53 protein-coding genes (1 of these 53 running past the window's edge) are annotated in these 57,116 nt (G+C 72.6%); 39 read left to right on the plus strand and 14 right to left on the minus strand.

The features are described from left to right. Positions 1-255: 255 nt before the first annotated feature. The 5 genes from dop (at position 256) to prcA (ending at position 4,436) form a co-directional block, all read left to right on the plus strand. Entirely contained in the window at positions 256-1,767 is a 1,512-nt protein-coding gene (gene dop, locus ACWCV3_RS25250) for a depupylase/deamidase Dop (RefSeq protein WP_451228400.1), read from the plus strand. 167 nt (positions 1,768-1,934) lie between these two features. Beyond that, a complete protein-coding gene (locus ACWCV3_RS25255; RefSeq protein ID WP_030812711.1) occupies positions 1,935-2,153 on the plus strand; it encodes a ubiquitin-like protein Pup in 219 nt (72 codons plus the stop codon). A 166-nt stretch (positions 2,154-2,319) separates the two neighbouring features. Beyond that, positions 2,320-2,808: an endonuclease VII domain-containing protein gene (locus tag ACWCV3_RS25260; RefSeq protein ID WP_451228404.1), complete on the plus strand. Its 489-nt coding sequence runs from the start codon at positions 2,320-2,322 to the stop codon at positions 2,806-2,808. Then, positions 2,760-3,605: a proteasome subunit beta gene (gene prcB / locus ACWCV3_RS25265; RefSeq protein WP_451228407.1), complete on the plus strand. Its 846-nt coding sequence runs from the start codon at positions 2,760-2,762 to the stop codon at positions 3,603-3,605. The genes ACWCV3_RS25260 and prcB overlap by 49 nt, the downstream gene beginning before the upstream one ends. Before the next feature lie 66 nt (positions 3,606-3,671). Then, the gene (gene prcA, locus ACWCV3_RS25270) at positions 3,672-4,436 is read left to right on the plus strand and encodes a proteasome subunit alpha (protein ID WP_451228410.1); all 765 of its coding nucleotides are present in this window, start codon (positions 3,672-3,674) and stop codon (positions 4,434-4,436) included. A gap of 79 nt (positions 4,437-4,515) precedes the next feature. On the opposite strand, the gene ACWCV3_RS25275 is transcribed toward prcA, so the two are convergent. Beyond that, entirely contained in the window at positions 4,516-5,532 is a 1,017-nt protein-coding gene (locus ACWCV3_RS25275) for a LacI family DNA-binding transcriptional regulator (RefSeq protein WP_451228413.1), read from the minus strand. A gap of 140 nt (positions 5,533-5,672) precedes the next feature. Between ACWCV3_RS25275 and ACWCV3_RS25280 the strand changes: the two genes are divergently transcribed. The 16 genes from ACWCV3_RS25280 (at position 5,673) to ACWCV3_RS25355 (ending at position 21,972) form a co-directional block, all read left to right on the plus strand. Further along, positions 5,673-6,932, plus strand: a complete 1,260-nt coding sequence (locus ACWCV3_RS25280) for an MFS transporter (RefSeq protein WP_451228416.1) — start codon at positions 5,673-5,675, stop codon at positions 6,930-6,932. A gap of 9 nt (positions 6,933-6,941) precedes the next feature. Continuing rightward, positions 6,942-8,303: a Pup--protein ligase gene (pafA, locus tag ACWCV3_RS25285; protein ID WP_030812727.1), complete on the plus strand. Its 1,362-nt coding sequence runs from the start codon at positions 6,942-6,944 to the stop codon at positions 8,301-8,303. A gap of 143 nt (positions 8,304-8,446) precedes the next feature. Continuing rightward, the gene (locus ACWCV3_RS25290) at positions 8,447-9,448 is read left to right on the plus strand and encodes an FKBP-type peptidyl-prolyl cis-trans isomerase (RefSeq protein WP_451228420.1); all 1,002 of its coding nucleotides are present in this window, start codon (positions 8,447-8,449) and stop codon (positions 9,446-9,448) included. Positions 9,449-9,522: 74 nt separating this feature from the next. Further along, positions 9,523-9,903 (plus strand): FKBP-type peptidyl-prolyl cis-trans isomerase, encoded by a 381-nt coding sequence (locus tag ACWCV3_RS25295; RefSeq protein ID WP_031180035.1) that lies wholly within the window; start codon positions 9,523-9,525, stop codon positions 9,901-9,903. Between the two features lie 181 nt (positions 9,904-10,084). After that, positions 10,085-11,038, plus strand: a complete 954-nt coding sequence (locus ACWCV3_RS25300; protein ID WP_451228424.1) for a helix-turn-helix transcriptional regulator — start codon at positions 10,085-10,087, stop codon at positions 11,036-11,038. Between the two features lie 17 nt (positions 11,039-11,055). After that, the gene (locus ACWCV3_RS25305) at positions 11,056-12,051 is read left to right on the plus strand and encodes a helix-turn-helix transcriptional regulator (RefSeq protein ID WP_451228427.1); all 996 of its coding nucleotides are present in this window, start codon (positions 11,056-11,058) and stop codon (positions 12,049-12,051) included. Between the two features lie 32 nt (positions 12,052-12,083). Next, positions 12,084-12,365 (plus strand): hypothetical protein, encoded by a 282-nt coding sequence (locus ACWCV3_RS25310; protein ID WP_451228539.1) that lies wholly within the window; start codon positions 12,084-12,086, stop codon positions 12,363-12,365. Positions 12,366-12,375: 10 nt separating this feature from the next. Next, positions 12,376-12,570: a hypothetical protein gene (locus ACWCV3_RS25315; RefSeq protein ID WP_451228430.1), complete on the plus strand. Its 195-nt coding sequence runs from the start codon at positions 12,376-12,378 to the stop codon at positions 12,568-12,570. 263 nt (positions 12,571-12,833) lie between these two features. Next, the gene (tatA, locus tag ACWCV3_RS25320) at positions 12,834-13,106 is read left to right on the plus strand and encodes a Sec-independent protein translocase subunit TatA (RefSeq protein ID WP_451228542.1); all 273 of its coding nucleotides are present in this window, start codon (positions 12,834-12,836) and stop codon (positions 13,104-13,106) included. A gap of 90 nt (positions 13,107-13,196) precedes the next feature. After that, the gene (gene tatC / locus ACWCV3_RS25325; protein ID WP_451228433.1) at positions 13,197-14,093 is read left to right on the plus strand and encodes a twin-arginine translocase subunit TatC; all 897 of its coding nucleotides are present in this window, start codon (positions 13,197-13,199) and stop codon (positions 14,091-14,093) included. 127 nt (positions 14,094-14,220) lie between these two features. Next, on the plus strand, positions 14,221-17,073 hold the full coding sequence (locus ACWCV3_RS25330) for a DEAD/DEAH box helicase (RefSeq protein ID WP_451228436.1): 2,853 nt from the start codon (positions 14,221-14,223) through the stop codon (positions 17,071-17,073). A gap of 299 nt (positions 17,074-17,372) precedes the next feature. Beyond that, a complete protein-coding gene (locus tag ACWCV3_RS25335) occupies positions 17,373-19,007 on the plus strand; it encodes an ATP-binding protein (protein WP_451228439.1) in 1,635 nt (544 codons plus the stop codon). Further along, a complete protein-coding gene (locus ACWCV3_RS25340) occupies positions 19,004-19,411 on the plus strand; it encodes a roadblock/LC7 domain-containing protein (protein WP_030812755.1) in 408 nt (135 codons plus the stop codon). The genes ACWCV3_RS25335 and ACWCV3_RS25340 overlap by 4 nt, the downstream gene beginning before the upstream one ends. Then, positions 19,408-19,818, plus strand: a complete 411-nt coding sequence (locus ACWCV3_RS25345) for a DUF742 domain-containing protein (protein WP_451228442.1) — start codon at positions 19,408-19,410, stop codon at positions 19,816-19,818. The genes ACWCV3_RS25340 and ACWCV3_RS25345 overlap by 4 nt, the downstream gene beginning before the upstream one ends. Further along, a complete protein-coding gene (locus ACWCV3_RS25350) occupies positions 19,799-20,428 on the plus strand; it encodes a GTP-binding protein (RefSeq protein ID WP_451228445.1) in 630 nt (209 codons plus the stop codon). The genes ACWCV3_RS25345 and ACWCV3_RS25350 overlap by 20 nt, the downstream gene beginning before the upstream one ends. 44 nt (positions 20,429-20,472) lie before the next feature. Beyond that, on the plus strand, positions 20,473-21,972 hold the full coding sequence (locus ACWCV3_RS25355; protein ID WP_451228448.1) for a cytochrome P450: 1,500 nt from the start codon (positions 20,473-20,475) through the stop codon (positions 21,970-21,972). A 9-nt stretch (positions 21,973-21,981) separates the two neighbouring features. Here the strand turns inward: ACWCV3_RS25355 and ACWCV3_RS25360 are convergent, their stop codons facing one another. Then, the gene (locus ACWCV3_RS25360; RefSeq protein ID WP_451228451.1) at positions 21,982-22,935 is read right to left on the minus strand and encodes a pseudouridine synthase; all 954 of its coding nucleotides are present in this window, start codon (positions 22,933-22,935) and stop codon (positions 21,982-21,984) included. Between the two features lie 69 nt (positions 22,936-23,004). On the opposite strand from ACWCV3_RS25360, the gene ACWCV3_RS25365 reads away from it, so the two are divergent. Then, a complete protein-coding gene (locus ACWCV3_RS25365; protein WP_451228454.1) occupies positions 23,005-23,586 on the plus strand; it encodes a GNAT family N-acetyltransferase in 582 nt (193 codons plus the stop codon). Positions 23,587-23,595: 9 nt separating this feature from the next. On the opposite strand, the gene ACWCV3_RS25370 is transcribed toward ACWCV3_RS25365, so the two are convergent. Both ACWCV3_RS25370 and ACWCV3_RS25375 read right to left on the minus strand, forming a co-directional pair. Beyond that, on the minus strand, positions 23,596-24,438 hold the full coding sequence (locus ACWCV3_RS25370; protein WP_451228457.1) for a siderophore-interacting protein: 843 nt from the start codon (positions 24,436-24,438) through the stop codon (positions 23,596-23,598). Positions 24,439-24,553: 115 nt separating this feature from the next. Beyond that, a complete protein-coding gene (locus ACWCV3_RS25375; RefSeq protein ID WP_451228460.1) occupies positions 24,554-25,474 on the minus strand; it encodes a 5'-3' exonuclease in 921 nt (306 codons plus the stop codon). Positions 25,475-25,659: 185 nt separating this feature from the next. Here ACWCV3_RS25375 and ACWCV3_RS25380 point away from each other — a divergent pair, with 185 nt between their 5' ends. From ACWCV3_RS25380 to ACWCV3_RS25395, 4 genes are all read left to right on the plus strand, one after another. Beyond that, positions 25,660-26,742, plus strand: coding sequence for a quaternary amine ABC transporter ATP-binding protein (locus ACWCV3_RS25380; protein WP_451228462.1), 1,083 nt, complete (start codon positions 25,660-25,662; stop codon positions 26,740-26,742). Next, entirely contained in the window at positions 26,735-28,543 is a 1,809-nt protein-coding gene (locus tag ACWCV3_RS25385; RefSeq protein WP_451228465.1) for an ABC transporter permease/substrate binding protein, read from the plus strand. Before ACWCV3_RS25380 ends, ACWCV3_RS25385 begins: the two co-directional genes overlap by 8 nt. 345 nt (positions 28,544-28,888) lie before the next feature. After that, positions 28,889-29,461, plus strand: a complete 573-nt coding sequence (locus ACWCV3_RS25390; protein WP_451228467.1) for a helix-turn-helix domain-containing protein — start codon at positions 28,889-28,891, stop codon at positions 29,459-29,461. Then, positions 29,461-30,180 (plus strand): helical backbone metal receptor, encoded by a 720-nt coding sequence (locus tag ACWCV3_RS25395; protein ID WP_451228470.1) that lies wholly within the window; start codon positions 29,461-29,463, stop codon positions 30,178-30,180. The genes ACWCV3_RS25390 and ACWCV3_RS25395 overlap by 1 nt, the downstream gene beginning before the upstream one ends. Here ACWCV3_RS25395 and ACWCV3_RS25400 read toward each other — a convergent pair. Continuing rightward, positions 30,092-31,213, minus strand: a complete 1,122-nt coding sequence (locus tag ACWCV3_RS25400; protein ID WP_451228473.1) for an SLAC1 family transporter — start codon at positions 31,211-31,213, stop codon at positions 30,092-30,094. The genes ACWCV3_RS25395 and ACWCV3_RS25400 overlap by 89 nt on opposite strands. 70 nt (positions 31,214-31,283) lie before the next feature. Between ACWCV3_RS25400 and ACWCV3_RS25405 the strand changes: the two genes are divergently transcribed. Continuing rightward, complete coding sequence (locus ACWCV3_RS25405; RefSeq protein ID WP_451228475.1) at positions 31,284-32,198, plus strand: LysR family transcriptional regulator; 915 nt, start codon at positions 31,284-31,286, stop codon at positions 32,196-32,198. Positions 32,199-32,347: 149 nt separating this feature from the next. Here the strand turns inward: ACWCV3_RS25405 and ACWCV3_RS25410 are convergent, their stop codons facing one another. Both ACWCV3_RS25410 and ACWCV3_RS25415 read right to left on the minus strand, forming a co-directional pair. After that, a complete protein-coding gene (locus ACWCV3_RS25410; RefSeq protein WP_451228478.1) occupies positions 32,348-33,046 on the minus strand; it encodes a gamma-glutamyl-gamma-aminobutyrate hydrolase family protein in 699 nt (232 codons plus the stop codon). A gap of 43 nt (positions 33,047-33,089) precedes the next feature. After that, positions 33,090-33,836, minus strand: a complete 747-nt coding sequence (locus ACWCV3_RS25415; RefSeq protein WP_451228481.1) for a FadR/GntR family transcriptional regulator — start codon at positions 33,834-33,836, stop codon at positions 33,090-33,092. A 91-nt stretch (positions 33,837-33,927) separates the two neighbouring features. Between ACWCV3_RS25415 and ACWCV3_RS25420 the strand changes: the two genes are divergently transcribed. The 4 genes from ACWCV3_RS25420 (at position 33,928) to ACWCV3_RS25435 (ending at position 38,800) form a co-directional block, all read left to right on the plus strand. Beyond that, positions 33,928-35,286, plus strand: a complete 1,359-nt coding sequence (locus ACWCV3_RS25420) for a glutamine synthetase family protein (protein WP_451228483.1) — start codon at positions 33,928-33,930, stop codon at positions 35,284-35,286. Between the two features lie 61 nt (positions 35,287-35,347). After that, complete coding sequence (locus ACWCV3_RS25425; RefSeq protein WP_451228486.1) at positions 35,348-36,718, plus strand: aldehyde dehydrogenase family protein; 1,371 nt, start codon at positions 35,348-35,350, stop codon at positions 36,716-36,718. Next, on the plus strand, positions 36,719-37,507 hold the full coding sequence (locus ACWCV3_RS25430; protein ID WP_451228489.1) for a 3-oxoacyl-ACP reductase: 789 nt from the start codon (positions 36,719-36,721) through the stop codon (positions 37,505-37,507). It begins immediately after the preceding gene. Positions 37,508-37,558: 51 nt separating this feature from the next. After that, on the plus strand, positions 37,559-38,800 hold the full coding sequence (locus ACWCV3_RS25435) for a haloacid dehalogenase-like hydrolase (RefSeq protein WP_451228492.1): 1,242 nt from the start codon (positions 37,559-37,561) through the stop codon (positions 38,798-38,800). A gap of 7 nt (positions 38,801-38,807) precedes the next feature. Here the strand turns inward: ACWCV3_RS25435 and ACWCV3_RS25440 are convergent, their stop codons facing one another. Further along, positions 38,808-40,010, minus strand: coding sequence for an amino acid deaminase/aldolase (locus ACWCV3_RS25440; RefSeq protein WP_451228495.1), 1,203 nt, complete (start codon positions 40,008-40,010; stop codon positions 38,808-38,810). A 276-nt stretch (positions 40,011-40,286) separates the two neighbouring features. On the opposite strand from ACWCV3_RS25440, the gene ACWCV3_RS25445 reads away from it, so the two are divergent. Together ACWCV3_RS25445 and mycP are read left to right on the plus strand one after the other, a co-directional pair. Beyond that, positions 40,287-41,480: a hypothetical protein gene (locus tag ACWCV3_RS25445; RefSeq protein WP_451228498.1), complete on the plus strand. Its 1,194-nt coding sequence runs from the start codon at positions 40,287-40,289 to the stop codon at positions 41,478-41,480. Further along, positions 41,477-42,646: a type VII secretion-associated serine protease mycosin gene (gene mycP / locus ACWCV3_RS25450; protein WP_451228501.1), complete on the plus strand. Its 1,170-nt coding sequence runs from the start codon at positions 41,477-41,479 to the stop codon at positions 42,644-42,646. The genes ACWCV3_RS25445 and mycP overlap by 4 nt, the downstream gene beginning before the upstream one ends. On the opposite strand, the gene ACWCV3_RS25455 is transcribed toward mycP, so the two are convergent. Next, on the minus strand, positions 42,647-43,336 hold the full coding sequence (locus tag ACWCV3_RS25455) for a serine hydrolase (protein WP_451228504.1): 690 nt from the start codon (positions 43,334-43,336) through the stop codon (positions 42,647-42,649). Positions 43,337-43,387: 51 nt separating this feature from the next. Here ACWCV3_RS25455 and ACWCV3_RS25460 point away from each other — a divergent pair, with 51 nt between their 5' ends. After that, on the plus strand, positions 43,388-44,119 hold the full coding sequence (locus tag ACWCV3_RS25460; RefSeq protein ID WP_451228507.1) for an SseB family protein: 732 nt from the start codon (positions 43,388-43,390) through the stop codon (positions 44,117-44,119). Positions 44,120-44,133: 14 nt separating this feature from the next. On the opposite strand, the gene ACWCV3_RS25465 is transcribed toward ACWCV3_RS25460, so the two are convergent. From ACWCV3_RS25465 to ACWCV3_RS25480, 4 genes are all read right to left on the minus strand, one after another. Next, entirely contained in the window at positions 44,134-50,469 is a 6,336-nt protein-coding gene (locus tag ACWCV3_RS25465; RefSeq protein ID WP_451228510.1) for an SDR family NAD(P)-dependent oxidoreductase, read from the minus strand. Positions 50,470-50,592: 123 nt separating this feature from the next. Continuing rightward, positions 50,593-51,909, minus strand: a complete 1,317-nt coding sequence (locus ACWCV3_RS25470; RefSeq protein WP_451228513.1) for a beta-ketoacyl synthase N-terminal-like domain-containing protein — start codon at positions 51,907-51,909, stop codon at positions 50,593-50,595. Positions 51,910-51,977: 68 nt separating this feature from the next. Continuing rightward, a complete protein-coding gene (locus tag ACWCV3_RS25475; protein ID WP_451228515.1) occupies positions 51,978-52,229 on the minus strand; it encodes a DUF5988 family protein in 252 nt (83 codons plus the stop codon). 319 nt (positions 52,230-52,548) lie between these two features. Then, positions 52,549-52,950: a hypothetical protein gene (locus ACWCV3_RS25480; RefSeq protein ID WP_451228518.1), complete on the minus strand. Its 402-nt coding sequence runs from the start codon at positions 52,948-52,950 to the stop codon at positions 52,549-52,551. A gap of 951 nt (positions 52,951-53,901) precedes the next feature. On the opposite strand from ACWCV3_RS25480, the gene ACWCV3_RS25485 reads away from it, so the two are divergent. Then, positions 53,902-54,393: an ATP-binding protein gene (locus tag ACWCV3_RS25485; protein WP_451228521.1), complete on the plus strand. Its 492-nt coding sequence runs from the start codon at positions 53,902-53,904 to the stop codon at positions 54,391-54,393. 31 nt (positions 54,394-54,424) lie between these two features. Here ACWCV3_RS25485 and ACWCV3_RS25490 read toward each other — a convergent pair whose 3' ends face one another. Then, positions 54,425-54,781 (minus strand): DUF1844 domain-containing protein, encoded by a 357-nt coding sequence (locus ACWCV3_RS25490; protein WP_451228523.1) that lies wholly within the window; start codon positions 54,779-54,781, stop codon positions 54,425-54,427. Positions 54,782-55,189: 408 nt separating this feature from the next. Between ACWCV3_RS25490 and infC the strand changes: the two genes are divergently transcribed. The 4 genes from infC to ACWCV3_RS25510 all read left to right on the plus strand — a co-directional run. Next, complete coding sequence (gene infC, locus ACWCV3_RS25495) at positions 55,190-55,861, plus strand: translation initiation factor IF-3 (RefSeq protein WP_451228545.1); 672 nt, start codon at positions 55,190-55,192, stop codon at positions 55,859-55,861. Positions 55,862-55,973: 112 nt separating this feature from the next. Beyond that, entirely contained in the window at positions 55,974-56,168 is a 195-nt protein-coding gene (gene rpmI, locus ACWCV3_RS25500; RefSeq protein WP_018549118.1) for a 50S ribosomal protein L35, read from the plus strand. Positions 56,169-56,273: 105 nt separating this feature from the next. After that, positions 56,274-56,657 (plus strand): 50S ribosomal protein L20, encoded by a 384-nt coding sequence (gene rplT, locus ACWCV3_RS25505; protein ID WP_030812835.1) that lies wholly within the window; start codon positions 56,274-56,276, stop codon positions 56,655-56,657. A 172-nt stretch (positions 56,658-56,829) separates the two neighbouring features. After that, positions 56,830-57,116, plus strand: partial view of a TrmH family RNA methyltransferase gene (locus ACWCV3_RS25510; protein ID WP_451228527.1) — the 5' end (the start) only. 574 nt of this gene lie beyond the right edge of the window; 287 of the gene's 861 nt are visible here — the first part of the coding sequence; it begins with the start codon at positions 56,830-56,832; its stop codon lies off the right edge, out of view.

Raw genomic sequence — 57,116 nt, forward strand, 5'->3', positions numbered from 1 at the left:
TAAACTGTTTCTTTCCCTTTACCGGGGGGTGCGGTTGCGTAGCCCCCCCCGGGCAACCCGCAGCCGCTCGCTTTTCAGGCCACGACCGGAGCAGTCAATGACGCAAATGATCTCCCCACCAGTGCAAAGGCGTTCTAGGCTCTTTCCTACCGCCGAGTCGCGCAGCGCGGGGACGGGCACCGCACACGCACCGGAGCGCCAGCGGTACGCGAGCGGCACCCAAGACAGAGGGTGCCGCCGGGCAAGGAGGGCCGCATGACCGTACGGCGAGTAATGGGCATCGAGACGGAGTACGGCATCTCCGTCCCCGGCCACCCCAATGCCAATGCCATGCTCACCTCGTCCCAGATCGTCAACGCCTACGCGGCCGCGATGCACCGGGCCCGCCGGACCCGCTGGGACTTCGAGGAGGAGAACCCGCTGCGCGACGCGCGAGGCTTCGACCTCGCACGCGAGGCCGCCGACTCCAGCCAGCTCACCGACGAGGACATCGGCCTCGCCAACGTCATCCTCACCAACGGCGCCCGGCTCTACGTCGACCACGCCCACCCCGAGTACAGCGCGCCCGAGGTCACCAACCCGCGCGACGCCGTCCTCTGGGACAAGGCGGGCGAACGCATCATGGCCGAGGCCGCCGAACGTGCCGCCGCGCTGCCCGGCGCCCAGCCCATCCACCTCTACAAGAACAACACCGACAACAAGGGCGCCTCCTACGGCACGCACGAGAACTACCTGATGAAGCGGGAGACCGCCTTCTCGGACATCGTGCGCCACCTGACGCCCTTCTTCGTCTCCCGCCAGGTCTTCGCGGGCGCCGGCCGCGTCGGCATCGGGCAGGACGGCCACGAACACGGCTTCCAGCTCAGCCAGCGCGCCGACTACTTCGAGGTCGAGGTGGGCCTGGAGACCACTCTCAAGCGGCCCATCATCAACACCCGCGACGAACCCCACGCGGACGCCGAGAAGTACCGCCGGCTCCATGTGATCATCGGCGACGCCAACCTCTCGGAGATCTCCACCTACCTCAAGCTCGGCACCACCGCACTGGTCCTCTCCATGATCGAGGACAACTTCATCGCGGTGGACCTCGCCGTGGACCAGCCCGTCCGCACCCTCCACCAGGTCTCCCACGACCCCTCCCTCCAGCACCTCGTCACCCTGCGCAGCGGACGCACGCTCACCGCCGTGCAGTTGCAGATGGAGTACTTCGAGCTGGCCCGCAAGTACGTCGAGGAGCGCTACGGCGCCGACGCGGACGACCAGACCAAGGACGTCCTCGTCCGCTGGGAGGACACCCTCACCCGGCTGGAGAACGACCCGATGAGCCTGGCCGCGGAACTCGACTGGGTCGCCAAGCGGCAGCTCATGGAGGGCTACCGCCGCCGCGACGACCTCGACTGGGACGCGCCCCGGCTGCACCTGGTCGACCTCCAGTACGCCGACGTGCGCCCCGAGAAGGGCCTCTACAACCGCCTGGTCGACAAGGGCCGCATGAAGCGGCTGCTGGAGGACGCGGAGGTCGAGCGGGCGCGTACGAAGCCGCCGGAGGACACGCGGGCCTACTTCCGCGGCCGCTGCCTGGAGCAGTACGCGGACGACGTGGCCGCTGCCTCCTGGGACTCGGTCATCTTCGACCTCCCCGGCCGCGATTCGCTCCAGCGGGTGCCAACCCTGGAACCTCTTCGCGGAACGCGAAATCACGTCAAGGAACTGCTGGACCGGTGCCGGACCGCGGATGAGCTGGTCAGGGTGCTGTCCGGCAATTGAAACCCCGGTCCGGGACATGGATTCGGCTCCTTTCGCAGGGTGGAAATCCCGGCGTCAGGGAATCATCGAGATGGCCCCCGTACGTTCCCGGAACTACGGGGCCGATGTCGGACCCGGCTTGTAGGGTCTGATCATCAGCGAACGGCGAACTGAGCGGGGTGAGGGTTATGGCGACCAAGGACACCGGCGGCGGCCAGCAGAAGGCCACACGCTCCACCGAAGAGGTCGAGGAGCAGACCCAGGAAGCGCAGGGCTCCGAGGACCTCAAGGAACGACAGGAAAAGCTCACCGACGACGTGGACTCGGTGCTGGACGAAATCGACGACGTACTTGAGGAAAATGCCGAGGACTTCGTGCGCTCCTTCGTACAAAAAGGCGGAGAGTAAAGGTAAATTGACGGCATCGCCTTCGAAGTGAAGGGTGCGGGGGAGTCGGGTGGTCGAGGAACCGAACGCGAAACGCTGCGGGAAGTGTGAGCGGGAGCTGCCTCCCGCAGCGTTCGCACGGGACCGGAACCGACGTGACGGTCTCCAGCCGTATTGCCGGGAGTGCGTGGCGCAATACGGCGCCGCGCATTACCGGCGCCGTCGGCAAGCCATGGGGAAGCCGGCTCGGGAAAAGGTGGACGTGCCGTCCGGGCACAAGCTCTGTCAGAAGTGCGGCGAGGTCAAACCGTGGGCCGAATGGCATCGCAACTCGTCCGCCTCGGACGGGCTGTCCACGCGCTGTAGGACATGCCGTGCCGCAGAGGGCCGTGCCGGTCATCTCAAACGCAGCTACGGCCTGACCGAAGCAGAGCGTGACGCCATGATCGCGGCGCAGCGCGGGCTCTGCGTGATCTGTCTGAATGCCCCGGCCGCACATGTGGATCACTGCCACAAGACGGGTAGGGTCCGTGGCGTACTGTGCTTCAACTGCAATTCGGCCATCGGCAAGCTGGGGGACGATCCCGAGGCCGTACGCCGGGCCGCCGCCTATCTGGAAGGAAACTCGTGGAAGCCAATACTCGTGGCACCGGGCGTCTACCAGCTGCCTTCCTGACGCCTGGATCGTCCTCCTTCATGGACTTCCTGTCGGACCACCAGCCGGAGCTGCTGCCGGGCAAGCGGACGCTGCCGCCGGTGCAGGGCGTGATCGAGGCCCCGCACGGGACGACGATCGTGGCCGTGACGTTCCCCGGAGGCGTCGTCCTCGCCGGTGACCGCCGCGCCACCATGGGCAACGTCATCGCCCAGCGGGACATCGAGAAGGTCTTCCCGGCGGACGAGTACTCCGCGGTGGGCATCGCGGGCACCGCGGGCCTGGCCGTGGAGATGGTCAAGCTCTTCCAGCTGGAGCTGGAGCACTTCGAGAAGGTCGAAGGCGCGCAGCTCTCCCTGGAGGGCAAGGCGAACCGCCTGTCGACGATGATCCGCTCCAACCTCGGCATGGCCATGCAGGGCCTGGCCGTGGTCCCCCTGTTCGCGGGGTACGACCTGGACCGCGAGAGGGGCCGCATCTTCTCGTACGACGTGACGGGCGGCCGCAGCGAGGAGCACAACTTCGCGGCGACCGGGTCGGGCTCGGTGTTCGCTCGCGGTGCGATGAAGAAGCTGTTCCGTGAGGATCTGACCGAGGCCGAGGCCACCACCCTGGTGGTGCAGGCGCTGTACGACGCGGCCGACGACGACTCGGCGACCGGTGGTCCCGACGTCGCGCGCCGGATCTATCCGATCATCACGGTGATCACCGACGACGGTTTCCGCAGGCTGTCCGAGCAGGAGGCGTCCGAGCTGTCGCGCGCGGTGCTCCAGCGGCGGCTGGAGGAGCCGGACGGTCCGCGGGCCGCCCTGCTCTGAGCGGGCGCTCTCGGTCTTCGCAGTGAGGTGATCCCAGTGACCATGACAGAAAGGGACGGATAACCGGTGTCGACGCCGTTCTATGTCTCACCCCAGCAGGCCATGGCGGACCGCGCCGAGTACGCCCGCAAGGGCATCGCGCGCGGTCGCAGCCTGGTGGTCATGCAGTACGCCGACGGAATCGTGTTCGTCGGCGAGAACCCGTCCCGTGCGCTGCACAAGTTCAGCGAGATCTACGACCGGATCGGCTTCGCGGCCGCCGGCAAGTACAACGAGTACGAGAACCTGCGCATCGGTGGTGTGCGGTACGCGGACCTGCGGGGTTACACCTACGACCGTGACGACGTGACCGCGCGTGGTCTGGCGAACGTGTACGCGCAGACGCTGGGCACGATCTTCTCCTCGGCGGCCGAGAAGCCGTACGAGGTGGAGCTGGTGGTGGCGGAGGTCGGCGAGACTCCGGAGGGCGACCAGATCTACCGGCTGCCGCACGACGGTTCCATCGTGGACGAGCACGGTTCGGTGGCGGTCGGCGGAAACGCGGAGCAGATCAGCACGTTCCTGGACCAGCGTCACCGGGACGGGATGAGCCTGGCGGAGGCGCTGAAGCTCGCGGTGCAGGCGCTTTCGAGGGACACCAACGGCGGCGAGCGGGAGATTCCCGCGGAGCGCCTGGAGGTGGCGGTGCTGGACCGGACGCGGCCGCAGAAGCGGAAGTTCAAGCGGATCGTGGGCGGCCAGCTGTCGCGGCTGCTGGCGGCGAACGGCGCGGCGACCGAGGCGGAGAGTGCGGACGATCCGGACGACGCGTCCGGCTCCGAGGAGGAGTGAGGCGCGCGCCGCGCGATGTCTGTCGACAGTGCCCTCGGCCGGTTTCCGGTCGGGGGCACTGTGTGTTGCGGGCAGGGCCTCAGGAGGGGCGTGGCGGGGCCGTGGAGGCGCGGGGGATGAGCTGGACCGGGATGTCCCCGTGTGGGGGCTCGCGGCCGTCCAGGACGGCGAGGAGGGTCTGCATGCCGCGTTCGCCGAAGAGTTCGGCGTCGAGGCGGACGGTGGTCAGCTCGGGGTCGAGGGCGGTGGCGAGGGCGAGGTCGTCGAGGCCGGTGACGGAGAGGTCGTCGGGGATGCGCATGCCGAGGCGGCGGGCGGCCTTGTAGGCGCCGGCGGCGAGTTTGTCGTCGTCGCAGACGACGGCGGTGGGGCGGGGGCCGGGTGTGGTGAGGGCGGTCTCGGTGGCGGCGCGGGCGGCGTCGATGGCGATGGGCGCGCGGGCGGTGGTGAGCCGGGTGCCGGCTGTGGCGGCGAGGCGCCGGGCGAGTTCGCGGGCGCGGATCTCGAAGGTCCAGGAGGGGACGTCGGCGGCGAGGTGGAGGAGGTGGCGGTGGCCGAGGCCGAGGAGGTGGTCGGTGACCTGGCGGACGCCGTCGGTGATGTCGAGGTTGACGGTGGCGGCGCCGAGGCTGCCGGCGGGGTCGCTGTCGAGCATGACGAGGGGGAGCTGGTCGCCGCTGATGGCGGTGAGGGCGTCGGCGGCCATGGAGGAGGCGATGACGCCGTCGAGGGCGGCCTGGGCGCTGGCGAAGGGGTCGCGGGCGGGGCCGACCCCTTCGGGGGAGGGATAGAGGACGACGCCGAAGCCGTGTTCGGCGGCGACGCGGGCGGCTCCGGTGTAGACGCCGGCGAAGAACTCGGTGGTGAGGGCGGGGACCACGAGGAGGACGGTGCGGGTGTGGCCGAGGCGGAGGTTGCGGGCGGCGAGGTTGGGGCGGTAGCCGAGGTCGGCGGCGGCCTGGCGTACGCGCTGGGCGGTGGTCTCGGAGACGCGGCCGCGCCATTTTTCGCCGAGGACGAGTGAGACGGCGGCCTGGCTGACTCCGGCCTCGCGGGCGACGTCACGGCTGGTCGGGCGCGTGCTGCTGCGTGCCACCGCGGTCGTGCTCCTCTGGGTGCTGTGTGGACGGTCGGACAGCGCACATGGTACGTATGAAACCGTTAGTTATACGTAACACTTCGGGGACATCGCGACGGCGGTCGGGGGTGCCGGAGCGGCCGCTGAAGGGGCGGGACATGGCGACGGGTTATCTGGAGATCCTGCGGGCGCGGCATGCGCTGCGCCTGCTGACGGGGACGCTGGTGGGCCGGCTGCCGAACGCGGTGGCGCCGATCGCCATGGTGCTCTTCGTGCGCGCGGAGGGCGGTACGTACAGCCTGGCGGGCGCGCTGGCGGCGGTGTACGGGGTGGCGAACGCGGTGGGCCAGCCGCTGCTGGGGCGGCTGGTGGACCTGTACGGGCAGCCGCGGGTGCAGTTGCCGGCGGCGGTGGCGTCGGCGCTGGCCATGGCGGGGTTCGCGTTCTGCGGGATCGCTCCGCCGGGGGCGGCGTACGCGCTGGTGGCGCTGGCGGGTCTGTGCACGCCGCCGCTGGAGGGCGGGCTGCGGGCGCTGTGGCCGTCGGTGCTGCGCCGGGGGGAGCAGGTGCACACGGCGTACGCGCTGGACGCGGTGGCGCAGGAGGTGATGTTCACGGTCGGGCCGCTGCTGGTGACGCTGTGCGTGGCGGTGTGGTCGGAGCGGGCGGCGCTGCTGGTGCTGAACCTGGTGGGGGTGCTGGGCGCGCTGTCGGTGGTGGTGTCGGCGCCGTCGCGGGCGTGGCGCTCGGAGCCGCGGGAGGCGCACTGGCTGGGGGCGCTCAGGTCGCGGGGGCTGCTGGCGCTGCTGGGGGCGTTCCTGTTCGTGGGGATCGCGATGGGGTCGATCACGGTGGCGTCGGTGTCGTACGCGGACGGGCACGGTGGTGACGCGGTGTACGGCTGGATGATGGCGGGGCTGGGTCTGGGCGCGCTGGCCGGCGGGACGGTGTACGGGGCGCGGCGGTGGCCGGGGGCGCCGGAGCGGCGGCTCAGGGTGCTGGTGGCCCTGCTGGCGCTGTGCTATCTGCCGTTGCTGTGGATGCCGGGGCCGGTGGCGATGGTGCTGCTGTCGGTGGTGTCGGGGGTGTTCCTGGCGCCGTGCATCGCGTGCGCGTTCATCATCGTGGACCGGCACGCTCCGGCGGGAACGGTGACGGAGGCGTTCTCGTGGCTGGTGACGACGTTCACGGTGGGCGCGTCGGTGGGGACGGGGCTCGCCGGGCCGGTGGTCCAGTCGGGTGGTGCGTCGTGGGGGTTCGCGCTGCCGGGGGTGGCGGGGGGTGTGTCGTTGCTGGTGCTGCTGGCCACGGGACGGGCGCTGACGGCTCCCGCGGAGGGCGGTGTCGTTGCGGCTTCATCGGAAAATGATCCAGATCGTGCTGCCGAACCCCGTTTCAGTTCAGGGGATCGGGCGTAATGTTCAGTCATGGACCGCCGCATTTTCGGGCTGGAGAACGAGTACGGCGTCACGTGCACGTTCAGGGGACAGCGGCGTCTGTCTCCTGACGAGGTGGCGCGGTACCTCTTCCGCCGTGTCGTGTCATGGGGCCGCAGCAGCAATGTCTTTCTGCGCAACGGCGCCCGGCTGTATCTCGACGTGGGCTCACATCCGGAATACGCGACACCCGAGTGTGACAATGTGACCGAGCTGGTCACCCACGACAAGGCCGGCGAGCGCATTCTCGAGGGACTCCTGGTGGACGCGGAACGACGCCTGCACGAGGAGGGAATCGCGGGCGACGTCTACCTCTTCAAGAACAACACCGACTCGGCGGGCAACTCCTATGGTTGTCACGAGAACTATCTGGTGGCGCGGCACGGGGAGTTCTCCCGGCTCGCCGACATCCTCATTCCGTTCCTGGTGACCCGGCAGTTGCTGTGCGGGGCGGGCAAGGTGCTCCAGACGCCGCGCGGTGCGGTGTACTGCGTGAGCCAGCGGGCGGAGCACATCTGGGAGGGCGTCTCGTCGGCGACGACGCGTTCCAGGCCGATCATCAACACCCGCGACGAGCCGCACGCGGACGCCGAGCGTTACCGGCGGCTGCACGTCATCGTGGGCGACTCGAACATGTCCGAGACGACGATGCTGCTGAAGGTCGGCGCCACCGATCTGGTGCTGCGCATGATCGAGGCGGGCACGGTGATGCGGGATCTGACGCTGGAGAACCCGATCCGGGCGATCCGCGAGGTGAGCCACGACATCACCGGCCGGCGCAAGGTGCGTCTGGCCAGTGGCCGGGAGGCGTCGGCGCTGGAGGTGCAGCGCGAGTACTTCGACAAGGCGGTGGACTTCTGCGACCGCCGGGGCATCCGTACGGGCACGGTCGCGCAGGTGCTGGAGCTGTGGGGCCGGACGCTGGACGCGATCGAGACGGAGGACCTCGACCGGATCGGTACCGAGATCGACTGGGTGATGAAGTACAAACTCATCGAGCGGTACCGCGAGAAGCACAACATGACGATGTCGCATCCGCGGGTCGCGCAGATAGACCTCGCGTATCACGACATCCACCGGCGTCGCGGGCTGTACTACCTGCTTGAGAAGAAGGGTCAGGCGGCGCGTATCTGCAACGACCTGAAGATCTTCGAGGGCAAGTCGGTGCCGCCGCAGACGACTCGGGCGCGGCTTCGTGGTGACTTCATCCGGCGGGCGCAGGAACAGCGCCGGGACTTCACGGTCGACTGGGTGCATCTGAAGCTCAACGACCAGGCGCAGCGCACGGTGTTGTGCAAGGACCCGTTCCGTTCTGTGGACGACCGGGTGGAGAAACTGATCGCCGGAATGTAGAAACGGTCTCCGGGGCCGTGGCTTCTGCCGCTATCGCCCCCGAGCGCCACACGGGCGCCGTACGTTTCCCGTACGGCGCCCTTGTCACGCCGTAGAGTTGCGCGCACCAATCCGCAAGATCGACCGATTACGAGGCATCTCCCGTGCGCCGACGCTCACTCCTCATGGCCGCCGTTCCCGCTGGACTGGTCACGCTCGCCGGGTGCGGCGACGGCGATTCGAAGTCGAGCGCGACCAGTGCGTCCCCCTCGCCGTCGGCGTCGTCGCCTCCGCCGCCGAAGATCGTGGACGGGCCGCTGCCGGCGATCACGGGCGGGACGAAGTTCGGGGAGAAGCCGACGGTCGCCAAGGGGATGGGCCAGCCGTCCAAGGACCTGGCGGTGCGTACGGTGATCGCGGGCAACGGCCGCACGGTCGCGGAGAACGACTTCATCGAGGCGAACTACCTGGGCCAGATCTGGAGCTCGGGGAAGGTGTTCGACAACTCCTACGACCGCAGTCCGCTGGTGCTGCAGTTGGCGCGGGGCAGCATCATCGACGGCTGGCGCTACGCGCTGACGGGGAAGAAGATCGGCAGCCGGGTGGAGATCGCGGTGCCGCCGACCTGGGGGTACGGCCCGTCGGGCAACGAGCAGGCGGGGATCAAGGGCACGGACACGCTGGTGTTCGTGATCGACCTGCTGGACTCCTTCAACACCAAGAGCTCGGCGAAGGGCAAGGTGGTCCCGCAGACGGACCCGGCCCTGCCCAAGGTGGCCACGAACACGGACGGCAGCCGGCCGAAGGTGACGCTGCCGAAGTCGGACCCGCCGAAGAAGCTGGTGTCGAACTACGTCCTCGAGGGCGACGGGGACGAGGTCACCGCGAAGCAGACGATCCTGTGCCAGTTCCAGGGGCTCGAGTGGCAGGGCGGCCGGACGTTCCAGACGACGTACGGCTCGGGGCGGCTGAGCCAGTTCTCGGTGGAGCAGATGGAACAGGTCGTCAAGGGTCTGGCGCAGGGGGTCACGGGGAAGAAGGTCGGCAGCCGGGTGCTGGTCGTGGTGCCGCCGGACCTGGGCTACGGCGACAATCCGCCGAGCGGGAGCGGTATCAAGAAGGGTGCCACGCTGGTCTTCACGGTGGACATCCTCGCCGCGATGTAGCGCGCCGGGTGCGCGAGCTGCGGGGATGACAGACTGTCCATGTTTCGTTTCGTACACACGCGGGAGCTTTTGACGTGAGCATCGACAAGCCCGAGGTCGACTTTCCGGGCGGCGAGCCGCCGAAGGACCTTGAGATCAAGGACATCTGGGAGGGCGACGGCGAGGTCGCCGAGGCCGGCGACGTCGTCAAGGTGCACTACGTGGGCGTCGCGTTCTCCACGGGTGAGGAGTTCGACGCGTCCTGGAACCGGGGCACCCCGCTGGACTTCCAGCTCGGTGTCGGCCAGGTCATCCAGGGCTGGGACAAGGGTGTGCAGGGCATGAAGGTCGGCGGCCGCCGCCAGCTCGTGATCCCCGCGCACCTCGCCTACGGCGACCGGGGTGCCGGCGGCCGGATCGCGCCGGGTGAGACGCTGATCTTCGTCTGCGACCTCGTGGGCGTCGGCAAGCGCTGACCCGGCCGGTCGAGCCTGACCGTTCGTGTCCGGAGAAGGGCCCGCGCCTGGTGCGCGGGCCCTTCTTCTTCGACCGTCCTCGTCCGTAACGGCCCACCTTGTTCGTTCCGGCTTTTGCCGCGCCACCCGGGAGCGGTACGGTCAACGGTCGGAAGCACATGAGGAAAGGCGTAGGGCGTCGATGGCCATTGCCAAGGCCGAGCGGTTGATGAACCTCGCGTTGTGCCTGCTCGGCGCGCGGCGGCCGCTCAGCAAGCGCGAGCTGCGCGGGTCCGTCGAGGCGTACCTGGAAGCGGGGTCGGACGACTCCTTCAACCGCATGTTCGAGCGGGACAAGGACGATCTGCGCGAGCTGGGCCTGGTCATCGAGACCGTGGAGAACCTGGAGGGCGAGGTCGGTTATCTCGCCCGCCGTGACAGCAACCGGCTGCCCGCGATCACCCTGGACGCCGAGGAGGCGGCCGCCCTGGGCCTGGCCGCCAAGGTCTGGCAGCAGGCCCGGCTGGCCGGCGCGGCCAGCGGCGCCCTGCAGAAGCTGCGCGCGGCCGGGCTGCCCGAGGACGTCGACCCCTACGGCTCGCACGGCGCGCTGGAGCCGCGCATCCCGGTGCACGAGGCCGCGTTCGAGCCGCTGATGCTGGCCTGCCGGGACCGGCGCCCGGTGGTCTTCGACTACCGCAAGGCCTCGGCCGCGCACCCCGAGACCCGGCATGTCGAGCCGTGGGCGCTGGAGTGCTGGCGCGGCCACTGGTACCTGGCCGGCTTCGACCGCGAGCGCGGTGCCGAGCGCGTCTTCCGGCTGTCCCGGATCACCGGCAAGGTCCGCGCCCGCGGCAGCGGCTTCACCGCACCGGTGCCGGACGTGGTGACGGTGCGGGAGACCGTACGGGGCTGGGCGGGGGAGACCGCCGACCGCTCCGCGCTGATCCGGTTGCGCTCCGGCGCCGGCTACCCGCTGCGGGCCAAGGCCACCAAGGTGCGTGAACTGGGCGACGGCTGGGACGAGTTGGAGATTCCGTACGGGCACGGGCTGGATGCCTGGCTGGTGGAGTTCGGGCCGGACGTGGTGGTGCTGGAACCGGCCGAACTGCGGGCGGACGTGGTGGACCGGCTGCGTGCCGTGGCCAAGGGCTGAGAGCGGAGCGAGACACCATGGCAGGCAAACCGGCGAAGCCCCTGAACGCCATCGACCAGACCCGGCGGATGCTGTCGCTGGTCACGTATCTGCGCGAGCGGCCCGGCGCCCGGATCGCGGACGTGGCCCGCGCCTTCGGCATCACCGAGGACGAACTCGTCTCCGACCTGGACGTGCTGCCCATGTGCGGTACGTCCTTCCGGGGCGGTGACCTGCTGGACATCGACACCGACGGTGAGCGGATCTGGTGGCACAACCCGGCCGCGCTCGGCGAGGACGCGGCCGAGCCGCTCCGGCTCGCCGCCGACGAGGCGACCGCGCTGCTGGTGGCCGCCCGAGCGGTGGCCACCCTGCCCGGCCTGCGCGAGAGCGACCGGCAGGCGCTGGTCCGGGCCACCGCCAAGGTGGAGACCGCCGCCGGCGAGGCGGCCGGGGCCAGCTCCCGGCTGTCGGTGACCTTCGAGTCCGAGGGCGGGGTCTTCGCCGACGTCGACCGGGCCATCTCCGAGCGCCGCCGGCTGTGGGTGCGCTACTACTCCCCGGCCCGCGACGAGCTGACCGAGCGGGAGATCGACCCGATCCGCCTGGTCACCATGGGCCACACCTACGTCGAGGCGTGGTGCCGCCGCTCGGAGGCGCGCCGTACCTTCCGGCTGGACCGGGTCGCGGAGATCCGGATCCTCGACGAACCGGCCGCGCCGCCCGAGATAGAACCGCGCGACCTGTCCGAGGGGCTGGTGCAGCCCGCCGCCGAGGATCCCGAGGTCGTGGTCGAGGTCGGCCCCGGCGGGCGCTGGGTCGCGGAGTACTACCCGCACGACACGGCCGAGGAGCTGCCCGACGGCGGCCTGCGCATCACCCTGCGCACCCCCGACCCGGCCTCACTGCGCCGGCTCGCCCTGCGGCTCGGCCCCGACGGCCGGATCGTGTCGCCGCCCGACCTGGCCGACCGCGCCCGCCGGGCCGCCCGCGAGGCCCTGGCCGCCTACGAGGGACGGGAGCACACGCCGTGAACGAGACCCCGGTGCCCGGGACGGCACGCGAGGTGACGGCGGCCGCCGCCTTCGCCGGGATGCGACGCGTCGTCCCGGTGGTGTTCAAGGCGGCCTGCACCGAGTGCCGGGGCCGGTTCGAACTCGCCGCCAACGCGTTGCGGCTCGCCATCGGCGCCTCCAGCCGGACCACGTTCTACTCCTTCACCTGCCCCGAGTGCGGCACGGCGGTCCGCAAGCCCGCCGGGGAGCGGATCGTGCAGCTGCTCAGCGGGGCCGGGGTGCGGACCCTGCGGCTGCACTCCACCGTCCGGGCGGGTTCGGGAACGGTCTAGGCTCGTCCTCATGTTCTGGCCGATGTTCGCGGTAGCCATGGGATTTCTGGGTCTCGCAGTCCTGGGGGTCCTCGCCGTCCGGGTCTTCGCGGCCGCGCGGCGGCTCGGCCTCCAGGTGGCCGACTCCGGGCGCCGCATCAGCCGCGCCGCCGAGGACCTGGAGCGAGCCGCGGCCAGTACCGCACGCGCCGCCGACACGCTCTGAACAGCGGCGCGAGCTGGACGCCGGAAGCGCCACAAGCGGTTTGCGCCACTTCGCCCTGCCATGAGGCACAGGCGTACAGGTACGCTGCTGGTCGCGGTACGGAGAACGAGGCGCGTACCGCGGACCGGGAGTACGCACGGGGATTGCCTCTCGTTTACCCCCGAGCGTTACGATCGCTGTCGGCGCGGCCCTCCGGACACTTGTCCGAGCGGTCGGACAGCACCCCCACCCCCGCCTCGGTGAGAAGGTACTAACTCATGGGCATCGGACGGCTCGGTCCTACCGAGATCATTCTCATTCTCGTCGTCGTGTTCCTGCTCTTCGGCGCGAAGAAGCTTCCGGACATGGCCCGCTCGCTGGGCAAGTCCGCGCGCATCCTCAAGAGCGAGGCGAAGGCGATGAAGGAGGAGGGCAACACCTCCACTCCTCCGGCCTCCGGCGAGCAGCCTCCCGCGCAGCGCACCATCCAGGCCGCCCCCGGCGACGTGAACAGCGCCCGCCCGGTCAACGAGCCCACGGACACCCCCCAGCGCTGATCCGCGGCCGCACCACCGGCCTGCCGCACGAGATGAGGACGTGGGTTGCTCAAGTCTGCCCGCAAGAAAGAGAAGGATCCCGAGGGGCGGATGCCGCTCGTGGAGCACCTGCGCGAGCTGCGCAACCGGCTCGCCAAGGGCATGCTCGCGATCACGGTCGTCTCCGTGGTGGCCGCCTTCTACAGCCAGGACCTGATGTCCTTCCTCTCGCATCCGGTGCCGCGCTGTACCAAGGGCCTGGGTGAGTCCACCGGAGGCTCCTGCGCGGTCATCGCCTACACCGACCTGCTGTCGCCCTTCACCACCACGGTGAAGGTCTGCTTCATGGCGGGCGTGGTCGTCTCCAGCCCGGTCTGGCTCTACCAGCTCTGGGCGTTCATCGCGCCGGGCCTGCACCGCAACGAGCGCAAGTACACCTACGGCTTCGTGGCGGCGGCCGTGCCGCTGTTCATGGCGGGCGCCTGGCTCGCGTACACGATCCTGCCGATCAGCATGCGGGTGCTGCTGGGCATCACCCCGGACGGCTCGGCCAACATCCTCCCGATGGACAAGGTCCTGGACTTCATCGTCCGGATGATCCTCATCTTCGGCGGCGCCTTCGAGCTGCCGCTGCTGCTGGTCATGCTGAACTTCGCCGGTGTGGTGACCGGGCGCCGCATGGCCGGCTGGTGGCGCGGTGTGGTCATGGGCGTCTTCGTCTTCGGCGCCGTCGCCACCCCCACCACGGACCCCTTCGGCATGATCGCGCTGGCCGGCCCGATCGTGGTGCTGTACTTCATCGCCGTCGGCATCGCGCTGCTCAACGACCGCCGCCGCCAGCGCGCCGACGAGGCGACGGAGCTGGACGACGACGAGGCCTCGCCGCTGGACCACCGGCCGGAGCCGATCGCCGGCCCCGAGCGGCTGACCGCCGCCGTCCCCGAGCAGGCCCGCCAGGCCGAGGCCCTGCCGCCGGGCCGCTACGAGGGCTACGACGACGTCACCTGAGCGGACCGCTCGGCGTGCGCGAGGGGCCGGACGGATCTTCCGTCCGGCCCCTCGCGCACCGGGGCGGCGGCCTGCGCGAGCGGGGCCGGAGGCAGTCGTTCCGGTTCGGCGGGCGCGGGAAGCGATAATGATCGTCCTGTTGTCGGTGCGGGCCGGTACGCTCGAAAGCACGATGACAGAGGACCTCTCACCGGCCGAGCGGTACGCGGCGTCCCGAGTGCGGGCCGCCGAGCAGGCCACCGCGCTCGCGGGTTTCCGCGAGATGTACGACTTCGGCCTCGACGACTTCCAGGTGGAAGCCTGCTCCGCACTCGAGGGGGGCAAGGGCGTGCTGGTGGCCGCCCCCACCGGCTCGGGCAAGACGATCGTGGGCGAGTTCGCCGTCCACCTGGCCCTGCGGCAGGGCAAGAAGTGTTTCTACACGACCCCCATCAAGGCACTGTCGAACCAGAAGTACGCCGACCTGTGCCGCCGCTACGGAGCCGGCAAGGTCGGCCTCCTCACCGGTGACAACAGCGTGAACTCCGACGCCCCGATCGTCGTGATGACGACCGAGGTGCTGCGGAACATGCTGTACGCGGGGTCCCAGACCCTCCTGGGCCTCGGCTACGTCGTCATGGACGAGGTGCACTACCTCTCCGACCGCTTCCGGGGCGCCGTCTGGGAAGAGGTGATCATCCACCTGCCCGAGTCGGTGACCCTGGTGTCGCTGTCGGCCACCGTGTCCAACGCCGAGGAGTTCGGCGACTGGCTGGACACCGTGCGCGGCGACACCGAGGTGATCGTCTCCGAGCACCGGCCCGTACCGCTGTTCCAGCACGTGCTCGCCGGGCGGCGGATGTACGACCTGTTCGAGGAGGGCGAGGGCAGCAAGAAGGCCGTCAACCCCGACCTCGCCCGGCTCGCCCGCATGGAGGCCACCCGGCCCTCCTACCAGGACCGCAGGCGTGGACGCGCCATGCGCGAGGCCGACCGGGAGCGGGAGCGCCGGCAGCGTCAGCGCGCCTGGACGCCGGGCCGCCCCGAGGTCATCGAGCGCCTGGACGCCGAGGGCCTGCTGCCCGCCATCACCTTCATCTTCAGCCGCGCCGCCTGCGAGGCGGCGGTCCAGCAGTGCCTGTACGCGGGCCTGCGCCTCAACGACGAGGAGGAGCGGGAACAGGTCCGCGCCCTGGTCGAGGAGCGCACCGCGAACATCCCGCCCGAGGACCTGCACGTCCTCGGCTACTACGAATGGCTGGAGGGCCTGGAGCGCGGCATCGCCGCCCACCACGCCGGCATGCTGCCGACCTTCAAGGAGGTCGTGGAGGAACTGTTCGTACGCGGGCTGGTCAAGGCCGTGTTCGCCACCGAGACCCTGGCGCTCGGCATCAACATGCCCGCCCGTTCGGTGGTGCTGGAGAAGCTCGTCAAGTGGAACGGCGAACAGCACGCCGACATCACCCCCGGTGAGTACACCCAGCTCACCGGCCGGGCAGGGCGCCGGGGGATCGACGTCGAGGGCCACGCCGTGGTGCTGTGGCAGCGGGGGATGAGCCCCGAGCACCTCGCCGGACTCGCGGGCACCCGCACCTATCCGCTGCGCTCCAGCTTCAAGCCGTCGTACAACATGGCGGTCAACCTGGTCGAGCAGTTCGGGCGGCACCGCTCGCGCGAGCTGCTGGAGACGTCGTTCGCGCAGTTCCAGGCCGACAAGTCGGTCGTCGGGATCTCCCGGCAGGTGCAGCGCAACGAGGAGGGCCTGGAGGGCTACAAGGGCTCCATGACCTGCCACCTCGGCGACTTCGACGAGTACGCGCGGCTGCGCCGCGAACTCAAGGACCGGGAGAACGAGCTGGCCCGGCAGGGCGCCAGCCAGCGGCGTGCCGAAGCGGCCGTCGCCCTGGAGAAGCTCAAGCCGGGCGACATCATCCACGTGCCCACCGGCAAGTACGCGGGCCTCGCGCTCGTGCTCGACCCCGGTCTGCCCGCCGGGCGGACCGGCGGCCCCCGGGGCTTCGACCACCATGACGGGCCCCGCCCGCTGGTGCTCACCGCCGAACGGCAGGTCAAGCGGCTGGCGTCCATGGACTTCCCCGTCCCGGTGGAGGCGCTGGACCGGATGCGCATCCCCAAGACGTTCAACGCCCGCTCCCCGCAGTCCCGCCGGGACCTCGCCTCCGCCCTGCGCACCAAGGCCGGGCACATCCCGCCGGAGCGTGCCCGCAAGAAGCGTTCGCAGGCCGCCGACGACCGGGAGATCGCCCGGCTGCGCACCGCGATCCGCGCGCACCCCTGCCACGGCTGCGACGACCGCGAGGACCACGCCCGCTGGGCCGAGCGCTACCACCGGCTCCGGCGCGACACCTCCCAGCTGGAGCGCCGTATCGAGGGCCGCACCAACACCATCGCGCGCACCTTCGACCGGATCGTGGCCCTGCTGACCGAGCTGGACTACCTGCGGGGCGACGAGGTCACGGCCAACGGCAAGCGGCTGGCCCGGCTCTACGGCGAGTTGGACCTGCTGGCCAGCGAATGTCTGCGCGAGGGCGTCTGGGAAGGACTCAGCCCCGCCGAACTCGCCGCCTGCGCCTCGGCGTTGGTGTACGAGGCGCGGGTCAGTGACGACGCGATGACGCCCAAGCTCCCTTCCGGCCCGGCCCAGGCCGCGCTAGGGGAGATGGTGCGGATCTGGGGGCGGCTGGACGCGCTGGAGGAGGACTTCCGGATCAGCCAGACGGAAGGGGTGGGGCAGCGGGAGCCGGACCTCGGGTTCGCGTGGATCGCCCACCAGTGGGCCTCGGGCAGGGGGCTCGACGAGGTGCTGCGCGAGGCGGAGATGCCCGCGGGGGACTTCGTACGGTGGACCAAGCAGGTGATCGACGTTCTCGGGCAGGTGGCCGCGGCTGCTCCCACGGACGGCTCGACGATCGCCAGGAACGCACGCAGGGCTGTCGACCAGTTGCTGCGGGGAGTGGTCGCCTACTCGTCCGTGGGGTGAGGTCTTCGCACGGGTGGCGGGTGGGCTGCGGCCGCTGAGCGCGGCCCCCCCCGCGACCCCGGGAAGGGCCGGCCCCGCCGGCCCTTTTCGCATGCCCGCCGGCCGCTACCAAGCGTGTTCGAATGGATGCCCGCTGTGTAAATAGGAGTGACGGTACTCCTGTTGCCCGGGGGATTTCAGGTGCTTGCCGAATATGACACGGGGGTGTCCCGGTCGGAATAGGCTCGCCCGCGGCGGACCCGGTTGAGATGGATTCGGGCGCCTGTTCCCCTATATACCGTTCTTCCCAGAAGGCATCCATGGTGAGTGTTCAGAAACCTCCCGGTGTCCGCGAACGTCCCTACGCGCAGGTGTTGTTGCCGCCCGCCCTGGTGATGGCCGCGGTGACCGCCGCCGCCGTGTTCCTGGTGCCGGACTCCGCCCGGATCACCGTCGCCTGCTGCGGGCTGGTGGCCACGCTGCTGCTGCTCGCCACCGCGAGCGAGGTGGTGCGGCGTGGCCGTCAACTGCGGTCCGTCGAGGCCGAGAACGCCCGGCGCACCGCGTATCTGGAGCACCGCATCGCCGCCCACGACGCGGAGATCGTCCGCCTCGGCTCCGAGGTGCTGCCGCTGGCGCTGGCCCGGCTGCGCGGGGGCGAGCGACTGCGGGACGTCCTGCGCCACGTCGTCGACGAGGACCCCGAGCTGCGTCACCTCCCGCCCTCGCAGCGCGAGCTGCTGCGCGTGGCGCTGCGCGGTGCCGAGCACGAGATCAACATGCGGGACGCCACCCAGCGGGCGTTCGTCACCACCGCCCGGCGCGTGCAGGCCATCGTCCACCAGCAGGCCAAGGAGCTGCGGGAGATGGAGGAGGACCACGGCCGCAACGCCGAGGTCTTCGACGACCTGCTGCGCGTCGACCACGGCACCGCGCTGATCGGGCGCCTCGCCGACTCCATCTCGGTGCTGGGCGGCGGCCGTCCGGGCCGTCAGTGGCCGGTGCCCGTCTCGCTCTACAGCGTGCTGCGGGGCGCGATGTCCCGCATCCTCGAGTTCCCGCGGATCAACCTCGCCTCGATCGTCAACATCAACATCAAGGGCACCTCGGTCGAGCCGGTCATCCACGCGGCCGCCGAGCTGTTCGACAACGCCACCCGCTACTCGCCGCCCTCGACCAAGGTGCACGTCACCGCCTTCGAGGTGCAGACCGGCCTCGCCATCGAGATCGAGGACGCCGGGGTCAGTCTCAGCGAGGAGGGCCGGGCCCGCGTCGAGCAGATGATCCTGGACGCCCGCGCCGACGACGACGCGCACAACCTCGGCGACAGCCCCCGCCTCGGCCTCGCCGTGGTCGGCCGGCTCTGCAACGCCTTCGGCATGGACGTCTCGCTGCGCGCCTCCGCCTACGGCGGCGTCCGCGCCATCCTCGTCGTCCCCCGCGACATGCTCACCACCGAACCCGGCGTCGGCGCCGCGCACGGCATCGGCGCCACCGCCGTACCGATGCCCGAGCTCGGCGCGCTGGAGGGCCCCAAGCGCCCGCCCAAGCGCCGCCGCCCCACCGCACCGCGCGTCCCCGCCCAGGCCGTGGAGGACCAGGCCCCCACGGTCACCGAGCGGACGGCGAACGGTCTGCCGCAGCGCCGCAGCCGGGTGACCGTCCCGCTCAGCCGGCGCTTCGCCGAACAGGCCGCCATCGAGCAGGCCGAGCGCGAGGGACGCCCCACCGTGTGGTCCCGGCCCGAACCGGAGCCCGGGCCCCCGGCCGACCCCGAGCGGCAGAAGCTTCTCGACCGCGAACCGGGCATGTGGGTCGACGCCTTCTGGGACGGCATGAAGAAGGGCAACGAAGGCGCCCACCCGACCGACTTCACCCGGAACCCGACCGCCTACCTGCATCTGATCGACGACTCGGCCGACACCGGCGCCGGCGACGAGGGGGAGCCCAAGTGATCCAGCAGCGTGCCAACTTCGACTGGATGCTCAAGCAGCTGCACGACGGCGTGCCCGGCATCGAGATGATCGTGGTGCTCTCCTCGGACGGCCTGCGCATCGCCCGCTACGGCGGCGATCCCGACGCCGCCGACCGGGTGGCCGCCGCCTGTGCCGGCGTGCAGAGCCTGGCCGGGGCCGTCGCCCAGGAACTGCCGGGCAGCAGCGGGGAGATGAAGCTCGTCGTCATCGAGATCGACGGAGGCTACTTCTACCTGATGGCCGCCGGCGACAACGCCTACCTCGCCGTCCTCGCCGACGTGGTCTGCGAGCCCGGCCGGATGGGCGGGATGATGCGCGACCTCGTCGTCCGGATCGGTGCCCACCTCACTTCTCCGCCCCGGCGCGGCGGGCAGGCCGTATGACCGCGCGCCGCGAACGGCGCCCGCCGCAGGAGGCGCCCTCCCCGCCGCCGGCCGCCCCGGACGCGGCCGAGGAGGCGGACGCCGGGAGCCCCGAGCGGCTGTACGCCGTCACCGGACTGCACGAGGGCGGCCGGGCCCAACTCGACCTGGTGACCCTCATCGTGGCGCGCTCGGTGCCCCCGCCGTCCGGCACCCCCGAACAGGCGGCCGTGCTGCGGCTGTGCTCGGCGCCCCTGTCCGTGGCCGAACTCTCGGCCTACCTCGACCTGCCCTTCAGCGCGATGACCGCGCTGATCACCGAACTGATCGGCGCCGACCTGGTGCAGGCCCGCGCCCCGATCGTCCGCCAGGCGCTCCCCGACCGGACCCTCCTCGAAGCGGTGATGCATGGACTTCAACGCCTCTGACGCCGTCCCTCCGATCCCCGGCCCGCGCACCGAGGAGCGGCTCCCGCAGACCGCCCAGGCGGCGGTGAAGATCGTGATCGTGGGCGGCTTCGGCGTCGGCAAGACCACCATGGTCGGCTCGGTCAGCGAGATCAGACCGCTGACCACCGAGGAGACCATGACCCAGGCCGGTATCGGCATCGACGACGACTACGGCTCCGAGACCAAGACGGCCACCACCGTGGCCATGGACTTCGGCCGCATCAGCATCACCGGAGAACTGGTGCTCTACCTCTTCGGCACCCCCGGCCAGGAACGGTTCTGGTTCCTGTGGAACCGCCTCTTCGAAGGCGCGCTCGGCGCGGTCGTCCTGGTCGACACCCGCCGCCTGGACGTCAGCTTCGACGTCATGGGCCGCCTCGAGGAACGCGGCGTGCCCTTCATCGTCGCCGTCAACTCCTTCCCGGACGCGCCCCGTCACCCCGTCGAGGAACTGCGCGGCGCGCTCGACCTGGCCCCCGAGATCCCGATCGTCGAGTGCGACGTGCGCCGCCGCGCCTCCAGCCGGGACACCCTGCTGACGCTGATGCACTTCCTGCACTCCCTCGCCCGGTCCGGCGCCCTGACCTGAGCGGGCGCGCGAACCCCACCAGCCGTTTCCCGAAAGCGACCACTGTGACGCCCGAATCCCAGACCCCGGCAGGCACCCCCGACACCGCGTCCGGCCCGCCGCCGGGCTGCCCCGCGCACGGCACCGGCCCCGGCGGCCTGCACCGGCTGTACGGCCCGGACGCGGTCGACCTCGACGACCTCTACGAGCGGCTGCGCGAGAAGCACGGTCCGGTCGCCCCCGTCCTCCTCCACGACGACGTGCCCATGTGGGTGGTCCTCGGGCACGCCGAGAACCTGCACATGGTGCGCAGCCCCTCGCAGTACACCCGCGACAGCCGGGGCTGGACCCCCCTGCTGGAAGGCATGGTCAAGCCCGACCATCCGCTGATGCCGCACATCGCCCGGCAGCCGATCTGCGCGCACGCCGAGGGCGACGAGCACCAGAGGCTGCGCGCGGCCGTCACCGCCGCCATGGGCACCATCGACCACCGGGGCCTGCGCCGCTCCATCAACAGCTCCACCCAGGAACTCGTCAACCGCTTCTGCGGGCGCGGCCGGGCCGATCTGGTCTCGCAGTTCGCCGAGCACCTGCCGATGGCCGTGATGTGCGAGATCCTCGGGATGCCCGAGGAGTTCGACGACCGCATGGTGCAGGCGGCGCGCGACGCGCTGGGGGGCACCGAGACCGCCATCCAAAGCCACACGTACGTGATGGAGGCACTCAGCCGGCTCACCGCCCGGCGCCGGGGCCGCCCCGAGGACGACGTCACCAGCCACCTCGTCACGCACCCGGTGGGGCTCAGCGACGACGAGGTCCGCGAGCATCTGCGGCTGCTGCTGTTCGCCGCGTACGAGACCACCGCCAACCTGCTGGCCAACGCGCTGCGCATGGTGCTGACCGAGCCGGGGTTCCGCGCCCGGCTCAACGGCGGTCAGATGACGGTGCCGGAGGCGATCGAGCAGTCGCTGTGGGACGAGCCGCCGTTCAGCACCGTCCTCGGCTACTACGCCAAGCAGGACACCGAGCTGGGCGGGCAGCGCATCCGGCGCGGCGACGGGCTGCTGTTCGCGCCCGCGCCGGGCAACGTCGACCCGCGCGTACGGCCCGACCCGAGGGCGCACATGAAGGGCAACCGGTCCCACCTCGCCTTCGGCGGAGGCCCGCACGAATGCCCCGGCCAGGACATCGGGCGGGCCATCGCCGACATCGGGGTGGAGGCCCTGCTGACCCGGCTGCCGGACATCCGGCTGGAGTGCGCCGAGGAGGACCTGCGCTGGCGGTCCTCCATCGCGTCCCGGCATCTGGTGTCGCTGCCGGTGCTGTTCGAGCCCAAGCCGCAGCAGGACGTCAACCGGGCGCCCAGCATGTCCTCCCTCCACCCGCACCGGGCGGAGCAACCGGTGCCCCGGCCGCGCGCGTGGGCGGAGGACAAGGCCGAGGAACCCGTGGAGCACCAGGAGCCGGTGCCGCCCGCCGGTCCGGCCGGGTTCCGGCCCGCGCCGTCCAAGAGCGCGCCGCCGAGCCGCTGGCAGCGCGTGTGGCGGTGGCTGCTGGGGGAGTAGCCCCGGCGATCAGATGCCCGCCCACTCCCCGGGCGAGGTCCACGCCCGGAGGGTGCGGCCACTGACGAAGCTGTGCCGGAGGCCGGTCAGCGGGTCGGTGAACTCCAGCTTGCGGGCCAGCAGCTGGAGCGGGCGGCGGAAGTCGCCGGGTGAGGTGGCCGGGGCCACCTCCGGGTAGAGGGGGTCGCCGAGGATGGGGACGCCGAGCGAGTTGAGGTGCACCCGGAGCTGGTGGGTCTGGCCGGTGGCGGGCAGCAGGCGGTAGCGGGCCAGCCCGTCCCGTTCGCGGAGTCCGGTGATCTCCACCCGCGTCACCGCGTTGGGCTCGCCCGTCACCTCCCGCGCGGCCAGCACGCCGCGCTCCTTCAGGATCCGGCTGCGCACGGTCCGGGGCAGCTCCAGCGCCGGGTCGTGCCGGGCCACCGCCTCGTACTCCTTGTGCATCCGGCGCTCGCGGAACAGGCCCTGGTAGGCGCCGCGTTCGCCGGGGCGCACGGTGAACAGCACCAGTCCGGCGGTCAGCCGGTCCAGCCGGTGCGCCGCGCCCAGTGCGGGCAGGCCGAGATCGTGGCGGAGGCGGGCGAGCAGGGTCTCGGAGACATGGGAGCCGCGCGGGGTGGTGGCCAGGAAGTGCGGCTTGTCGGCGACGACGATGTGCTCGTCCCGGTACACCACCTCGACCGGGAACGGCACCGGCACCTCCGGCGGCAGCTCGCGGTGGAACCACACGAACATCCCCGGCCGGTACGGCGCGTCCGGCGCCACCGGCAGCCCGCCGGCGTCCACCACCGCCCCGGCGTCGAACATCGCCTCCACCGTGCCCGGCCCGGCGCCCGTCATCCGCGCCACCAGATGCTCGCGCACCGTGGCCCACGACCCGTCCACGGGCAGCCGCACCCGCACAGGGTCGACACCCCGGCGCTGGGGGAGCGGGGCGGGCGGAGGCTGCGTACGGCGTCTCATCAGGTGTCCCAGGTTACGGGGGTGGCCCGATCCAGCCGGTCCGCCCCCGGCACTTGGCAGGATGCGGGCATGCCCTGTCTGACCAGCCCGGTGCTGCCCGGAGGAACCCTCTCCCACCGGCCGCAGCCGGAGATCCCGGCCGGTGCCGGGCTGCGCCTGCGCCCTTGGCGGGCCGAGGACGCGCCCGCCGTCCACGCCGCCTTCCAGGACCCGACGCTCAACCAGTGGCACGCCAAGTCCTGCGACTCCCCCGAGGAGGCCGCCGGCTGGATCGAGGACTGGCACGGACAGTGGGCGCGCGAGTGCGACGCCCACTGGGCCGTGGTCCGGGCGGACACCGGTGAGCTGCGCGGCCGGGCCGCCCTGCGGGAGATCCGGCTGCGGGACGGCGTCGCCGAGGTGGCGTACTGGACCCTGGCGTCGGCGCGCGGGCAGGGCGTGGCCGGACATGCCACGGAGGCTCTGACGCGCTGGTCGTTCGGCGAGATCGGCTTCAACCGGCTGGAGCTGATGCACGCCACCGCCAACGCGGCGTCCTGCCGGGTCGCCACCAGGGCGGGATTCGAGCTGGAGGGCACCCGGCGCCGGGCGCTGCTGCACCCCGACGGCTGGCACGACATGCACCTGCACGCCCGGCTCAGGGGCGAGTGAGCCGGGCGTTCAGGCGGCCGCGTTCTCCTGCTCGGCCTCGATGCGCGCGTTCCACTCCCGCTTGCCGGCCTGCCAGCCGTCCTCGTCGTGGCCCAGGCGCCAGTAGCCGGAGATCGACAGGTCCTCGCGGGGGATCCGCGCCTCGACCCGCAGCATCCGGCGCAGTTCCTTCACGAAGGACGCCTCGCCGTGCACGAACGCGTGCGGGCGGCCTCCGGGGAACTCCAGGGCCCCTACGGCCTCCAGCAGGGCCTCGCCGACCGGGCGGTCCCCGCGGTGCAGCCAGACGACCTCGACCTCGGAGTCGATCTTCTGCTCCTCCCCTGGGCCGGCCACCTCCACGAAGGCGTGCGCCGGCGTGCCCGGCGGCAGGGTCTCCAGGGCGCGGGCGATGGCGGGCAGCGCGCTCTCGTCCCCGGCGAACAGGTGCCAGTCGGCCGTCGTGTCGGGGGTGTAGGCGCCGCCGGGGCCGAAGAAGCGCACGGTGTCGCCGGGGCGGGCCCGGACGGCCCAGGGACCGGCGAGGCCCTCGTCGCCGTGGATGACGAAGTCGAGGGTCATCTCCCGCTGCCCGGCGTTCCAGGCGCGCACGGTGTACGTACGGGTCACCGGCCACTGCTCGCGGGGGAGTTCGGCCTGGATCCGCTCCAGGTCGAACGGCTCCGGGTAGGTCATCCCGTCCACCGGGGCGAAGAGCAGCTTCACGTAGTGGTCGGTCCACGTGTCGGCCGCGAAGTCGGCCAGTCCGGCGCCGCCGAGCACGATCCGCTGGACGTGCGGGGTCAGCCGCTCGGTGCGTACCACCTGGGCGGAACGGAGCTTGCGCGGCTTGCGCCCCGGACGCTCTGCCATGACGGCCTCCTGCTGCCTTGATCAGGTTTACCTAAGTTAGCACTTCGCGCCGGTGTCCCCCCGGTGCCGGGGGATTCCCCCCGCCCGGAAACTTCCCCTGCGCAGGGAGCCGTACTCACGCCCCCAGTGTCGTCAGCAGCCGCTGAAGGGAACCGCCCAGGCCCCAGCGGGCCGCGAGCGCGTCCAGTGCGGCGGGGTCGCGCGGGGTATGCGGCAGCGCCGTGTCCACGCCGGGCAGCGGGACGTCGTCGGCGACCCGGACGACCTTCGGGGCGACGGCGAGATAGGGGGCCGCCTCGGTCAGCCGCTTGCGCTGAGCGGGAGTCAGCTTCGCCCCGGGGTCGTCCACGGCGGCGACGATCCCGGCCAGGTCCCCGAACTCGGCGAGCAGCTTGGCCGCCGTCTTCTCCCCGACACCGGGCACGCCCGGCAGGCCGTCGCTCGGGTCGCCGCGCAGCAGCGCCAGGTCCGCGTAGCCCCGGCCGTCCACGCCGTACTTCTCGCGCAGCCATGCCTCGTCGGTGAGCTGGAGGGTGCCGACGCCCTTGAGCGGATACAGGACACGGACGCCGCGGGCGTCGTCGACCAGCTGGTAAAGGTCACGGTCTCCGGTGACGATGTCGACCGGGCCGTCGGCGCGGGCGGTGAACGTGCCGATCACGTCGTCCGCCTCGTATCCGGCCACCCCCACGCGGGCGATGCCGAGCGCGTCCAGCACCTCCTCGATCACCGGGACCTGCGGGGAGAGGGTGTCCGGGACCTCCTCGGCGTCCGGTGCGCCCTCGTGCTCCTCGGCCACCCGGTGCGCCTTGTAGGAGGGGATCAGGTCGACCCGCCACTGCGGGCGCCAGTCGGCGTCCATGCAGGCCACCAGCCTGTCCGGGCGGTGGTCCTTGACCAGGCGGTCGATGAAGTCCAGCAGTCCGCGCACCGCGTTCACCGGGGTGCCGTCCGGCGCCCTGACCGAGTCCGGCACACCGAAGTAGGCGCGGAAGTACAGCGAGGCGGTGTCGAGAAGCATCAGTCGTCCGGTCACGCTCGCATCATGCCGCACCGCACCGACAGCGGGCCCGCACGCCGGGCCCCTGGCGTGACCTGGGCCACTTCGGCGTTTGGCGCAAATACGCCCGGGCAGGCGCCGCGCGCCGGAACGAGGCAATCGCTTACCAGGTGACAACCATCCCTCGCTCCTGCCCATTGCCGCCTAGCCGAGGGACATGCATGACCGCGAGAATCGAAGCGGAACATCTCTACAAGGTGTTCGGCAGACGACCGGACCAGGCCGTGGAACGGCTCGAACAAGGCGCCGACCGCGACGAGCTGCGCGCGGAGGGCAGCACCGCCGCCGTCATCGACGCCTCCTTCGCCGTCGCGCCGGGGGAGATATTCGTTGTCATGGGCCTGTCCGGCTCGGGCAAGTCCACCCTGCTGCGCACGCTCAACGGCCTGCTCACCCCCACCGCGGGCCGCGTCCGCTTCGACGGGCAGGACCTCACCGCCCTCGGGGACCGCGAGCTGCGCGAGGTCCGGGCCAACAAGATCAGCATGGTGTTCCAGCACTTCGCACTCTTCCCGCACCGCAGCGTCCGTGACAACGCCGCCTACGGCCTGGCCGTGCAGGGCGTGCCCCGCGCCGAGCGCGAACGCCGCGCCGACGAGGCGCTCGCCCTGTGCGGGCTGGCCGGCTGGGAGGACTCCTGGCCGGACGAACTCTCCGGCGGCATGCAGCAGCGCGTGGGCCTCGCCCGAGCGCTCGCCACCGACGCCGACCTGCTGCTGATGGACGAGTCCTTCAGCGCGCTGGACCCGCTGATCCGCCGCGACATGCAGGACCAGCTCCTCGAACTGCAGAAGACGCTGCACAAGACCATCGTCTTCATCACCCACGACCTCAACGAGGCCATGCGCCTGGGCGACCGCATCGCCGTCATGCGCGACGGCCGCATCGTGCAGACCGGCACCGCCGAGGACATCCTGCTGCGCCCCGCGGACGACTACGTCGCCTCCTTCATCCAGGACGTCGACCGCTCCCGCGTGCTCACCGCGTCCGCCGTCATGGACACCGACGTGCGCGGCGACGAGGCCGACTGCGCCTGCGAGACCGCGACGCCCGGCACACCGTTCACCGAACTGTGCGCGATCAGCGCCCGCCTGAGCCACCCGGTCGCCGTCCTCGACGCCGGCCGCACCCTGGTCGGAGTCGTGCCCGAAAGCCGCCTGGTCGGCTTCCTCGGGGACGAGCAGGGAGCCCCGATCGCCTGCGACCACCCCCGCGACGAGAGGAAGGTGACCGCCCGTGCCTAGGCTTCCGCTCGGCGACTGGGTCGACTCCGGGGTCGACTGGCTGGTCGGCCACCTCTCCTGGCTCTTCGACGCCGTCCGCGCCGTCCTGGAGGGCATGTACGACGGCATCGACGCCGTCCTCACCGCCCCGCAGCCCCTGCTCCTCGCCGGCATCCTCGCGGTCCTCGCCTGGTGGCTGCGCGGACTGCTCGCCGGCGTCCTCGCCTTCGCCGGATTCGCCCTGGTGGACTCGCTCGACCTGTGGGAACGGGCCATGTCCACGCTCTCGCTGGTGCTGGTCGCCACCATCATCGCGCTGGTCATCTCGATCCCCCTCGGCATCTGGGCCGCCCGCTCCCGCGCGGTGAGCGCCACCCTGCGCCCCGCGCTGGACCTGCTCCAGACCATGCCGTCGATGGTGCTGCTGATCCCGGCCATGCTCTTCTTCGGGCTCGGCACCGCCGCCGGCGTCGTCGCCACGCTGATCTTCGCGCTCGCCCCCGGCGTCCGCATGACCGAGCTGGGCATCCGCCAGGTCGACGCCGAACTGGTCGAAGCCGCCGAGGCGTTCGGCACCACCCCCCGCGACACCCTGTGGCGCGTGCAGCTCCCGCTCGCCCTGCCCACCATCATGGCGGGCGTCAACCAGGTCATCATGCTCGGCCTGTCCATGGTCGTCATCGCGGGCATGGTCGGCACCGGCGGCCTCGGCGGGGCGGTCAACGAGGCCATCGGCCAGCTCGACATCGGCTACGGCTTCGAGGCGGGCGTCGGCATCGTCGTCCTCGCCATCTACCTCGACCGGGTGACCGGCGCCCTCGGCACCCGTCTCTCGCCGCTGGGCCGCCGCGCCGCCGCCAAGGCCCGGCCCACCGCCTGGTCGTACCGGCCGCGCCCGGCCGTCGCCGTCGTCGCGGTGGTCGTGCTCGCGCTGGTCGCGGGCGGCCTCGGGGTCTTCGGGCCCGGCGCCACCAGGTCCACCGCGTCCGGTACGGACATCGGCCGGGGCAAGGAGATCAAGCTCGGCTACATCCCGTGGGACGAGGGCACCGCCTCCACCTTCCTCTGGAAGGAGCTGCTGGAGCGGCGCGGCTTCAAGGTCAGCGTCACCCAGTACGCGGCCGGCCCCCTCTACACCGGCCTCGCCACCGGCCGCCTGGACTTCGAGACCGACTCCTGGCTGCCCACCACGCACGCCGAGTACTGGAAGAAGTACGGCGACCGGATGGAGGACCTGGGCAACTGGTACGGCTCCACCTCCCTGGAGCTGACCGTCCCGTCCTACGTGAAGGACGTGGACTCCCTGGCCGACCTGAAGGACCACGCCGCCGAGTTCGACGGCCGGATCATCGGCATCGAGCCCAGCGCCGGCATGATGGGCCTGCTCAAGGACAAGGTGCTCGACCAGTACGGCCTCAAGGGCGACTACCAGGTCGTCGACGGCTCCACCCCGGCCATGCTGACGGAGCTGAAGCGGGCCTACGCCAGGAAGCAGCCCGTCGTCGTCACCCTGTGGTCCCCGCACTGGGCCTACAGCGACTACGGGCTGAAGAAGCTCAAGGACCCGGCCGGCGCCTGGGGCAAGGGCGACGCGGTGCACACCCTCGCCCGCAAGGGGTTCAGCGAGGACAACCCCGAGGTCGCCAAGTGGCTGAAGGACTTCTCGATGACCGAGAAGCAGCTCACCGGCCTGGAGGCCCGCATCCAGAAGGCCGGCAAGGGCAAGGAGCAGGACGCCGTGCGCGCCTGGCTCGAGGACAACCCGAAGCTGGCCGACACCTGGGCACCGGCCGGCGCGGCCGGGAAGGAAGCGGCCGGATGAGGTGAGGGGCGGACGCGGCCACCGCGTCCGCCCCCTCGGCCGGTTCCACCACCGTGCAGATCCGGCCAACCACGCAGCGCCACGCTCCCCGCCTGGCGGGAACACCCGGGGACGCGCGAGCCTTGAACCAGGTGAACGCCGCGGAAAGCCGGAACAGGAGCAGGCGTCCGGCGGACCGCGGCACTGGCGCGAACCGTGGGGTTCCGGCCCGGCGGCCGCGCGGGATGTGAGAGGCGCGTGCAACGGTTTGCCGAACGTGCGTAGGGTGCAGACAACTCAGGACAGCGACGCCCGGCACGGGGCGTCCGGGCAGCCGCGCCACGCGTGAAGGAGGGAGCCGCAGCGATGGGCGACCACAAGGAGCGACAGCCCGTGCGGGTCGGCGCGGCCGTCCGGCGGCGCCGCCGGACGCTCGAACTCACCCTCGCGGTCGTGGCCGAGCGCAGCGGCCTCTCGGTGCCCTTCCTCAGCCAGGTGGAGAACGACCGGGCCCGCCCGAGCCGCACCTCCCTGGAGAAGCTCGCCGACGCGCTGCGCACCACGGCGGTGGAACTCCTCGCCGCCGCCGACCCCGCGTGCAGCGTCGACGTCGTACGCGGTGAACCGGCCGCCGAGGGCGACTTCACCGCCCGGACGCGCACCCTGGTGCGCGGCCACCACCAGCTGCACGCCTCCGAGTTCACCGGCGACCACGACGCGGGCCGCGAGTTCCAGCACCGCAACGACGAGCTGATGTACGTGGCCGACGGCGCGGTGGAGATCGAGGCCGAGGGCCGAGCCTACCGGCTCGGCCGGGGCGACACCCTGTACCTGACCGGCGGCGTGCGCCACCGCTGGCGGGCCACCGTGCCGGACACCCGGGTGATCGTGGTGGCCGTCGCCGAGCACATCGAGGCGGTCCAGGACCGGTCCCGGTAGTGCGGGTCGTCTCCCTGGTGCCGTCCCTGACCGAGGCGGTCGCCGTGAGCCTTCCCGGCGTTCTCGTGGGCGCCACCGACTGGTGCGAACGCCCGGCGGATCTCGACGTCGTGCGCGTCGGCGGCACCAAGAACCCCGACACCGCGCGCATCGCCGCGCTCGGGCCCGACCTCGTGATCGCCAACGAGGAGGAGAACCGCGCCCCCGACCTCCAAGCCCTGCGCGCGGCGGGCGTCCCGGTGCTGGTCACCGAGGTGCGCACGGTGCCGCAGGCGTTCACCGAGCTGGAGCGGGTGCTGTCGGCGTGCGGCGCCACCGGCCGGCCCGGCTGGCTGGACGGCGCCGAGGCGGCCTGGGCGGCGCCGCCGGCGCCGTCGCGGCCGGTGAGCGCCGTGGTGCCCGTCTGGCGCCGCCCCTGGATGGTGCTCGGCCGGGACACCTTCGCGGGCGACGTCCTGGCCCGCCTCGGCGTCCGGCACCTGTACGCCGGGCACGCCGAGCGCTACCCCCGCGTCCCGCTCGACGAGCTGAACGCGGCGGCCCCCGAGCTGGTCGTCCTGCCCGACGAGCCGTACCGCTTCACTTCCGGTGACGGCCCCGAGGCGTTCCCCGGCGTGCCCTGCGCCCTGGTCAGCGGACGGCACCTGACCTGGTACGGACCCTCTCTGCTCGAAGCGCCCCGCGTGCTGGCCCGGGCGCTGGCAGCAGCACGCCGCTGAGCAGCCCGCGCACGGTACCGGTGGCCGCCGCGGCCCAGGCGGCGAGCAGCAGGGCGTACAGGCCGGCCGCCAGCCCCGCGTACACCGTCAGGCCGGTGTGCCGGGCCAGGGAGGACGCGCCGGTGACGCATGTGCCGACCGGGAAGGTGAGCCCCCACCAGGCCGGCGAGAACCGCATGCCGCGGCGGCGCGCCCGGACCACCTGCGCCGCGGCGAACGCCAGCCACAGCAGCGCGAACCCCATGACCGGCACCCCGTACAGCACGGCGAACACCGCGAGCCCCCGGTCGTACGGCGCCGGGACCACGCCCGGCGCCAGGTCCGCGATCGCGCCGGTGGCGGTGGTGGACTGGCCCAGCGGGCCGAGGACCAGGAACAGGGCCGGGGTCAGCGCGAGCGGCAGCGGGCCGTGCAGCAGCAGCCGGGCGAGGAGCAGCGGCAGCATCAGCAGCGTGGCCAGCAGACTCAGCCCGAACAGCGCCAGAGCGCCCAGCAGCAGGGTCTCGCGCGGCTGGCCCGGCGGCAGATGCGACGCGAGGGCGGGACCCAGCGCGGCCGACACCATCGGCGCGACCAGCGGCAGCAGCCACACCGGGGTGGCGTCGGCGAGAGCGGGCCGGTGCCGGGTGACCATCAGGTACGGCACCGCCACGGCCGCCGCCAGGCCCAGGGCCGTACCGGCGGTGAACAGCACGCTGTCCAGGGCCACGGCCGCCCGGGTGCCGATCCAGTACCGGCCGGCCGAGAGCGCGCCGCCGCCGACCGCGAGGAGGGCCATGGCGGTGCAGCCGTAGAAGGGGGCCGTCGCCGGGTCGAGAAGATGCGCGCGGGCCTGGTCGCGGTGGTGGGTCCAGTGCAGGGCGCGGGCCGCCAGGAGGGTGAGCAGCAGGAGCAGGGAGAGGGCCCACAGGGCGGCGCAGAGCCAGCGGACGTGGGAAGGGAGGGCGGCGCCCGCCGAACCGACGATCGCCGTGCCCATGACGGCGGCGTACCAGTTCGGACCGAGGTGGCGGAGGCGGGCTGCGGTGACCATGAGACCAGCTTCCCGGCCGGGCCGGGAGCCGACCAGGGAGTTCGGATCTATGGGGGCATAAGGTGCTCTTATGAGCGAAGAGCGGGCGAGGAGCGGTTCGCTGGCGCACCGGGTGCCGGATCTGGGCGCGCTGGAGCTGCTGCTGGCCGTGGCCCGGCTGGGCAGCCTGGGCGCGGCCGCGCGGGAACTGGGCATCACCCAGCCCGCCGCGAGCAGCCGGCTGCGCTCCATGGAACGGCAGCTCGGAGTCGCCCTTGTCGACCGCTCACCGCGCGGCTCCCGGCTCACCGACGCGGGCGCGCTGGTCACCGACTGGGCCCGGCAGGTCGTGGCGGCGGCCGAGGTGTTCGACGCGGGGGCGCAGGCGCTCCGGGCCACGCGGGACTCCCGGCTGCGGGTCGCGGCCAGCATGACCATCGCCGAGTACCTGCTGCCAGGCTGGCTGCTCGCGCTGCGCGCCGGACGCCCGGACACGGCGGTGTCGCTGCTCGCGGGCAACTCCGCCAAGGTCGCCGAGCTCCTGCTCGCCGGCGAGGCCGACCTCGGCTTCGTGGAGGGTCTGACGGTTCCCGCCGGCCTGGACTCGGCCGTCATCGCCCACGACCGGCTCACCGTCGTCACCGCCCCGGCCCACCCCTGGGCCCGCCGCACCGGCCCCCTGACGACGGCGGAACTCGCCGCCACCCCTCTCATCCTGCGCGAACGCGGTTCCGGAACCCGTCAGGTACTCGACGCCGCCCTCGGCGCCCCCGCCCGCCCGCTCATCGAACTCTCCTCCACCACCGCCGTGAAGGCGGCCGTGATCGGCGGCGCCGGCCCAGCCGTCCTCAGCGAACTCGCCGTCGGCGAGGAACTGGCCACCCGTCGTCTGATCGGCATCCCGGTGGAGGGCGTCGCCCTGCGCCGGGACCTGCGAGCGGTGTGGCCGACGGGACACCGGCCCGCCGGACCGGCACGGGAACTACTGTCGTTGACCCGGGACTGAGGGGCAGTCCCGTCGTCCCCGGCGGAACGGCGCGCGGCGTCGGGCGCGGTGCACCGCGCGGCGCGGGCTCGCGCGCGCACCGGGCGGGTGCGGTGGCCCGGCGAGGCGCGGTGGCCGCCGTCCCGCTTCCGCCGGGGATCGCGGGCCCCTCAGGCCCCGCCCCGGCTCGCCGCGGCGACCAGTGCCCGCATCACCCGGTCGTCCGTGCCCATCTCCGGGTGCCACTGCACGCCCAGTACCCAGCCCCCGGCGGCGGGGAGTTCGACGGCCTCGACGGTGCCGTCGGCCGCGTGGGCGGAGGGGACGAGGCCGGGGGCCAGGCGGTCGATCGCCTGGTGGTGGTAGGTGGGGACGCTGGTGCCCCCCGGCTGGATGGACGCGTAGAGGGTGCCCGGTACCGGGTGCACCGGGTGGGCGCCGTAGACGCCCACCGCCTCCGTGTGGCCCTCCAGGTGCTGGACGAGGGTCCCGCCCAGGGCGACGTTGAGGAGCTGCATGCCCCGGCAGACGCCGAGCAGGGGGACGCGCGCGGCCAGCGCGGCCCCGATCAGGGCGAGTTCCCAGGCGTCGCGCTCCGGGGCGGGCGGACCGCAGCGGGGGGAGCGTTCGGCGCCGTAGCGGGCGGGATCGATGTCGGGGCCGCCCGCGATGACCACGCCGTCCAGGCGGGCCACCACCTCCGCGGCCAGCGCCGGGTCGTCCGGGGGGAGCAGTGCGGTGAGGCCGCCGGAGCGGCTCACCAGGCGGGGGTAGGCGGCGGGGAGGAGGGCCGCCTCCAGTTCCCAGACACCCCAGCGGGCGCCCGCCTCCAGATACGTGCTCACGCCGATCAGCGGCCGTCCGCCCATGTGCCCTCCAAAGGTGCTCGACGACACCTTTGCAGAGCCGAGGTCAGGCCAGGAAGCCCCGCAAGAGGGCCGCCGTGCCCGCGCAGTGCTCGCGGGCGATCTCCCGCGCCGCCTCCGCGTCCCGCTCCAGCACCGCCTCCACCAGCGCGGTGTGCTGCCGCTGGGAGTGCTCCAGGTTCCGGACCAGCAGCGGGATGCAGTCCAGCAGGTCGTTGACGCCCGCCCGCACGGCCGCGTACTGCGCCGCGAGCGAAGGCGAGCCGCACAGCCCGGCCAGCGTCAGATGCAGCAGGGTGTCCCGGCGCCGGTAGTCCGCGAGCGGCGCGTCGCGGGTGTGGTCCAGCGCCCGCCGCAGCCTTACCAGGCCCTCCCCGGTCAGCCCGTGCGCCGCGCACAGCCCGGCGGCGCCCACCTCCAGCACCTCGCGGAAGCGCAGGACGTCCTCGATGTCGACGCCGGCCGTGCGGCGCCGCAACTCGTCCTCCCCGGCCCCGTCCGCGCGGCGCAGCACGAACGTGCCGCCGTACCGACCGCGCCGCGACTCCACCAGCCCCTGGTCGTGCAGCACCCGCAGCACCTCGCGCAGCGTCACCCGGCTGATGCCCAGTCTTTCGGCCAACTCCCGCTCGGAGGGCAGTCGTTCACCGTCGCGGACGAGGCCGAGCCGGACCACCTGGAGGATCTGCTCCAGCGCTTCCTCGAAGCCGTTGCCCGCACGCACCGGCCGCAGCACCGCGCCCAGCCGGTCGGCCCCCTCTCCCGCCTCCCGCGCCCCCGTCCTTCCCGCCATCCGGTCGCGCCCCCTTCCCAAGCAATGGTTCCCCGCCATACCTTATGGCTCCCCGCCGGACCGCGCGCAGCACGTCCCAGGAGGCTCTCCCGTGGCAGACCGCACACCCCCGCTGAGCATCGAGGAACTGCGGGCGCTGGTCGCCGGCGGTGAGATCGACACCGTCGTGCTGGCCTTCCCCGACATGCAGGGACGGCTCCAGGGCAAGCGGTTCGCCGCCCGCTTCTTCCTTGACGAGGTGCTCGACCACGGCACCGAGGGCTGCAACTACCTCCTCGCGGTCGACACCGAGATGAACACCGTCGACGGCTACGAGATGTCCTCCTGGGACCGGGGCTACGGCGACTTCGCCATGCGCCCCGACCCGGCCACCCTGCGCCGCCTGCCCTGGCACCCCGGCAGCGCGCTGCTCATGGCCGACCTCGCCTGGGAGGACGGCGCCCCGGTCACCGCCGCCCCGCGCCAGATCCTGCGCCGTCAGCTGGAGCGGCTCGCCGGGCTGGGATACACCGCCCGGGCGGGCACCGAGCTCGAGTTCATCGTCTTCCGGGACAGCTACGAGCACGCCTGGGACTCCGGGTACCGGGGGCTGACCCCGGCCAACCAGTACAACATCGACTACTCCATCCTCGGCACCGGTCGCGTGGAACCCCTGCTGCGCCGGCTGCGCAACGAGATGGCGGGAGCGGGCCTCACCGTCGAGTCGGCCAAGGGGGAGTGCAACCCCGGCCAGCACGAGATCGCCTTCCGGTACACCGAGGCCCTGCGCACCTGCGACCAGCACGCGGTGTACAAGACGGGGGCCAAGGAGATCGCCAGCCAGGAGGGGATGGCGCTCACCTTCATGGCCAAGTTCAACGAGAAGGAGGGCAACTCCTGCCACATCCACCTCTCGCTCGCCGACGAGGACGGCCGCAGCGTGATGGCCGAGGGCGAGGGCATGTCGGACGTGATGCGGTACTTCCTGGCCGGGCAGCTCGCCGCACTGCGCGACTTCTCCCTGCTGTACGCACCGAACATCAACTCCTACAAGCGGTTCCAGCCCGGCTCCTTCGCGCCCACCGCCGTGGCCTGGGGCCACGACAACCGCACCTGCGCGCTGCGCGTCGTCGGCCACGGCCCCTCGCTGCGCTTCGAGAACCGGCTGCCCGGCGGTGACGTCAATCCGTACCTCGCCGTCGCCGGACTCGTCGCCGCCGGGCTGTACGGGGTCGAGCATCGGCTCGAACTGGCCGAGCCCTGCGCGGGCAACGCCTACACCGCCGAGTACGAGCACGTGCCCACCACCCTGCGCGAGGCAGCCCGGCTCTGGGAGACCAGCCCCATCGCCGAGGCCGCCTTCGGCGAGGACGTGGTCGCCCACTACGCCAACATGGCCCGCGTCGAGCTGGCCGCCTTCGACGCCGCCGTCACCGACTGGGAACTGCGCCGGTCCTTCGAGCGCCTGTGAACAGGCCCCCGGCCCGTGAACACCCGTGAACCCGCGAACACCCGTGAAAGGTGACACCTCCTTGACGGACCCGCACGAACTCCAGGTGATCGACCCGGCCACCGAGGAGACCCTCGCCACCGTCCCCGCCGCGAGCGCCGAGGACGTGGCCGCCGCCGTCGCCCGTGCCGTCCCCGCCCAGCGCGCCTGGGCCGCCCTCGCCCCCACCGACCGCGCCCGGCTGCTGCGCCGCTTCGCCGACACCGTCGACGCGCACACCGAGGAACTCGCTCTGCTGGAGGTCCGCGAGGCCGGTCACACCCTCGCCAACGCCCGCTGGGAGGCCGGCAACGCCCGCGATCTGCTGCTCTACGCGGCGGGCGGCGCCGAGCGCCTCAACGGCAGCCAGATCCCGGCACCCGGGGGCTGGAACGTCACCTTCCACGAACCCCTCGGCGTGGTCGGTGTCATCGCCCCCTGGAACTTCCCGATGCCCATCGCCGCATGGGGCTCCTTCCCGGCGCTCGCCGCGGGCAACGCAGTGGTCCTCAAGCCCGCCGAGACCACCCCGCTCACCGCGCTCCGCCTCGCCGCACTGGCCCTGGAGGCGGGCCTGCCCGAGCACCTCTTCCAGGTGCTGCCCGGCCACGGCCACACCACCGGACGTGCCCTCGTCGACCACCCGGACATCGCCAAGGTCGTGTTCACCGGCTCCACCCGCACCGGACGGGAGGTCGCGGAACGCTGCGCCCGCCTGCTCAAGCCGGTCACCCTCGAACTCGGCGGCAAGAGCCCCAACATCGTCTTCGCCGACGCCGATCTGAAGGCCGCCCTCGACCCCTTCTCCTTCCTCGACAACGCCGGCCAGGACTGCTGCGCCCGCACCCGCGTCCTCGTCCAGCGCGAGATTCACGACGAGGCACGCGCCTTCCTCGCGGAGGCCCTCGCCGCCGTGGTCGTCGGCGACCCGGCCGACGAGAAGACACAGATGGGCCCGCTGATCTCCCGCTCCCAGCTCGACCGCGTCCGCTCCTACGTCCCGGACGGCGTCCCCGCCCTGCGTGGCACCGCACCGGACGGACCCGGATTCTGGTTCCCGCCGACGGTGCTCACCGACGCAGCCCCCGACAGCCCGGCCGCCCGCGAGGAGATCTTCGGGCCCGTCGCCGTCCTGCTGCCCTTCGACGACGAACGGGACGCGATCCGCCTGGCCGACGACACCCCCTACGGGCTCTCCGGGTCCATCTGGACCCGCGACCTGGGCCGCGCCCTGCGCGTCTCCGGTGCCGTGCGCGCGGGCAACCTGTCCGTCAACTCCCATTCCAGCGTCCGCTACTGGACCCCGTTCGGCGGCTTCAAGCAGTCCGGACTCGGCCGCGAACTCGGCCCGGACGCCCTGACCGCATTCACCGAGACCAAGAACGTCTTCCTCAGCACGGAGGGGCCCGCTTAAGTGATCGAGACCGAAGCTCCCGTCTGCCGCCGCCTGGTCGGCCGCACCGCCGTCGTCACCGGAGCCGGCAGCGGCATCGGGCTGGCCACCGTCCGCAGACTGGCCGCGGAGGGCGCCCGCGTGGTCTGCGCCGACATCGACGAGACCAGCGGCAAGGCCGCGGCCGAGGAGGTGGACGGGCTGTTCGTGAGGACCGACGTCACCGACCCCAAACAGGTCGAGGCGCTGTTCGAGGCCGCCCACGACACCTGCGGCAGCGTCGACATCGCCTTCAACAACGCCGGCATCTCCCCGCCCGACGACGACTCCATCCTGGACACCGGCCTGGAGGCGTGGAAGCGGGTGCAGGAGGTCAACCTGACCTCCGTCTACCTGTGCTGCAAGGCCGCACTGCCCTACATGCGGCGCCAGGGACGCGGTTCCATCATCAACACCGCGTCCTTCGTGGCCCGGATGGGCGCGGCCACCTCCCAGATCTCCTACACGGCGTCCAAGGGCGGTGTGCTCGCCATGTCCCGCGAACTCGGGGTGCAGTTCGCCCGCGAGGGCATCCGGGTCAACGCCCTGTGCCCCGGCCCGGTCGACACCCCGCTGCTCCAGGAACTGTTCGCCGCCGACCCCGAGCGGGCCGCCCGGCGGCTGGTGCACATCCCGCTCGGAAGGTTCGCGCGGGCCGACGAGATCGCCGCCGCCGTCGCCTTCCTCGCCAGCGACGACGCCTCCTTCGTCAACGCCACCGACTTCCTGGTGGACGGCGGCATCTCAGGCGCCTACGTCACCCCTCTCTGACCGGCGCGTACGCCACTCCCCTCCCCACGAAAGGTGTACGGTCCCCGTCCCATGCGACAGCTACTCGCCTGGTCCCTCGCCGCGGCCGCCGCCCTCGCGGCCGCCCCCGCCCTCGCCCCCACCGCGGCGGCGGCCGACACCAAGTGCCCACAGTTGAGCACTACTTGGTACGGCCACAACCGCGCCCGTCTGCAACAGGTCATCGACAGCCGCGGAACCTGTTCCGGCCACCGCGGCGCGGTCGCCGTGTTCGACTGGGACAACACGATCACCAAGAACGACGTCACCGACGCCACCCTGTCCTGGGCCCTGCGCCACGACGCGCTGCCCCGGCCCGCCCGCTGGAAGGACACCAGCGCGTGGATGACCGACGCCGGGGACCGGGCGCTCACCGCCGCCTGCGGCACCGGCGCCGGCGGCTCCCTGCGCACCTCCGACCGGCCGGGGTGCACCGACGAGATCGTGGAGATCCGGGAGAAGGGCACCACGATGAGTGGCGCCGCCGCCTTCGCCGGCACCTGGAACCACCGCCGCACCGTCCCGCAGTACGCCTGGGTGCCCCAGCTCTTCGCGGGCCGCACCCCGGCACAGCTCTCCTCGTACGCGGCCGCGGCCCGCACCGAGGCGCTGGCCGCGCCGATCGGCGCCACCCGCACCCTGGGCAGCCACACCGTCCCGGCCTACGTCCGCTACTACGACCAGCAGCGCGACCTCGTCCGCACCCTCCAGCGGGCCGGGTGGCGGGTGTACATCGTCTCGGCCGGCTCCGAACCGGTCACCGAGGTCTGGTCGCGCGGGATCGGCGTCGACGCCGCGCACACCATCGCCATCCGCTCCGTCCTCGACCACCGCGGCCGCATCACCACCCGCAACGAGGGCTGCGGCGGCGTCGGGGCCAGCAAGGGCGACGTCATCCCGTACATCGACGGCAAGCGGTGCTGGATCAACCAGGACGTCTACGGCGTCCACGGACCAGCCGCCTGGCAGAAGCAGCCGTGGCGGAAGCGGATCGCCCTCGGCGGCGGCGACGCGGACACCGACGTCACCTTCGTCTCCGACGCCACCGGCGCCCACCTGGTCCTCAACCGCAACAAGGCCGAGCTGATGTGCCGGGCCTACGACAACGCGGACGGGCGCTGGGTGGTCAATCCGATGTTCATCGAGCCGCTGCCCCGCAGGCCCGACCCGTACCCGTGCTCCACCACCGCCTACAACGCCCCGGACGGCGGCCGCACCCCGGTGCTCCGCCCCGACGGCTCGGTGGTGCCGGACCAGGCGGACACGGTGTACTGAGGGGCCGTCACAGGAAGGTGTGCCCCTCGCCGCGGTAGGTGGGCACGGTCGCCGTGACCGTGTCCCCCTCCACCAGGTGCAGCACGTCGAACCGCTCGCACAGCTCGCCCGCCTTGGCGTGCCGGAACCACACCTTGTCGCCGATCAGCAGATCGTCGGCGGGCGAGCCCAGCAAGGGGGTCTGCACCTCCCCGGCGCCCTCCTGCGGGTCGAAGCGCAGCCCCTGAGGCAGATACGGCACCGGCAGCCGGTCCGGGCCCGCCGCGCCCGACGCCGGATAGCCGCCGCCCAGCACCGTCACCGCGCCCACACCGGGACGCCGGACCACGGGCAGCGCGAACAGGGCGGCCGGACGGCCCGTGAACGACGTGTAGTTGTCGAACAGCCGCGGCAGGAACAGTCCCGACCCGGCCGCGATCTCGGTCACCGCGTCCTCGGCCGCCGTGTGCTGCACGCTGCCCGTCCCGCCGCCGTTGACGAACTCCAGCTCCGGCGCCACCGCCCGCACCGCCCGTACGGCGGCCCCGCGCCGCTCGGCCAGCTCCCTGCGGGCCGCCGCCTGCATCAGCCGGACCGCCCGCGAGCGCACCGGCCGCCCGGCCACTGCGTCCCCGACCCCGGCCACGTGCCCCTCGTACCCCATGATCCCCACCAGCCTGAACCCGGGGCGCCGGGCCACCGACCGGGCCAGCTCGGCCAACTGGGCGGGGGAGTGCAGCGGGGAGCGGCGGGCGCCCACCCGCACCCGGCCCCCGAGCAGCCGCAGCGAGGTGTCCAACTCCAGGCAGATCCGCACCACTTCACGCCCACCGGCGCGCGCGGCGTCGATCAGGTCGAGCTGGGCCACGTCGTCCGCCATCACCGTGACCGAGGCGGCCAGCTTGGGGTCGCCGGCCAGCTCCGCGTACCCGGCCCGGTCGGCGGACGGGTAGGCCAGCAGCACGTCGTCGAAGCCGGAACGCGCCAGCCACAGCGACTCGGCCAGCGTGAACGACATGATCCCGGCGAAGCCGTCCCGCGCCAGCACCCGTTCCAGCAGGGCCCGGCAGCGGACCGACTTGGAGGCGACCCGGATCGGTTTGCCGTTCGCCCGGCGGACGAGGTCGGCCGCGTTGGCGTCGAAGGCGGCCAGGTCCACGAGGGCGAGCGGGGCTTCACAGGCGGCGGTGGCCCGGTCGTACCGGGCCCGGTCGGCGGCACGCGCAGTCATGACGGCAGCCTGCCAGACGCGATTACCCGAGGGTAGGGGGATGTTCCGGGCAGATGCCCCGAGGCCGTCGGCCCGTTCCGTCCCGGCCGCCCGGAACCCGTAAAGTGACGCGCACGTACGGCGGAAAACACCCGGCCGCGGCGCTGAACCGGGATGCCGGTACAGCCGTACGGGTATGCGTGCCCGGGACGGAACCCGTCCGACGGGCCACGGGCCGCCCCACCGGAGCGGCCCGCGTACGAGCAGTCGGCCCGGTCGCCAGGAAACGGGGGGTGCATGAGCACGGAAGCGCGCCGCGTCCCGTTCCCCCCGCGCCCCGCCGACGACCCCGCGTCCGCCGAGCCGGACGCCCGGATCGAGGACGAACCCTCGGTGTTCGCCCCGCGCCGCCCGCTGGAACGCCCCCGCGAGACCCGGCCCCCGGTCCCAGAGGCCCGCCTCACCACCACACCGCCGCCGCCCCCGCCGGCCTCCGCCCGCTTCCCCGACGCCCCGCCGTCCCCCACCCCGGCCGGGACGCCGACGGAGAGCAGCACCCGGCCGCGGCCCGTACCGGCCGGGACCGAGCCCGCCGCCGCGCAGGTGCCGCGCCCACCCGTCTGGAGCCCGGCCCCCGCGCCCGACCCCGCGCTCTCCTGGAACGCCCCCTGGCCGGCCGGCGCGTTCGGGCAGCCCGAGCCGTACGAGGAAGCCGTGGGCGGCCTCGGCCCGCTGGCCCGGCTGCGCGGCCGCACCGGCGTCGCCGCCGTCTGCGCCGTCCTCGGACTCGGCCTCATCGGCGGTGCGCTGGCCGGGAGCTGGCTCAGCGGCGGGGACGGCGGCCCTACCGCCGACAGCGGATTCGCCGCCGCCGGGTCGCTCTGGCACAACGTGCCCGTCGACCAGCTCTTCCCGCCCACCGTCCAGGGCACCGGCGCCGGACCCGGCGGAGCCGACCGGACCTGGACCCGGATCGCGGTGGCCCCCGACACCGGCTGCGCGGGAGCCTTCGACCCGCTGCTGGCGCGTGCCCTCGCCCCCGTCGGCTGCGCCCGCCTGCTGCGCGCCACCTACACCGACGTCACCGAGACCCATGTCACCACCGTGGGACTGCTGTTCACCAAGGCCGACCCCGCCGCGACGGCCGGGCTCGCCGCGCGCTTCCGTACCGAGCGCCTGGACCGGCGCGCCGACCTGCTGCCCCTGCCGTACGCCGCCAAGGACACCCCCGCCGCCGGGTTCGGCGCCGGACAGCGGGCGAGCTGGACGGTCAGCATCCTCACCGACGCCCCCGTCGTCGCCTTCGCCGTCTCCGGCTGGGCCGACGGCCGCACCGTCGACACCCCCGAGCCCGCCCAGGACGCCGTGCGCCCCGGCGCCACCTCCGCCCCCGCACAGGCCGGACTCGGCAACGAGGCCCAGGGGCTCGCCGACCGCATCCAGCGCAGGTTCCGCCAGACCGTCAGCCCGGCCACGGAGAGCCCCTCATGAGGCACCGCACCCGCGCCGCCTCGAGTCTGCTGCTCGCGGCCGGCCTCGCCCTGCTCCCCGCCGCCACCGCGCACGCCGACTCCATCCGCGCCCAGCAGTGGGGGCTGTCCGCGCTCCGCCTCGCCGAGGCGTGGCGCACCACCCAGGGACAGGGCGTCACCGTCGCCGTGCTCGACACCGGTGTGGAGGACGACCACCCCGACCTCGCGGGCAACGTGCTGCCCGGCAAGGACATGGTGGGCTTCGGTGCCGGACCCGGTGACCGCGCCTGGGCCCGGCACGGCACCGCCATGGCCGGGATCATCGCCGGTCACGGGCACGGACCCGGCGGCGGCGCCGGGATCATGGGCGTCGCGCCCAAGGCGAGGATCCTCCCCGTGCGGGTCATCCTGGAGGACAAGGACCCCGCCCGCGCCAAGGCCCGTGTCACCCGCGGCAACGCCCTCGCGGACGGCATCCGCTGGGCCGCCGACCACGGCGCCGACGTCATCAACCTCTCCCTCGGCGACGACTCCGACTCCGCGCACCCCGAGGCCGCCGAGGACGAGGCCGTGCAGTACGCCCTCGGCAAGGGCGTCGTCGTGGTCGCCTCGGCGGGCAACGGCGGCGACAAGGGCGACCACGTCTCCTACCCGGCCGCCTACCCCGGCGTCATCGCCGTCACCGCCGTCGACCGCTACGGCACCCGCGCCTCCTTCTCCACCCGCCGCTGGTACGCGGCCGTCAGCGCGCCCGGCGTGGACGTCGTCATCGCCGACCCCGACCACCGCTACTACGAGGGCTGGGGCACCTCGGCCGCCTCGGCCTTCGTCTCCGGCGTGGCCGCCCTGCTCAAGGCCGATCGTCCGAAGCTGACCCCGGCCCAGGTCAAGAAGGTGCTGGAGGACACCGCGCGGGACGCCCCCACCGGCGGCCGCGACGACTCCCGCGGCTTCGGCATGATCGACCCGCCCGCCGCCCTCAGGGCCGCCACGACCCTCCGGCCGGACACCCTCCACCCCGCCGGCTACGCCGGGAAGTACTTCGGCCCGGGCCCTGACACCTCCGGCTCCGCGTCCTCCGGCACCGGCTGGGCGGCCTGGCCGGCGGGCGGCACCGGCGTCGCGCTCCTGATCGCGGCGGCCGTGGTGATCCGGCGCGGCCGCAGGCCGGGCACCTCAGGCTGATCACGCGGGGCCGGCGAAGGCCCCTGCCGCCGCCCGTGCCGCCGACTCCACCAGGGCGATGCCCTCCGCCCGGCTCGACGTGCCCTCGGTGAGGACCGCCAGCAGACGGTCACCCTGGGCACCCGACGCCCGGCCCACGCTGTGCACGACCCAGCGCCCGGTCGCGGCGCGCGGGAACCAGCCGTTCTTCAGCGCGCCGGGACCCACCGCCGAGACCCCCCATCGCTGTTCGGGCACCACGGAGGCCATCAGGGCGGCCAGGCAGGCGCGCGAGGCCGGGGCCAGCACGGGGGAGGGGGCGAACACATGCCGGAGCAGGGTCAGCTGGTCCCGTGCCGTGGTGCGGGTCAGGCCCCAGTAGCCGTTCGTCCCGCCCACCGTCGCGGTGAGGCCGAGGCGGCGGTGGGCCGCGTCCAGGCCGGGGGCGCCGCCGATCGCGTGCCACAACTCGGTCGCGCAGCCGTTGTCGCTCCGGCCGATCATCCGCGCGGCCCGCTCCCGCTCCGCCCCCGTCAGGTCCCGGTCCGCGTCCTGGGCGCCGAGCAGCAGCGCGGCCAGGATGCCGACCTTGACCACGCTGGCCGCGTCGAAAGTGCCGTCGCCGTACACCGCGCTCCGTCCGGAGCCCGGATCGAGCACGCCCGCCGACAGCCGGGCCCCCTCGGGAACCACCACCCTCAGCGCTCGCATCCACGCCTCCCCTCGGCTCGGTCCCACGCCGCTCCCGATAGGGTCGGGAGCGTGGTGAACAAGAACATTCCCGACTCCGGGTTCTCCGACGACGACGGCTCCGCCGACCCCCGGCTGAGCGCCGCCCTCGCGGCCTGGTCCGAGGACCGTACGGCACTCGGGCCGGTGCTGGAGGCGCTCAAGGGCGCCCGGCTGCTCGTGCCCGTCGTCGCCGTGCTCGGCGAGGTCGAGGCGGACGAGAACGGGCTGCGCCGGGAGAAGACCAGCGACATGGCCGTTCCCACGCTGAAGGCCGCCGGGCGCACCGCGCTGCCCGCCTTCACCTCCACCGCGTCGCTGGCCCGCTGGGACCCCGCCGCCCGGCCGGTCGCCGTACCGCTGCACCAGGCGCTCCAGGCCGCCGCGCACGAGAAGGCGGACACGGTCGTACTGGACCTCGCCGGGCCGGTGCCGTTCGAGCTGACCGGCCCCGCGCTGCTCGCGCTGGCCGAGGGCCGCACCAGCGTGGACCCGCTGACCGACCCGGCCGTGGTGGCCGCCGTCCGCGCGGCCGTCGCCGCCGAGCCCGCCGTGCGCGCCGCCCACCTGGGCCCCGGCGAGGCCGACGGCACCCTGGCGCTCGTCCTCGACCCGGCCGTGCCGCCCGCGCGGGCCGCCCGCGCCGTCGCCGAGCGGCTGGCGGCCGACGAAACGCTGAGGGCCCGCCTGGTGCGCGGCCTCGACCTGGCACTCCTGCCGGCCGGAACCACCCCTCCGGGCGAGCCCCTCTTCGTACGCGACTGAGCCGGCCGCCGCCGTCAGCTCGCCTCCTCCCGCAGGGCGAGACCCATGCGTGCCGCGAGGGCGGTGGCCAGGGAGGCGATGGTCGGGTGCTGCCAGACGAAATTGCTCGCCAGGCGGACCCCGAGGTCGGCGTCGAGACGAATCCGCAGCTCGGTGGCGAGGAGCGAGTCGAAGCCGAGGGACTTCAGCGGGGTGTCCGGATCGAGCGTGGCGCTGCCGGTGCGCAGGATGGCCCGGATGTGGTCCGCCAGGTACCTCTCCAGGGCGTTCTGGCGTGCGATGCCCGCGGGCAGCGCCTCCAGCCGGGCCCGCACGTCCCGCGAGCCGCTCTCCGCCCGCTCCGGCTCGGCGTGAGGGGCGTCCACCGCCTCACGTCCGTCGGGTGCGAGGTGGGCGAAGAGGCTGGAGTCCGCGGCCTGCCGGGGAATCCAGGTCCGCGGCGCTCCGGGGATCACGGCCGTCCGGACCCGTCCGTGGGCGAGCAGGCTGTGCAGCGCCTCCAGGCCCTGGCTGGTGGGGATCGTCTCGTAGCCGCGCCCGGCGAAGTCCATGGCCTGTCCCGTCTCTCCCCAGGGACCCCAGTCGACGGCCAGGGTGGGTGAGCCGTTGCGGGTGCGCCACTGGGCGAAGGCGTCGAGCCAGGCGTTGGCCGCCGCGTACGCGCCCTGGCCGGCGTTGCCCAGCAGGCCGCTCATCGAGGAGTAGACGACGAACCAGTCCAGGGGCGCTCCGGCCGTCGCCCGGTGCAGGTTCCAGGCCCCCGTGACCTTGGGCGCCCACACGCGGTCGATCTGGTCGTCGCGGATGGTGTCCAGGGCGGCGTCGTCGAGGACCATGGCGCAGTGCACCACGCCGCGCAGCGGCAGCCCGCCCCTGGTGGCGGCCTCCACCAGCCGTTCGGCGGTGCCGCTTCGCGCGATGTCGCCCAGCACGACCGTGGCGGCGCCGCCCATGTCGCTGACGGCGCGGGCGGTCTCCGGCGACGGGGTCCGGCGGCCGTTGAGGACGACCCGGCCCGCGCCCTGCCCGATCAGCCAGCGGGCGGTGGCCAGCCCGAGCCCTCCGAGCCCCCCGGTGACGACGTAGGCGCCGTCCGCGCGCACGACGGCCGGTCCGCCGGGGTCGACCGCTACGGTCTCCCCCTCGTCGGGGACCGACAGCACGATCTTGCCGCTGTGCCCGGCGCGGGCCATCAGGCGGAAGGCGTCGGCCGCCCGGTCCAGCGGATACTCCGTGCACAGCAGTGGTTTGAGGCGGCCCGCGGCGATGTGGGCCATCACCTCACCCAGCATCTCGTGCAGCAACTCCGGCCGGCGCCGCTGGAGTTCGATGAGGTCGACGGTGCTGAACGTGATGTTGTGCCGCAGCGGACCGAGCCCCAGCGGGGCGTCGGCCATGATGTCGCGTACGCCGAGTTCGACGAAGCGGCCGAACGGGCGCAGGCTCTGCAGGCCGGCGCGGACGGCCGGTCCGGCGAGCGAGTTGAGGACCACGTCCACCCCCTCGCCGCCGGTGGCCAGGCGGGTCTGCGGGGCGAAGTCCAGGGAGCGGGAGTCCATGACGTGGCGGATCCCCATCCCGTGCAGCTGGCGCCGCTTCTCCTCCGAACCTGCCGTGGCCAGGACCTCCGCGCCCAGGAGCCGGGCGACGGCGATCGCGGCCCTGCCGGTGCCTCCCGTCGCGGAGTGGATCAGCACACGCTCGCCCGGGGCCAGCCGTGCGACGTGGCGCAGGGCGTACCAGGCGGTCAGGAAGGCCGTGGGCAGTCCCGCCGCCGCCGCGGGCCTGAGCTCCGGCGGTACGGGTGCCACGGCGGTGGACGGGACCGTGACGAAGGACCCGAACGCGCCCCCCTCCAGCTGAACGGCGAGCACGGCGTCCCCCGGACGGAGGTGGTCCACACCGGGTCCCACGGCGGAGACCACGCCCGCGCACTCGAATCCGATGCGGTAGGCGGTCTCCGGCTCGGTACCGAGCATTCCCATGGAGGTCAGGGTGTCCCGGAAGTTGACGCCCGCGGCCCGCACACGCACCTCGACCTCACCCTCGGCGGGCGGGCGGCGGCCCGTCGAGACCAGTTCGAGGCTGTCGGGATCACCGAACCGCCCCACCCGCAGGCGGAATCCGTCGTCCCCGAAGCGCACGGTCCGGGTGGAGCGGGCCGTGCCCTCGGCCGCTGTGACGGGAGACCGGTCGAGGCGCGCGACGTACCGGACGTCACCGCGCAGTGCCACCTCGTCCTCGTCCGCGTCGGCGAGCAGCTCTGCGGCCAGGGCGCGCAGTCCGCGCCGGTCGGGATCGGTGTCGACCAGGGTGGGCCTCAGATGGGGCCGTTCGACCGCCAGGACGCGGGCCACCCCGCGCACCGTGGCGTGGGCGGGGCGCCCGGCCTCGTCCACCGTCACGGGGTAGGCGTGCCGGGTGGCCACGTACAGACGCCACGGTTCCCCGTGCTCGTCGGCGGCCCGGGCCAGCGCGAGCAGCCGCCGCGCGCGCTGCTGCGCGCCCCCCACCGGGTCGGTGGTGTCGGTGGAGGGCGTGCCGGACAGGAGGACCACGGCGCGCCAGGCGCCGTCCTTGGAGGTGAGGTGCCGGCCGAAGACCTCGCTCAGCGAGGTGAGGCCCTGCGTGCTCAGGGGCGTCTCCCGCACGTGCACCCTCGCCCCGGTGGAGCGCAGGTGGTCGGCCAGGCATGCGGCCTCGCCGTCGCCCTCACCGATCACCAGCCAGTCTCCGGGCAGGTTCCGCCCGCCGGGCGGCCTGGGCGCGCGATGCCAGCCGAGTTCCATGAACCACCGGTCGACGGGGGACGCCCCGGCGGGCGCGCTCCGCCGGAAGCGCACGTCGTCGAGGGCGAGGACGGGGCGTCCCCGGACGTCCAGCGCGCGGACGTCGCCGACCAGGGTCGAGCCACTGTTCTCCGTGATCGACGCGTGGAGGTGGGTGGCGAGAGCGGGGTCGCCGAGGACGCGTACCGCGCCGACCCCGACCGGCAGGATCGGCGCGGGCGCGGTGTCCTGGCCGGCGCCCGCGACGACCAGTTGCAGGCACAGATCGAGCAGCACGGGGTGGACGCTCAGCGCGGGGGCGGGAGCGGCGGCGGTGCGGGGCAGGTGGACACGGGCCCAGTAGGTGTCCCGCGCTTGGGTGGTCCGCAGTGCGGTGATGCCGGTGAAGGCGGGACCGTGCTCCAGTCCGCAGGCCCGCAGCCCGGCGTAGAGCCTTCCGGGATCCAGGGCGACGGGGTGCCGCTGCTTCAGCTCGGGGACGGGGGCGGTGCGGGTGCCGGACGGCGCGGGAGTACGGCGGGCCGCGGCCGAGGCGTGCAGGTGCCATGAGCCGTCCGGGGCGGGCGAGTGCACCTCGCAGGCCGCCTGACCGCCGTCGGTGAGGGTCACGGTGGTGCTCAGTTCGGTGTCGTCGTCCAGCGGCAGCAGGTCGTGGAAGGCGACGTCCGTGAGCTCCACCTCCGAGGCGGCGGCGGCCAGCGCGGTGACCGCCGCGGTGTGCAGCACGGCACAGAACCCGGCGCCTGGCAGGACGGGGGAGCCGTGCACGCGGTGGTCGTCGAGCCAGGGCAGGTGCCGTGCCGGAGCGGTGGCGTGCCAGTTGTGCCGGACCGGGGCACCGGGAATCACGGAGTGCCGGCCGGGCAGGGCTCCGTCCGCCGGGGGCACCTCCGGGGCCGCCGGGTCACCGGCCCAGTGGGGGATGCGGTCGAAGGTCGTCGTGGGCACGTCCGCCAGATGACCGCCGCCGCACGAGGACGTCCAGTCGACGGAGCCGCCGTGGCAGTGGAAGGCGGCGAGCTGGGTCCGGAAGGTGACCAGCTCGTCCTGCGCCCGGCGCAGGGTGGGAAGCACGACGGCGTGGGGGACCAGGGGGGCGAGGCTGTCGCCGAGGGACTGGGCGACCACCGGATGGGGCGAGATCTCGATGAACACCTGGTGCCGGTCCTGGGCGGCGGCGGTCACGGCGGGATGGAAACGCACGGGCCGCCGGAGGTTGTCGCACCAGTACGCGGCGTCGAGCAGGGGGTGCTGCCGCGGGTCCTCGGTCACGGTGGAGTAGAACGGGACACGAGGGGGGCGGGGGGCGAGGTCCGCGAGCGCCGCGCGCAGATCCGCCAGCAGCGGGTCGACGTGCGGGCTGTGCGACGCGACGTCCACCGCGACGGGGGCGGCGGGGATCTGACGCTCGTCCCACCGGTCGACGAGGCGCATGATCTGCTCCGTGTCCCCGGAGACCACACTGGCCTCGGGTGACGCCAGCACGGCCACCGAGACGCCGTCGGCGCCCGCGTCGACCAGAGCGGCCTGGACCGCGTCGGACCCCAGGCCTACGCTGGCCATGGCCCCCGTACCGGCGATCCGTTCCAGCAGCGCCGAGCGACGGCAGATCACGCGGACGCCGTCGGCGAGGGTGAGGGCCCCGGCCACCACGGCGGCGGCGACCTCGCCCATGGAGTGGCCGATCACGGCGGCGGGACGGACGCCGTGCGCCTCCCAGGCCGCCGCCAGCGAGATCTGCAGCGCGAACAGCACCGGCTGGACGCGCGGGCAGCCGGTGACCGGCTCGCCGGAGCGGACCAGATCCAGTACGGAGAAGCCCGCCTCCTTGCGGATCAGCGCGTCCGCCTCGGTGAGAGCCTTGCGGAACGCCTCATCCTGCGCCAGGAGTTCCCGGCCCATGCCGGCCCACTGGGAGCCCTGGCCGGAGAAGACCCACACCGGGAGGCGGGGCGCGGTCACGTCGGCTGTCCCCGAGACCAGGCCGGGTGCGGGCAGGCCCTCGACGAACAGCCGCAGCGTCTCCGCGGTCTCGGCGTGCGAACGGGCGACGACCGCGAGCCGCCCGCGACCCGGGCCGCGGCGCAGGGCGAGGGTGTGGGCGACGTCCCGGAGGGGGACGGCCGCCCCCTCCGCGTCCAGCCATGCGGCCAGCTTCGCGGCGGCCTCCGGCAGCGCCCGGTGCGATCCCGCCCCGAGCAGGATCACCTCCGGTGGTGCCTGCCGGGACCGGCGCGGCGCGGGCAGGCCGGTACGGCGGACGGGCGGCGGCTCCTGGAGGATCACGTGGGCATTGGTGCCGGAGAAGCCGAAGGAGGACACCGCCGCCAGTCTCACCGGTTCCCTGCCGGGCCACGGTGTGCTCTCGCGCGGCACGAACAGCCGGGTGCCGTCGGCGGCGATGGCCGGGTTCCACCGGGTGAAGTGCAGGTTGGCGGGGATGGTCCCGTGCCGCAGGCACAGCACGGTCTTGATGAGCCCGGTGATGCCGGCGGCCGGTTCCAGATGGCCCAGGTTGGTCTTGACCGAGCCGAGCGCGCAGGGGGAGAGACCGTGGCCGTACACGGCGGCGAGACTCGCGAACTCCACGGGGTCGCCCAGCGGCGTGCCCGTGCCGTGCGCCTCGATCAGGGAGACACGGGCCGGGTCGACGCCGGCCCGTGCCAGAGCGGCGCGGTAGAGGGCCTGCTGGGCCTCGGCGGAGGGGGCGGCGAGACCGTCGGAGCGGCCGTCCTGGTTCACCGCGGACCCCCGGACCACGGCGAGGATGCGGTCACCGTCGCGGCGGGCGTCGGGCAGCCGTTTGAGGACCACGGCGCCGCAGCCCTCGCCGCGGACGAACCCGTCGGCCGAGGCGTCGAAGGTGTGGCAGCGTCCGGTCGGGGACAGCATGCCCATCCGCTCGAAGGACCGGGTGACGCGCGGGGCGAGCATGAGGGTGACACCGGCGGCCAGGGCCAGATCGCACTCCTGCCGGTGCAGCGCCTCGCAGGCCAGGTGGAAGGCGACCAGGGAGGAGGAGCACGCCGTGTCCAGGGCGATGCTCGGGCCGTGCAGACCGAGGAGGTAGGAGATCCGGCCGGCGGCGACGCAGTGGCCGTTGGTCAGGATGGAGCCTTCGAGTTCTCGGGGTCTGCCGGCCAGTTGGTCCATGTAGTCGTGGTAGCTCAGCCCGGTGAACACGCCGGTCGGTGAACCGGTGAGGCGGTCGGGAGGCATCCCCGCGTGTTCCAGGGCCTCCCAGACGACCTCCAGCAGGAGCCGGTGCTGAGGGTCCAGTACGTCCGCCTCGCGGCCCGCCACGCCGAAGAAGTCCGCGTCGAAGCCCGAGACGTCCCCGAGGTAGCCGCCCCGGGGGGCGGAGGCCCCGTCCGGGGCCGGTCCGCGCCCCGTGCCTCCCGTCCACCGGCCGGGCGGCGGAGGGCCGACCGCGTCACGCTCCTCCGTCAGCAGACGCCACAACGCGGCCGGGGAGTCGACGTCCCCGGGGAGGCGGCATCCCATGCCGACGACGGCGATGGGAGCGGTCACCGGCCGGGGGCCGTGCTTGTCGTTGGCCACAGAAGTCTCCTTGTCACTGCACGAGGGGTGGGGGAACGCGCGGGGTGCCGAGGACGCGACGGCGGACTCGTGCGTGGGGGCGAAACCGCAGGGACGAGCCGCGGAGCGGCGGACGATGACGGATCAGACGTCCGCACTGCCCAGCAGGATCGCGCTCTTCACACCGCCCAGCTGGTAGTTGAAGGTGAAGGCGTAGTCGAAGTCGAGGGGGCGGGACACCGTGCCGGGAACCGGGTCGAACGTCAGATGCCTGGCCGGCTGCTCGCAGTTGGCGGTCGGGCAGACCTGGCCGTTGCGCATCATCAGCAGGGTGAGGGCGACCCCGAGGCAGCCCGCCGGAGCGCCGTTGTGCCCGAAGCAGCCCTCCTGCGAGGTCATGAGGAGGCCGGACGCCGCGGATCCGTACAGCTCCCTGACCGCGTTCGACTCGAAGGCCGTGACGACGACGTTGCCGTCACTGCCGCCGTGGATGTACGGGACCTGACCGATGTCCCAGGTGTCGCCCAGGCAGCCGCGGGCCGCCGCCACGAGTGCCCGGCCGCTCTCGTCGCTGGCCAGCGGGTTCGAGAGCCCGTCCCGGGTGGTGACCTGCGACAGGACCTGGCCGTAGGGGCGGGCGTCGCGGGCGAAGGCGTGCTCCCGGCTCTCGATCACGAGCGTCACGGACCCCTCGCCGTGATTGATGCAGTCGGCGCGCTCGTCGTACGGGCGCATCAGCGCGTCGAACGACGGCAGCAGGCCGGGCATGTCCTCGGAGCGCATGGCGTCGTACGCCGTCTGCGCGCCGCTCAGCAGGCGCTGGATGTTGCGGATCATCGTGACGCTGAAGACGTCGACCCCGGTCACCACGGCGAGGTCGGTCTCACCTGCGGCGATCATGCCGAGCGCGTTGCCGACCTGCACCGCGGACGACGCGCAACCGCACGAGACCGTGAAGTTCGCGCCTCTGGACCGGGTGAGGGCGCCCTGCACCAGGGCGACGTCCGACGGGGTGACGGCCTGTTCCGCCGCGACGAACATCTCCAGCGCCTCGGCGACGGGGTAGGTCGCCGGGTCGGCACGCAGCACGGCGAGATAGCTGTCGATGTTGGCGTCCACTCCGCCCCGGCCCACCAGGACCGCCGCCTCCTCCAGGTCGCTCCGCACGTCGAGGCCGGCGTCGTGGCACGCCTGCGCGAGCGAGACCAGCCCGAAGCGGTGGGCATCGGTGTAGTGGCGGGAGAAGAACTCCGGGATGCCCGGTACGCGCTCCTCGAACACGGCCGCGGGCAGGGTGACGCCACCGAAATAGACACCCTTCTTGACCAGGCACGACGTCCCGGTGGAGGCGATGCTCCAGAGGTCGTCGGCGGTGAAGACCGGGTCCTGCGGACCGGGCAGGCAGAGTCCGATCCCGGTGACGACGGCGTCGCGCGCACGGGCGCCGGCGCGCCGCCTCACGAGGTGCTCGCACGTGAAGATGAGTCGATCATGGAAGTTCCCTTCGACGGGGGCGCACGAGCGCCCGGCTATTCGGCCACGTAGGTGCGGCAGGACCAGCGGTACACGGGAAACTCCTCGCCCCCGTGGACGGAATACAGGCCCGAGAACTCGAAGTGCTCGTATGCGTTGCCGCACAGGATCTTCACCTTGGGTTCGAATTCAAGCGATTTCACGTGCCATACCTCGGGAACGGCGATCCAGTCCGGGCCGCCTCGCAGGAGGACGGAAATGGAATTCGATTCCTCAGGGTCCGTTTCCGGGTCGTCGCTGCCGCCCACCGAATTCAACTGATCTCGCGTGAGCGGGGTGGGGAATACCGGAGGGAGGGTCCATCGCGATGCCGCGGAAAAGGACCGGCAAAGAGAATTGATGAAAGCGGAGACCAACATGACGACCTGCCAGGGAGGGGGCGGGTACGTGCGCGGGGCAGGGCACTCACGGCGGTGGCGCAAGTGCCCTGCGCGCTCACCGCGCGCCGGACCCTGGGGAGGGGAGCGGATCCGGCGGGCGGCGGGTCCCGGCCGGAGCCGGGACGACGGGTGCGGGAGGGTGCCGGGATCAGGTCCCGAGGTCAGAGCCCTCCCGCACGGGGGCGGGTCAGGTCGCGCTGGCCAGCGCCTGGGTGAGCGCGGACGCCGTGGCCTGCTCGGAGCTCAGTGCCGAGCTGGTGGCTCCGAGGATGTTGTACACGAGGGCGGTGGCGTTGGTCGCCGTGGCGGTGAGGACGTTGGCCCCCACCACGTTCGGCTGGCCCTGGCAGTCGCCGATGGCCGCCGCGAGATACGTGGCCGCGGCCACGTTCTGGATGCGGGCGCCGGCGGTGTTGTTGGCCTGGTCTGCCGCGATGGCGGCGTTGTTGGCCGTCTGCGCGGACTGCAGGTCGGAGACACAGGCGGACACGGCCGCGGGGGCGGCGGTTGCCAGGGGGGCGATGCCGACGACGGCGCCGGCCGCGAGGGCGGCGGTGGTGGCGGCGGCGGCGAGACGGGAACGGAACATGTGGCACTCCCTTGAACGGATGGCTGGTTCACTCAATGGCCACGACACCGGTGGGAGCGGTTGCGTCCAACTGCCGGGAACGACTGCCCGGGATGGGGAACTCGACCTGATCGCCGCGTACTTCGCGTGATGGGAGTGACGACCGGAACGGGTTGGCAGTCACGTTCCCGGGAAGGATGGGCAACCCGCCGGTTCGTGCTCCAGTAATGCGCCACGGGTGGGAGGCGGAACAAGGGGGATATCCGGTTCATCACTCGATCGGAGTACAGACGGCCATCCGATCCCGCTCGAACATGAAGTTCCGTCGGGCTTCACCGGTGCGGCCTCGAGGAGGGCACCGGCCGCCCGGGCTCGGCATTCGGGACGCGCGGCCGGTCCGGTCATCACACGCCTCACGCATATAGCAATGATTTCATCACAACGCACTAGGCCATCCGGGTGTACCTCGCGCGGTAAGTGTTGCCGCCATATGCCGCATCAGTGGATAACTGTGACATCCAACGGTGGGCCCCATCCTCTCCGGTGGTGTGGTAGTCCGCACACAGGGCGCCGGTCTCGTGCCGGTCCTCGTGGAACGGGCTACCACGATGGGCCCACCGCGAGAGGTGTTGGATGCGTCAGCCGGCGCCGGCCAGCGCCGGCTGACGCGCCACCTCCGCTCCGGCGCATCGGGACGAATCGCCGGGCACGGCAGCCTCAGGCGTTCTCACCACCGGGCGACCGGCCTGCGGCCCTCCCGGCGCCGCGAGAGGCGCCGCGCCTCCGCCCGGAGCACCGCCACCTCACCGCCCACCCCGCGGCCGCCCCTCCAGGAGGGGCCCCGCCGGTCGCCCCGCACCCCGCGGCGGCGGGCGCCCACCGGTGCGGCGCGCCCATCGCAGAGCCGTGCACCGAGGCCCCGGCGATGCCCGCCGAGGTCTGCGTCCCCCACAGGATCAGGAGCGACGGGACATGGAAACCACCACACGCGCCTGCGCGCGGATCGTTCTCACGGCTGCGGACATCGACAGATGGCCCGACGCGTCGTACCTTCGGGCGCCTGCCGCGGCCGCGTACCGCTCGCGCGGTCTCACCGTGTGCTTCCCCGCGATGGACCGCGCCGTTCCGGTCTGCCGGCACTTATCCCGGATATGGCTGGAGAGGCAGGTGGAGGACCGGGACGTCCGGTACACGGCCCTGCTCGTCACCACGGAACTGGCGACGAACGCCATCGTCCACACCGACAGCACCGTCATCGTCGCCGGCCTGCGCAGGAACCGGACCCACCTGCGCATCCAGGTGCGCGACCAGGGCCGGACGGCGACGGAGAAGCACTGGCACAAGGTCTCGGGCTTCGGCCGCGGCCTCGGCATAGTCGCCGGCTGCACCCGTGAGTTCGGTACGCACGTGGACGACGACGGCGCCCGCACGATCTGGGCCACGCTCGCCCTGGCGGCCGGCTGAGGGCGCGGGACGGTGCGGGGCGCCGGGATTCCTAGCCGTACACCGCCCCGGTGTACTTCTCGCCGGGGCCGTGGCCCGGCTCGTCCGGGACGAGGGACGCCTCGCGGAACGCGAGCTGGAGCGACTTCAGGCCGTCGCGCAGCGGGGCGGCGTGGAAGGAGCTGATCTCGGTCGTGCTCGCGTCCAGCAGGCCGGCGAGGGCGCTGATCAGCTTGCGGGCCTCGTCCAGGTCCTTGTACTTCTCGCCCTCCTCGCTCAGCCCGAGCTTCACGGCGGCCGCGCTCATCAGGTTGACGGCGACCGTCACGATCACCTCGACGGCGGGGACCTCGGCGATGTCGCGGGTCATGGCGTCGAAGTCGGGGGTCTCAGGGGGGGTCTCACTCATACCGCACACGATAGGCGGCGCGCCCCGCCCGGCTCACCGGACCCCGGCCGTCCGGCCGGGACGCGCGGGATTAGCGCACCGATGCCGGTGCTGCTAACCTGGTGTGACGACCGGCCGGACGAGTACGCCCACGCGGCGAGCACTCCGGCCTACAAGTGGAGGCTTCGAGCTCCCACCCGACCACCCTCGCGGGCGGCGGGTCACCGGTCAGACGGATTCGTCGCCCAGGCGGCGGACACCGTCCGAGAGCGCGCCCCGCGGCCATCGCGGCGGTGTTCCGGTAGTTCGAGGAGCCCCGCCTGTGATCGTCCGGGGCATTTTTTGTGCTTCGGCGCGGTTAGGTCTTACTGATACAGACGTTACGCGGCTGTCCGCCAGACCGTCGCGTGGTGCTACCGAGGAGGATCCATCAGCGCCGAGCCCCGCATCAACGACCGGATTCGCGTTCCCGAGGTGCGACTTGTCGGTCCCAGTGGCGAGCAGGTGGGCATCGTCCCGCTGGCCAAGGCACTGGAGCTTGCGCAGGAGTACGACCTGGACCTGGTCGAGGTCGCGGCGAACGCCCGTCCGCCCGTGTGCAAGCTCATGGACTACGGGAAGTTCAAGTACGAGTCGGCCATGAAGGCCCGTGAGGCGCGCAAGAACCAGGCGCACACGGTCATCAAGGAGATGAAGCTCCGGCCGAAGATCGACCCGCACGACTACGACACCAAGAAGGGTCACGTCGTCCGGTTCCTCAAGCAGGGCGACAAGGTCAAGATCACGATCATGTTCCGTGGCCGTGAGCAGTCCCGCCCCGAGCTGGGCTACCGACTGCTGCAGCGCCTCGCGGAGGACGTCCAGGACCTCGGGTTCGTCGAGTCGAACCCGAAGCAGGACGGCCGAAACATGATCATGGTCCTCGGTCCGCACAAGAAGAAGACCGAGGCGATGGCCGAGGCCCGCCAGGCGCAGGAGGCCCGCAAGGCCGACGCGAAGGCCAACCCCGGCCGCTCGCAGAACGCCGCGGACGCCGACACCGCCGAGAACGCCGAGAACGCGGACGTCGAGGCCCCTGCCGAGGCTCCCGCCGAGGCGTGATCCCGAGGGGCGACAAGTCCCGACGGAACCAACCGATAAGAGAGCGACGCTCCACCGTGCCCGGTTTCACGACCGGGCACCGGAGCGCCACCGACGAGGAGATAACGGCGCTATGCCGAAGAACAAGTCGCACAGCGGTGCCAGCAAGCGCTTCAAGGTCACCGGCTCCGGCAAGGTGCTCCGTGAGCGCGCCGGCAAGCGCCACCTGCTCGAGCACAAGTCGTCCCGCGTGACGCGCCGCCTCACCGGCACCGCCGAGATGGCTCCGGGCGACGCCGCGAAGATCAAGAAGCTTCTCGGCAAGTGACGTCGCGGCGCCCCTAGCGCGCCGTACGCCGACACCGGGACCCAATCGTTTTCGGGTCGTGTGAGTCCGAGTCCACTCACCGGCCCCGCTACAAGGAGTTAACAAGTGGCACGCGTCAAGCGGGCAGTCAACGCCCACAAGAAGCGCCGGGCGATCCTCGAGCAGGCTTCCGGCTACCGTGGTCAGCGCTCGCGCCTGTACCGCAAGGCCAAGGAGCAGGTCACCCACTCGCTGGTCTACAACTACAACGACCGCAAGAAGCGCAAGGGTGACTTCCGCCAGCTGTGGATCCAGCGGATCAACGCCGCTGCCCGCGCCAACGGCATCACCTACAACCGCTTCATCCAGGGTCTGAAGGCCGCGAACATCGAGGTCGACCGCAAGATCCTGGCCGAGCTGGCCGTCAACGACGGCACCGCGTTCGCGGCGCTCGTCGAGGTCGCCCAGAAGGCGCTCCCGGCCGACGTGAACGCGCCGAAGGCCGCGTGACGCTGCGCTGGCCTTGAGCCGGTTACCTCCAGGACCCGCAGGCTACTTTGCTTGCGGGTCCTGCTGTTGGGGCCGCCGGTGCGCGCGCTGTCGGCTGCGGCCGCGCCGCGGTTTACCACGCCCCGCAAAAACACCGCTTGCTGTAGGGATCTCGGTCGAAGGTATGAGGAACATGGGCTCCGGCAACCCTGAGTTGATCTCTCCCCGGTCCGCGCGGGTGAGTGCCGCGCGGCGGCTGGGGAGGCGGAACTTCCGGGGAAAGGAGCGGCTGTTCCTCGCGGAGGGGCCGCAGGCCGTGCGGGAGGCCGCCGGGCACCGGGTCGGCGGCGAGTCCACGCTGGTGGAGCTGTTCGCCACCGTCGAGGCCGCGGAGCGGTACGCCGGCATCATCGCCGAGGCGCGCGCCGCGGGTGCCCGGGTGCACCTCGCCGACGAGGACGTCATCGCCGACATCTCCAC

This window comes from Streptomyces sp. NPDC001781 (genome assembly GCF_053596035.1).

Excerpts from the sequence above, each read along its gene's own strand:
- dop (WP_451228400.1), top strand. The coding sequence starts at position 256 with ATGACCGTACGGCGAGTAATGGGCATCGAGACGGAGTACGGCATCTCC.
- ACWCV3_RS25255 (WP_030812711.1), top strand. The coding sequence starts at position 1,935 with ATGGCGACCAAGGACACCGGCGGCGGCCAGCAGAAGGCCACACGCTCC.
- ACWCV3_RS25280 (WP_451228416.1), top strand. The coding sequence starts at position 5,673 with ATGGCGACGGGTTATCTGGAGATCCTGCGGGCGCGGCATGCGCTGCGC.
- pafA (WP_030812727.1), top strand. The coding sequence starts at position 6,942 with ATGGACCGCCGCATTTTCGGGCTGGAGAACGAGTACGGCGTCACGTGC.
- ACWCV3_RS25300 (WP_451228424.1), top strand. The coding sequence starts at position 10,085 with ATGGCCATTGCCAAGGCCGAGCGGTTGATGAACCTCGCGTTGTGCCTG.
- ACWCV3_RS25305 (WP_451228427.1), top strand. The coding sequence starts at position 11,056 with ATGGCAGGCAAACCGGCGAAGCCCCTGAACGCCATCGACCAGACCCGG.
- ACWCV3_RS25315 (WP_451228430.1), top strand. The coding sequence starts at position 12,376 with ATGTTCTGGCCGATGTTCGCGGTAGCCATGGGATTTCTGGGTCTCGCA.
- tatC (WP_451228433.1), top strand. The coding sequence starts at position 13,197 with ATGCCGCTCGTGGAGCACCTGCGCGAGCTGCGCAACCGGCTCGCCAAG.
- ACWCV3_RS25330 (WP_451228436.1), top strand. The coding sequence starts at position 14,221 with ATGATCGTCCTGTTGTCGGTGCGGGCCGGTACGCTCGAAAGCACGATG.
- ACWCV3_RS25335 (WP_451228439.1), top strand. The coding sequence starts at position 17,373 with ATGGTGAGTGTTCAGAAACCTCCCGGTGTCCGCGAACGTCCCTACGCG.
- ACWCV3_RS25345 (WP_451228442.1), top strand. The coding sequence starts at position 19,408 with ATGACCGCGCGCCGCGAACGGCGCCCGCCGCAGGAGGCGCCCTCCCCG.
- ACWCV3_RS25350 (WP_451228445.1), top strand. The coding sequence starts at position 19,799 with ATGGACTTCAACGCCTCTGACGCCGTCCCTCCGATCCCCGGCCCGCGC.
- ACWCV3_RS25360 (WP_451228451.1), bottom strand. The coding sequence starts at position 22,935 with ATGAGACGCCGTACGCAGCCTCCGCCCGCCCCGCTCCCCCAGCGCCGG.
- ACWCV3_RS25365 (WP_451228454.1), top strand. The coding sequence starts at position 23,005 with ATGCCCTGTCTGACCAGCCCGGTGCTGCCCGGAGGAACCCTCTCCCAC.
- ACWCV3_RS25370 (WP_451228457.1), bottom strand. The coding sequence starts at position 24,438 with ATGGCAGAGCGTCCGGGGCGCAAGCCGCGCAAGCTCCGTTCCGCCCAG.
- ACWCV3_RS25380 (WP_451228462.1), top strand. The coding sequence starts at position 25,660 with ATGACCGCGAGAATCGAAGCGGAACATCTCTACAAGGTGTTCGGCAGA.
- ACWCV3_RS25390 (WP_451228467.1), top strand. The coding sequence starts at position 28,889 with ATGGGCGACCACAAGGAGCGACAGCCCGTGCGGGTCGGCGCGGCCGTC.
- ACWCV3_RS25400 (WP_451228473.1), bottom strand. The coding sequence starts at position 31,213 with ATGGTCACCGCAGCCCGCCTCCGCCACCTCGGTCCGAACTGGTACGCC.
- ACWCV3_RS25405 (WP_451228475.1), top strand. The coding sequence starts at position 31,284 with ATGAGCGAAGAGCGGGCGAGGAGCGGTTCGCTGGCGCACCGGGTGCCG.
- ACWCV3_RS25410 (WP_451228478.1), bottom strand. The coding sequence starts at position 33,046 with ATGGGCGGACGGCCGCTGATCGGCGTGAGCACGTATCTGGAGGCGGGC.
- ACWCV3_RS25415 (WP_451228481.1), bottom strand. The coding sequence starts at position 33,836 with ATGGCGGGAAGGACGGGGGCGCGGGAGGCGGGAGAGGGGGCCGACCGG.
- ACWCV3_RS25435 (WP_451228492.1), top strand. The coding sequence starts at position 37,559 with ATGCGACAGCTACTCGCCTGGTCCCTCGCCGCGGCCGCCGCCCTCGCG.
- ACWCV3_RS25440 (WP_451228495.1), bottom strand. The coding sequence starts at position 40,010 with ATGACTGCGCGTGCCGCCGACCGGGCCCGGTACGACCGGGCCACCGCC.
- ACWCV3_RS25445 (WP_451228498.1), top strand. The coding sequence starts at position 40,287 with ATGAGCACGGAAGCGCGCCGCGTCCCGTTCCCCCCGCGCCCCGCCGAC.
- mycP (WP_451228501.1), top strand. The coding sequence starts at position 41,477 with ATGAGGCACCGCACCCGCGCCGCCTCGAGTCTGCTGCTCGCGGCCGGC.
- ACWCV3_RS25455 (WP_451228504.1), bottom strand. The coding sequence starts at position 43,336 with ATGCGAGCGCTGAGGGTGGTGGTTCCCGAGGGGGCCCGGCTGTCGGCG.
- ACWCV3_RS25480 (WP_451228518.1), bottom strand. The coding sequence starts at position 52,950 with ATGTTCCGTTCCCGTCTCGCCGCCGCCGCCACCACCGCCGCCCTCGCG.
- ACWCV3_RS25485 (WP_451228521.1), top strand. The coding sequence starts at position 53,902 with ATGGAAACCACCACACGCGCCTGCGCGCGGATCGTTCTCACGGCTGCG.
- ACWCV3_RS25490 (WP_451228523.1), bottom strand. The coding sequence starts at position 54,781 with ATGAGTGAGACCCCCCCTGAGACCCCCGACTTCGACGCCATGACCCGC.
- rpmI (WP_018549118.1), top strand. The coding sequence starts at position 55,974 with ATGCCGAAGAACAAGTCGCACAGCGGTGCCAGCAAGCGCTTCAAGGTC.